This is a genomic window from Sarcina ventriculi (assembly GCF_900456775.1).
GTDB classification, from domain to species: Bacteria; Bacillota; Clostridia; order Clostridiales; family Clostridiaceae; genus Sarcina; species Sarcina ventriculi.
This window is the reverse complement of record NZ_UAUL01000001.1, coordinates 1-57,671: the sequence shown is the minus strand read 5'-3', so window position 1 is coordinate 57,671 and position 57,671 is coordinate 1. Positions and strand designations below refer to the sequence as shown.

Sequence of the window (57,671 nt, the reverse complement as noted above, 5' to 3'; positions counted from 1 at the left end):
ATAGTATAGAACCATATCTTCCTTATGTTGAAAAGAATAACAAAGGATTGTTTGTTTTAGTTAGAACTTCAAATGATGGTGCTAAAGATATAGAATATATAGAAACAAAAGATAAGAATAGAGTGTATGAAGTTGTTGGCGAAAAAGTGCATGAAATAGGAAAAAAATTTTTAGGGAAACATGGTTATAGCTCAATTGGTGGAGTTATGGGATGTACACATGTTGAGGAAGCAATAAAAATGAGAGAAAAGTTAAATACAATGATGTTTTTAATACCAGGTTACGGCGCACAAGGTGGAACAGCATCTGATGTTGCTATGTATTTAAAAAATGGAAATGGTGGAGTTGTAAATTCATCAAGAAAGATTCTTTTAGCCCATAAAGCAATGGAAGATTCTAAACATTTCGCAGAGTGTTCAAGAAAAGAAGCAGTAGTTATGAGAGATGCTATAAAAAATGCAATTTTAGAATTAAAATAACGAAGAATAAAGGGAGCTAAAGAATATGAAAATGGATTACTTAAAGTCTGAAGTTAAAGAAAATGTGGAAATATGTAACGGAATTTATTCATTAAAAGTTATTCATGATACTATTGTTAAGCCGGGGCAATTTTACATGTTAAAGCCTAAAACAGCTTTTTTAGGAAGACCAATTAGTGTGTGTGAAGTTAATGGAAATGAAATAACTTTTGTATATGCGGTAGTTGGAAAGGGAACAGAAGAATTTAAAACTTTAAGAAATGGAGATATTATAGAGATTGTAGGACCTCTTGGAAATGGATTTGATACAAGTAAAGATTATGGAAAGGTAGCATTAGTTGGTGGAGGAATAGGTGTTGCACCACTTGTTGAACTTTCTAAGGCTCTTAGAAAAAATAATGAAGATATAAAAATGGATTTTTATGGGGGTTATAGAGATGATGTTTATCTACAAGATGTTTTATTAAAGTATGTAGATGAGATAAGACTTTCAACTAACTCAGGAAAATATGGGCATAAAGGATTTATAACAGATATATTAGAGCTTTCAAAGTATGATACAGTTTTGTGTTGTGGACCGTCTGTAATGATGGAAAAAGTAGTTTCAATGTGCAAGGAAAAAGGAATTAATGTTTATGTATCTATGGAAAAACATATGGCTTGTGGTGTTGGCGCTTGTTTAGTTTGTACATGTAAAACAAAATCAGGAAATAAAAGAACTTGCAAAGATGGTCCGGTATTTAACGGATTTGATGTTGAGTTTTAATTTGGAGGATAGACATATGTTAAAAGTTAATATAAGTGGTGTAGATTTTAAGAATCCAGTCATTGCAGCTTCAGGTACATTTGGATTTGGAAGTGAATATAACGAATTTTATGATGTAGGAATTTTAGGTGGGATAAGTTCAAAAGGTCTTACTCTTTTAGAGAAACAAGGCAATGATGGGATTAGGATATTTGAAACCCCACAAGGAATAATGAACTCAGTAGGTCTTCAAAATCCAGGAATAGATGCATTTATTGAAAGTGAACTTCCTAAGATGAGGAAATTTGGGAATGTGGTAATTGCCAATATTGGTGGTGCTACAATTGAAGATTATGAAAAGTCCGTGTCTAAAATAGATAAAACAGATGTGGATATGATAGAACTTAACATATCATGTCCTAATGTAAAATCAGGAGGAATGGCTTTTGGAATAAAAAGTGACGTAGCATACGAAGTTGTATCAAAGGTTAGAAAAGTTACAACAAAGCCATTAATGGTAAAATTATCTCCAAATGCAGAAGATATAACATCTATGGCAAAGGCTTGTGAAAGAGCTGGAGCTGATTCGATATCGCTTATAAATACATTAAAAGCTATGGCGGTAGATGTAAACTCTAAAAAAGCAGTATTTAATAATATAACAGCAGGGCTTTCAGGTCCAGCTATAAAACCTGTAGCTCTTAGAATGGTCTACGAAGTTGTAAAATCTGTTGATATACCAGTAGTGGGTCTTGGAGGAATAATGACTTGGCAAGATGCATTGGAATTTTTAATGGTAGGTGCAACTGGAGTTCAAATCGGAACAGTGAATTTTGTAAATCCTAGAGCTGGAATTGAAATTGTAAAAGGATTAGAAGATTACTGTAAAAGAGAAGGATTAAAGAGCATAAATGAAATTATAGGATGTATTAAATAAGATATATAATATAGAAAATAAATGATAAAAAGATATTTAGGAGGACATAAAAATGGTTATAGAAACATTAAAAGAAGTTGGAGCATTACTTGAAGGGCATTTTTTACTATCATCAGGAAGACATTCAAATAGATATTGTCAATGTGCAAAATTACTTCAACATCCAGACAAAGCTGCTAAGGTTTTAGAAGTTGTAGCTGATAAGATAAGAGAAAATAACATAGAGTGTGATTTAGTTGTAGGACCTGCAATGGGAGGAGTTGTAGTTGCTTACGAACTTGGAAGGCAACTTGGAAAAACTGCAATATTTACTGAAAGAGTAGATGGGGAAATGACTCTAAGAAGAGGGTTTGAAATAAAAAAAGGACAAAGAGTTATAATTACTGAGGATGTTGTAACAACAGGAAAAAGTTTTAAAGAGGCTGCTAAGGTTATAGAGGAGCACGGTGGAGTTGTTGTATCAGTAATTTGTATAGTTGATAGAACATCAGGAAAAGTTACTGATTTTCCAATGTTTAGTGCAATAAAGCTTGATATAGAAAGCTATGACCCAGAAGATTGTCCTTTATGCAAAGAAGGGAAAATACCTTACGTAAAACCAGGTAGTAGAAATATAAAATAATTTTTAAAATTACATTAGAGTGTGTATTTAGTAATAGTGGAGACATAGATTAAGGAGTAATAAAGGTTCTAATCTATGTCTTTTTATATATAAATATTATTGAGTATGTAAATATATATAAAAAAATTAAATAATAATTTAACAAAGTATTAATTAATTTTTAAATATATTGATTAAAAAATAATAATAAATTATACTTTTCACAAAGGTGCAAATTAAATGCACATTAATAAAAAATAAATATTAAAATCTAAAATATTTATAAAATATATTATTAATATAAAAAAATAGATATCTTTACAAAAATAGTATATTATGATAATATCATAGTATCGTAATGAAATTATTCTTTTTAAATTAATAAATTTCGTTAAAATTATGACAAATATTAGTATTTATAATTTGTCTTAGGGGAGGATTTTTTAATGTTTAAACAATGGGAAGGCTTTAATAAAGGCGCTTGGTCAGAAGGAATAGACGTAAGAAATTTTATACAAAAAAATTATACAGCTTATGAAGGGGATAAAAGTTTCTTAGTAGGACCTACTGAAAAAACTCAAAAAGTTTTTGATAAGGTACAAGCTTTGATAGTTGAAGAAATAAAAAAAGGTATTATAGATGTTTCAACTGATAGAGTTTCAGGAATAGATAACTATGATGCTGGTTATATAGATAAAGATAATGAAATTATAGTAGGTTTACAAACTGATGCACCTCTTAAGAGAATTGTAAATCCATTTGGCGGAATGAGAATGGTTGAAACATCTTTAAAAGAGTATGGATTTAAAATGGATGATGAAATAAGAAGTCATTTCAATTCATATAGAAAAACTCATAATCAAGGTGTTTTCCATGCCTATACTAAGGAAACAAGAGCTGCAAGATCTGCTGGGCTTTTAACAGGTCTTCCAGATGCATATGGTAGAGGTAGAATAATAGGTGATTATAGAAGAATAGCTCTTTATGGTATAGATTATCTAATAAATGAAAAACAAAAAGATTATGATAATATAGAAGCTGCAACAGTAGAAGAAACTATAAGGTCAAGAGAAGAAGTTAGCATGCAAATAGAGGCTTTAAATGCTATAAAATCAATGGCAAATAGATATGGATATGATATATCAAGCCCTGCTACAAATGCTAGAGAAGCAGTTCAATGGTTGTATTTTGGATATTTAGCTGCAGTAAAAGAAAACAATGGTGCAGCAATGTCATTTGGCAGAACTTCTACTTTCTTAGATATATATATAGAAAGAGATTTAAAAAATGGAGTTTTAACTGAGAGTGAAGCACAAGAGCTTGTAGATCAATTAATAATAAAGTTAAGGCTTGTAAGACATTTAAGAACTCCAGAATATAATGAATTATTTGCAGGAGATCCAACTTGGGTAACTGAATCAATCGGTGGTATGGGCGTAAATGGAAAACCATTAGTTACTAAAAATTCATTTAGATATCTTCAAACATTAGTAAATTTAAGTCCAGCACCAGAACCAAACCTTACTGTTTTATGGTCTGATAGATTGCCAAAAGGCTTTAAAGATTTCTGTTCAGAGATATCAATAAAAACTGATTCTATTCAATATGAAAATGATGAAGTTATGAGACCTATGTATGGAGATGATTATGCAATAGCATGTTGTGTTTCTGCAATGCAAGTTGGAAAACAAATGCAATTCTTTGGAGCTAGAACAAATCTTGCAAAAGCACTTTTATACACTATAAATGGTGGAATAGATGAAAAATCAGGAAAAGTTGTAATAAAAGGATTAAAGCCAATAACTGATGAAGTTCTAGATTATAAATCATTAAAAGAGAATTATTATAAAGTTTTAGAGTATGTTGCAAATCTTTATGTAGATACAATGAATGTAATTCATTTTATGCATGATAAGTATGCTTATGAAGCTGGTCAAATGGCTCTTCATGATACAAAGGTTGGAAGACTTATGGCGTTTGGAATCGCAGGGCTTTCAGTTGTTGCTGACTCATTAAGTGCAGTAAAGTATGCTAAAGTTAAACCGATTAGAAATGAAAATGGTATAGCTGTTGATTTTGAAATAGAAGGAGATTTCCCTAAATACGGAAATGATGATGATAGAGTTGATGATATAGCTGTTGATGTTGTTAAGAAGTTCTCAAGTGAGCTTAAGAAGCATCCACTATATAGAAATGCTAAGCACACATTATCAGTGTTGACTATAACTTCAAATGTTGTTTATGGTAAGAAGACAGGTTCAACTCCAGATGGAAGAAAAGCAGGTGAAGCTTTTGCGCCAGGAGCTAATCCTATGCATGGAAGAGATAATAGTGGAGCATTAGCTAGTTTAAATTCAGTTGCTAAAATACCATATTGTGAAGTTTGTGAAGATGGTGTGTCTAATACATTTTCAATAGTTCCAGATGCTTTAGGAAAAAGTGAAGAAGAAAGGGTTAATAATCTTTCAGCACTTTTAGATGGGTATTTTAAACAAGGTGCACATCATTTAAATGTTAATGTATTTAACAGAGAAACATTAATAGATGCTATGGAAAATCCTGAAAAATATCCAACTTTAACAATTAGAGTTTCAGGATATGCAGTTAATTTTACAAGACTTACTAGAAATCAACAATTAGAGGTTATAAGCAGAACATTCCATACTTCAAGATAGTTTAATTTATAGAGTATAATAGATTGATGTAAAAATAAAAGGGCTGTGTTAAAAGCTTAAATGATATTTAAATTTATGTAAAAGTAATTTTAAAAATTATTTAGGATTTATACAGCCCTTAATTTATAAAATGTAAATAGTAATTTTAAGAGAATCAAATATTTAAATAAATTTTTATAACTAAGGGAGAGAAAAACGTGGTAAAAGGAAAAATTCATTCAATTGAAAGTATGGGACTTGTTGATGGACCTGGTATAAGGGTTGTTGTATTTATGCAAGGATGTAATATAAGATGTGCATATTGTCATAATCCAGATACTTGGGATAAAAATGGGGGAATGGAATATACACCATATGAGCTTGTGGAGAAAATAAAAAAATATAGAACTTATTTTGAATCATCAGGTGGTGGTGTAACTTTTTCTGGGGGAGAACCTCTTCTTCAAAAAGAATTTTTAATTCAAACGTTAAAGCTTTGTAAGGAGGCTAGAATTCATACAACCATAGATACTGCTGGGGTTGGTGATGGAATGTATGAAGAAATTTTAAAATATACTGATCTTGTTTTATTTGATATAAAACATATAGATAGTGAAAAATATGAAAATTTAGTTAAACACTCTATAAATGAATCATTAAATTTTTTAAAAGTCGTTCAAGAAAAGAATAAAAAAATGTGGATTCGTCATGTTGTAGTTCCAGGAATTACAGATAGTAGAGAGCATTTAATTAATATTAAAAAATTTATTGATACTTTAAAAAATGTTGAGAGAGTGGAGCTTTTACCTTATCATGTTTTAGGAAGTAATAAGTATGAAGTAATGAAGATGAAGTATAGATTAGAAGGAGTAGAACCTATGGATAAGGAAAAACTTAAAAAAATGCAGAATGAAATTTTTAGTTAATTTCAATATAAGTTATAAATAAATATAAGATTAAAAATAGTGTAAAATAGATGAGTTTAGAAAAATCTATTTTACATTTTTTGTTTATTATATGATGAAATAACTTGGTAAGATGTAAATTTTTTATTAATCTATTTTATGAAAACGATATTTAAAACTATATTAACAATTAATAAATTGACATTAAAAATCTATAAATATATAATTAATTAATAAAAATATTAATAATAAAATATTAAAATAATATTAAAACAAATATTAAATAATATTTTTGTTATATGTATAATTAAATATTTATTGTTTGAATACATATTTTACTGTTAAATTATAAAACTAACTAAAGAAGAAGATGAGGAGGAAATAATGGATGAATTTGTTTAGAAAACAAAATGTTAATGATATAGTTTTAAAATCTAAAAATAGTAATAAGATGCGAACGTTAGGAACGCTAGATTTAATTCTTATGAGTATTGGAGCTGTTATAGGTACAGGTGTATTGGTTTTACCAGGAGTGGTAGCGGCAACTACTGCTGGACCTGGAGAAATTTTATCATTTATAATAGCAGGAATTGCATCTATATTTATAGTTTTATGTTATTCTGAGTTTTCATCATCAATCCCAAGTGCGGGTGGGTCTTATACATATGTTTATGTTGCGTTAGGAGAGTTTCTTGCTTATATTGTTGGTATGGCTGTAATGTTTGGATATGTTTTGTCATTAGGTATCGTATCTAGTGGATGGGCTTCATATTTAAATTCATTTTTAGAAGTGTTTAACATAAGTATTCCTGATGTAATAAGTAAAGTTCCAGGTCAAGGGGGAATTGTAAATTTGCCAGCTATATTAGTTACACTTTTTATAATATTTATTTTATCTTTTGGGGGGAAAGAGAGTAAGACTTTTAATAATATAGTTGTTGTGATTAAAATTTTAGTAATACTTTTATTTATAGTAGTAGGTGTATTTTACATAAAACCTGAAAATTGGACTCCTTTTTTACCTATGGGAATAGCGGGAGTAGCTAGTGGAGCTTCAACTTTATTTTTAGCTTATTCTGGATTTGATATTACAGCATCTGCAGCAGAAGAAACTAAAAATCCTCAAAAAACCTTACCTAGAGCCCTTATATTATCTATAATTTCATGCATTATAATCTATTGTTTAGTGAGTTTTGTTTTGACAGGAATGATGCCTTATAAAGAGCTTAATCAAGGGGATGCGTTAGCTTATGCTTTAATTAAAGTTGGACAAAATGTTGTTTCAGGTTTTTTATCTGTTGGAGCAATACTTGGAATATTAGCTATAATCTTTGCAGTAGGTTTTGGAACTTCTCGTATGTTTGCTAATATAGGAAAAGATAGGCTTATACCTAAAGTCTTTGCAAGAGAAAACAAGCAAGGTGTACCAACGGTATCTTTATGGAGTATAGGAATAATAGGAGCTATTTTGGGAGGATTTATAAATTTAAATAGTTTAGCGAACTCTGCAAGCATGGCTTTATTATTTGTATATCTTATGGTAGCATTATCAGTATTGGTGTTTAGAAAAACTAATAGTGAATTTAAAAGAGAATTTAAAGTTCCTTTTGGGCCTGTTATACCTATAATTGCGATAATATGTTGTTTATTTCTAATGATAAATCTTTCATTGATGACATGGGTTTATTTTATAGCATTTTTAATATTCGCTATATTATTTTATTTTGCTTATTCAAGAAAGCATTCTAAATTAAATAAATAATAAAAATGGATCATTAAAAAATATTTTTTAATGATCCATTTTTATTGTTAAAAAAGTTAAAATATAAATTTCAAATAATAATATGGGAAAAATAAACATTGATTAAAATGCAAGAATAATATAAAATAATTCATATGCAAGTTTTAAAAAAAAAGATTCACGCAATATATAGCTATTAAATAGCTTAAAATAGTAATTTGAAATTGAAAATCAAATGAAATCTTAACAAATTGTGAATTATATAAAAAAAAAGTTTCATATATGATGTTTAAAAAGGTAAATATAAATAATGAGAATTATATTTGTAAAAAAAATATAAAAAATATGAAATTTTTTTTAAAAAACATTCATAAATGATTTAGCAAATTGGCATATATATTTAAATTTATTTAAAGAAAGGAAGAGTTAGTTGAATATATTAAAAAAGCAAGATCCCTATATATTTAAAACGGGAGATAAAAAAGAAAAGAAACGTCATTTAGGAGTTTTTGATTTAACATTAATGAGCATAGGGACTATTATAGGAACAGGTGTGCTAGTTTTACCAGGAGTGGTAGCGGCAACTATGGCAGGGCCTTCTGAAATAATTTCTTTTATAATTGCTGGGATAGCGTCTATATTAGTTGTTTTATGTTATGCAGAGTTTGCTTCATCTGTTCCAAATGAAGGAGGGTCTTATACATATATATACGTTTCTTTAGGAGAAATATTTGCATATGTATGCGGTTTGGCTGTAGTCTTTGGATATGTTTTAGCAATAGGTGTAATTGCTAATGGATGGTCATCATATTTGAATAATATTTTACAGACATTTGGAGTGGTTTTGCCTAAAGCAATCTCTACTATACCTGCAAATGGTGGTGTAGTAAATTTACCAGCCATATTGATTACACTTCTTATAGTTTACATATTGTCTTTAGGAACTAGGGAAAGTAAAAAGTTTAACAACATAGTAGTTTTGGTAAAGATAAGTGCAATTGCTATATTCATAATAGTTGGAGTATTTTATGTAAAACCAGGAAATTGGGCAGTATTTATGCCATTTGGAATTGGAGGGGTATTTACAGGAGCATCAACATTGTTTTCAGCGTATACAGGTTTTGATATTACAGCATCAGCAGCAGAAGAAACCAAAAATCCACAAAAAACACTTCCTATAGCTCTTATATCTTCAATAGTTATTTGTGGGATTATTTATATAGTAGTATCACTTATAGTTACAGGAATAATTCCGTATAATGAATTAAATAAAAGTGATGCTTTAGCTTATGCTTTAACATTTGTAGGTCAACCAATACCAGCTGCTATTTTATCTTGTGGGGCAGTATTTGGACTTTTATCAATAATATTTGCTAATTGTTTTGGAACATCTCGTATACTTTCAGCACTTAGTAGAGATAATTTATTGCCTAAATTTTTAAATAAAAGTAATTCTAAAAATGTTCCGATTACAGCTTTATTAATAGTAGGATTTGTGGGAGCTTTTTTAGGTGGATTTGTAAATCTAGAAGCATTAGCTCATCTTTGGACAATAGCGTTACTTTTTGTTTATTCAATGGTATCAATATCTCTTATAGCTTTTAGAAAAACAAATCCAGAATTTAAAAGAGGCTTCAAAACTCCGTTTGTACCTATTATACCAATATTAGCAGCTGCATGTTGTGTATTTTTAATGATAAATATTTCGCTAATAATTTGGATTTATTTTATAATATTTTTATTAATAGCTATAATATTTTATTTTGTTTACTCAAGTAGGAATTCTAAATTAAATAAAAATAATTAAAAAGAAGGTTATCTTATAACTTTAATCATGTTATAAGATAACCTTCTTTTAATTTGTTTAAAGTAAGTAATTTTTAATTATTGGCTTTATAGAATTTCATTATAAATGAATAATGAGTTTTAAAAAATATCATAAATATTTTTTAATTCAATAAAAGTGGATTTTAATTATTAAATTAATAATTTTTTATATAGTTAATATGTAAATTTTTTAAAAAGTAAATTTTTTCTTATTGAAATAAATGCAAGAATGATATAAAATTATGCATAAGGAAGTGATAGATATATTAAAAATAAAATTAATATTATATAATTCCAACATAAAAATGTAGTATTTATGCGGATGATATAAAAGTAATTGTGATAATAAAAAAACATATATGAATAAATAATAAATTTAAAATTCATATGAATTATATAATATAATGATTATTCAAAAAAGTGTTAGACATTGGAGGTTGATTGAATGAGTTTAATAAGAAGGCAAGACCCTCATATGTTTAGAGGCGAAAGAAAGAGGGAAAACAAGCATGGGCTTGGAGTTATGGATTTAACTCTTATGAGTATTGGTGCTGTTATAGGTACAGGAGTGTTAGTTTTACCTGGGGTTGTAGCTGCCACAACGGCAGGACCTGCAGAGATTATATCATTTATAATAGCTGGAATAGCATCTATATTTGTTGTTCTATGTTATGCTGAATTTGGATCATCAATTCATAGTGCTGGAGGTTCTTATACATATATATATGTAGCATTAGGTGAAATTTTTGCATATGTTTCAGGTTTATCTGTGGTTTTTGGATATATTTTATCGTTAGGTTTAGCAGCCAGTGGATGGTCAGCTTATTTTCAAGGATTACTTGCAAATTTTAACATACATCTTCCAAGCTATTTGTCATTAAGCATTGGAAATGGTGGTTTTATAAATTTACCAGCAGTTTTAGTTACTCTTTTTATAGTGTATGTATTATCTTTAGGAACTCAAGAAAGTAAGAGGTTTAATAACATTGTTGTTTTAATAAAGATAGCTGTAGTTATAATATTTATTTGTGTAGGCTTTTTCTATGTTGACACTAACAACTGGGCTGTATTTATGCCTTTTGGTTTTACTGGAGTATTTAGTGGTGCATCAACTTTATTTTTAGCTTATACAGGGTTTGATATTACAGTTTCAGCAGCGGAGGAAAGTAAAAATCCTCAAAAAACTTTGCCTATAGCGTTAATATCATCAATAGTTATATGTGCAGTAATTTATGTAATAGTGTCTTTAATTGTAACAGGAATGATTCCGTTTGGAGAACTTGATAAATCAGATGCATTAGCTTATGCACTTGAATTTGTTGGACAACATTTAGCAGCTGGTATACTGTCAATAGGGGCTGTAATTGGACTTTTATCAATAATATTTGCTAATTGTTTTGGAACATCTAGAATACTTTCAGCACTTAGTAAAGATAGGCTTATACCAAGAGTATTAGAGAAAAAAAATTCTAAAAATGTACCAATAGTTTCTTTATGGGTAGTTGGAGGAATAGGTGCTATTTTAGGAGGATTTGCAAATCTTAATCAGTTAGCAGATTTATCTACTATGTCATTGCTTTTAGTATATTTATTAGTATCAGTATCTGTTATAGTTTTTAGAAAAACAAATCCAGAATTTAAAAGAGGATTTAAAACTCCATTTGTACCTATTGTCCCAATTCTATCTATATTATGTTGTGGTTTTTTAATAGTTAGCTTATCATTAACTGTATGGATTGAATTTGGAATATTTTTAGCTGTAATACTTATATTTTACTTTGCATATTCACGTAAAAAAGTTGGAGCTTATGCTAAAAAACAAGAAAAGTTAAAAATTTCAAAGAATCCTCAAATAGTGGAGGAGTTTAATTAATAAGATAAGAGACTGAATTATTCAGTCTCTTATTTACTTTCAAAAAATAGATTTAAATTAATTATTATATAAATCAGTTACTATTTCGTATTTTACAAAATTATCACATAATAAAATGTATATAATATAAAATATGATAGATAGAATATTAATAAGTATAAGTATTAATAAAAATTCATTTATTGTAGAAAGTTTTATAAGCATTTCGATAATAAAAATAGATGTAAAATATGAAAGACCAACACACAAGGAGTTAAAAGAAGTTATTTTTTTATATTTGGTTTTACAATTCAAACATTGCATTTCCTTTGAAGTTGTAATATTTGTATTTAAACGTTGAAGCAAAGTAAATCTGGTACAACAATTAGGACATTTCAAAGTATTTCTCCTTTTATAGAAATTATCTATTTAAGTTAGATTAAATCATACCTCAACATTATATACCATTTAATATTAAAAATAAATAAATTTTTACATAAATATAAATTTTTAAATTGGAAAATAAAGAGTTTTTATTGTAAATATGCATGTACAAATTTAATTGATATTTTATATAAAACACTAATAGTTTTTAGTTATTTTTTAAATAAGTACATAATAAAATACTGAAATAAAATGACAAAGGCTTCCCACTATTATAAAGATATGAAAAATTTCATGATGTCCAAAGCGACCTAATTTTAATGTTTTAGGTTTTAATCCGTAAATTATACCTCCTATTGTATAAAATATACCACCTAAAAGTAACCATAAAAAGGCATATAAGCTTATTACTTTATATAAGGGAAAACTAAATAAAGCAATCCAACCCATTCCTATATAAAGTGCTGTTGAAAGCCATCTTGGGCAATTAAACCAAAACATTTTAAATAAAATTCCTGCAATGGTTAGGGTAATTATTATTGTAGTTAGGATTATTCTGTCTTTTCCTTGTAAAAGAATTAAATAAAAAGGCATATAACTTCCACAAATTAAAATAAAGATCATTGAATGGTCAAGTCTTCTAAAAAAAGCTATAACTTTAGGATTTCCTATAATTAAATGATAAATAGAAGATGTGGAATATAATAAAATTAAACTTACTCCGAAAATAGTGACAGATACTAAAGATAAAGTAGAGCTATTTAATGCTAAAGCTTTTTCTAACATAAGTATTAAGGCTATTAAAGATAAAAATGCTCCAATTAAGTGAGTTAAACTGTTTAAAGGTTCTCTTAAATATTTTTCCATATTAACCTCCTGGGATATAATGTTAATACAATACTATATAAATATAATAAAATTAACATATAGTTTTGAAAACTATATATCATAATATTATAATAATATGATATATATTGATAAATGTTAATAATAAAAAATATAATTTTCAAACTAGTACAATAATATTGATTTTATTAAGAAAAGATAATAAAATATATAGGAAAAGTGATATATAGTTTTTAAAACCGTATGATAGGAGAGTAGGATTGTGAAAGATATAAATTCTTTAGTAGAGGATGTAAAAATCAATAACTTTATTACCTTAGAAGATATACCAGATATAGACCTTTATATGGATCAAGTAATTCAACTTTTTGAAAATAAATTAGGATATTTAAAAAGAAATGAAGAAGATAAAATATTAACAAAGACCATGATAAATAATTATTCTAAGGGAAATCTTTTTATGGACATAAAGAATAAAAAGTATAGCAAAAATCATATAATTTTAATAATATTAATTTATGAACTTAAAAGTGTTATATCTATTCCAGATATAAAGGTTGCGTTTAATAATATAGTTAAAAGTTATGATGAAAATAGTGAAGATAAAATTGATTTAGAAAATCTTTATAAAAAGCATTTAAAAATGATAAGTAAAAATGATGATGATATTAAAGAAGAAATTTTAAATATAACAAAAGAATTAGAAAATTTAAATGCAGAGGAAGAAAAATTACTTCTTTTAACATATTTAGCTGCAAAGGCAAATATGTATAAAAGGCTTTGTGAAAAAATTGTAGATGATTTATTTTAACAATGTCGTAAAAGAAAGTTATATCAACTAAACATAAAAAAATTATCACAATGAATAAATAAAACTCATATATTGTATTAAGATAATGTTTAGGAGGTTTACATTTTGGATAAAAATATTAACCTAGATGAATTTGTTAAATATTTACAAGATGAATATGATCCATGCAATATATGTAATTATGATGACTTGGGAGAATGTGATCAATGGGATCCACCTCAATCTGGAATGGGCAGAATAATAGTTACAAGCGTTTTATGCTGTGAAGATGGTGAACCATTAGAAGATGTTGAAATAGAATTATATTTAATTAATGATTGTAAGGCGCCTGGATTTAAGCTTATAGATTGTAAATCTACAGATAAAGAAGGAAAAGTTGTTTTTAGGTGTTTAAATAGTGGTAGTTATGCAATTAGAGAAGTAGTTCCTGATAACTGTTTAATTCCAAAGTATGATAGAGATTTTAGAATAGAATTAACTGATAATAATCCAGAAGGTAGGATAACAGTAATAAATTTGCCACCACGCAAACATCATAAACATCAATGCAATTGTTAGAAAATATAAAAGTTTTAAAGTATATAACCTTTAACAATTTGTTAGAGGTTATATATTTTTTTATGATATAATTAATTGCTAAAAGGTAAGAAAGACATGAAAGGATGGATACATATTATGAAGATTAGAATAAAATATTTTGAAAATGCTGTTAAATTAAAGAAAATATCAAAAGGTAATTGGATTGATGTATATGCAAATAAAGATGTGTTTGTGGAAGAGGGGGATAGGGCTATGATTCCTTTAGGGTTTGCACTAGAGCTTCCAACTGGATGGGAAGGACATTTAGCTCCAAGAAGTTCAACATTTAAAACATGGGGAGTAATACAAACAAATTCAGTAGGGGTAGTTGATGATACTTATATAGGGGATAATGACCAATGGCATATGCCAATATTTTGCCTTAAGGGAAAAGATATTATTTTAGAAGATGAAAAAGAGAAAGTTGGTACTTGGATTAAAAAAGGCGATAAAATTGGACAATTTAGGATAATGGAGGTTATGCCACAGATTGAATTTGAAGAGGTTGAACACTTTGGAAATGCTGATCGTGGTGGATTTGGAAGTACAGGAATAAAATAAAATTATATTAAAACATATATTATTAAAAAGTTGATTTTAGATATGCTAGAAAAACTTAGACTTTATCTAAAATCAACTCTTTATTTTAAATAAACAATTAAATTTCGCTTTTTACTGGTATAGATATTTTTATTATATAATCATCTATGTTTGGGGTAACAAATTCATCTATTAAAACTTGTTCATAAGAACATCCTGATATGGTGAGTTTATTTTTGTTTATAAAATTTAAAATTTTTTTATATGCGATGTAAGTTTTATCATAATATCCTTTTGAGTAGCCCACAACATATGTTCCTTCTTTTTTGATTTTAATATTTTGTATAGAAAAGTTTTTGTTTACCTTTGTAAAATACCTTTCATACTCTGTAAAATTACCTTTCTCTAAATTTTCCTTTGAAATAGTTATTCCCACAGGGTAACCTATATTTAGATTATTATCAAAACAGTATGTTAGGTGACAAAGGTATTCTTGAAGGGCAAAAAAATCTTCGGCATTATTATTAAGTTTGTTGCTAAAAATTAAATATTCTTCTTTTTGAATTTCTATATAAATATCATTATTAAAATTTTCACCTTCATTTATAATCTTAACTTTATTTAAAAGGCTTTGTTTTTTTAGCTCAAGGCGTGTAATTTCCTTTTCTAATTCATCAATTTCAAAGTTTAAGATGTTTATAATATCTTTAGGATTTCTTTTATCTATAAATTTCTTAATTTCTTTAAGATTCATACCAACATCTTTTAATGTATATATTGCATTTAGTAACTCAATTTGAGTATTTGAGTAAAGTCTATATCCATTAGGGAGAATTTTTTCAGGTTTGAAGAGCCCTATTTCATCATAATAAAAAAGGGTTTTTTTACTTATACCAAATAGTTTAGCAAATTTTCCTGTTGGGAAATAAATTTTTTTTAATTCTGACATTTTTAATTACCTCTCTTGACTATAACCTTACGGGATACTTTAGTATATATTATACATGAATTTTATATTTTACTGAGGAGGTTTTATGAAAAATTTATTTGATAGAGAAATCACATTTTTATCAATTATAAAGTTTACAATTCCAACTGTTATAATGATGGTGTTTTTCTCAATGTATACTATTATAGATGGTGTTTTTATATCTAGATTTGTAGGAGCAGATGCATTATCGTCAGTAAATATAGTTTATCCTGTTATAAGTTTATTAACTGCAATAGCAGTTATGTTTGCAACGGGGGGTAGTGCTATTGTAGCTAAAACAATGGGAGAAAAAAGATTAGAAGAAGCGAGAGAAAAATTTACTCTTATAACGGTTTGTTCAATATTTTTTGGAATTATTGTTGCAGTTTTATGTATTTTATTTATAAAACCTATAATTATGTTTCTTGGTTCTACCGATAATCTATATAACAATTGTTATTATTATCTTTTGATAATGATAATATTTACTCCTTTTCTGATTTTGAAAATGTATTTTGACTATTTTTTTGTTACAGCAGGTAAGGCAAGACTAGGACTTGTAACTTCCATATTAGGTGGAATTATTAATGTAGTATTAGATTATGTATTTATTGTAATTTTTAAAATGGGCGTATTAGGAGCGGCTTTTGCAACAAGCATAGGATATGCTATACCTTCAATTATCGGAATAATTTATTTCTTAGACAAAAAAAATACACTTTATTTTGTGAAATTTAAATTTGATTTTAATACTATAAAAAATAGTTGTACAAATGGTATTTCAGAGATGGTTACACAATTATCATCAGCTGTAACTACTTTTGTATATAATATAGTTATGATTAATTTTTTAGGTGCAGATGGGGTAGCTTCTATAACAATTATACTTTATGTTAATTTTCTATTAATAGCTGTTTATTTAGGATTTACATCAGGAGTAGCACCTTGGATAAGCTATAATTTTGGAAGCAAAAATGCGAAGCAGTTAAAGAAAATAATAAAATATAGCTATATTTATATATTTTTATTTTCATTAATTTCATTTATAGTTTCTAGATTAGGTTCAGAAATTTTAATAGGAGCTTTTGCAGTTAAGGGGACAGATGTATATAATATATCTTTAAATGGATTTGATATTTTTTCATTTAGTTTCTTAATAAGTGGATTTAACATGTTTACCATAGGTATGTTTACTGCCTTTTCTAATGGAAAAATATCGGCTGTAATATCACTTATGAGAACATTGGTATTGTTTTTAATAGGAATTAGTGTATTCCCAGCTTTTTTAGGAGTAAATGGAGTTTGGATTGTAGTTCCTTTCTCAGAAATTTTAACTTTAATTTTAGGACTTACTTTTGTTTATAAGTTTAGAGATGAATACATGTATGGAAATATTTTGTTAAAATCTTATAATTGTATAAAAAATTAATGTAAGAAGTTTATATTAATTGTTTAAAGATGTTATAAAAAAGAGGATTAAAATTTTAATCCTCTTTTTTCAGCAGTTAGATAAAAAGTTTTATATCATCATATTTGCTAACATTTTTATCTTTTGATATTATATAAATTATTGCTATAAATGATGCTATGGAAATTAAGGCAAAAGCTGATTCCATTATATAAATGTTTGACAAAATAAATATTAACGAATCTGAAAGACCATGTAAAAGTATGCCAAGTATTAAATAAATTAAATTCTTATGTTTAACTGCGTAAAACGCAAATAAAGCAAAAGATATGTGAGCAACTAGGGCAAAAAGTCTTTCAAAGCTTGCCATATATGATATTGATATAAAGTTTCCATTAAGTATTGATAATATAATTGGTAATGATACTATTATTAAGTTTTCACAAAATCCATGAGATAATCCAATTATAAGCCCATTTCCTAATGTATTTTTCTTTAATACAAATCTAAATGCAATATAATCTGCTCCTACTTCGACTAAACCAGCTGATAAAGCTAAAAGTATTTGCTTAGGAAAGGTATTGCTATAAGATATCCCGATAGATGTTAGGTAATAAAGTATAGGAAGTCTAATTAAAACTTGTGGTATAAAGAAAGTTAAAAATCCAATTATAAAAGTACTAAAGTTTAATTTTGTTTTAGAATAAATATAGATACTCAGTGCAATTGGAAGAATCAATGCTATAATAAAAAATATAATTATACTCATTTATAAAACCTCTATTTTAAATTATTTAAGATATATTCCAGCGACTTTATTATTAGTATCTAATGATAAAGTTATTTGCACATTATCTCCTTTAGTAAACAATCCATTAAATATTAAAATATCATATTTACCTGATTTTACAGCTTCTTTAAATGTTGCAGATTTAAATTCACCAAAAGTATCTTTAGTAGCTTTAACGACATTTTCAAAAGTACCATTTGTATTCATGTCGGTAGTTGTTAATGATTCATATGAGTTTAAATCATTTTGATTAATGCTTGTCATAAATTCATTTAATATATTAGTATCAGTAGTTATTTGTTCTTGTGATAAAGTTAATGGGGTATTTTTATTTTGTTGAATGTTTAAATAAATAAATGTACCTCCAATAATTACACATAAAGCTATTATAATTGTGATAATTGCTTTACTTTTTCGCTTCATATTAATTCCCCCTTTTTATAGTATACATATTACACGAAGTTGAAATTATATTCAAATAAAACAATTTAAGGAATATAGAGTTATAAGGTGTTTTTAGAAGCTAAAATAATAAAAATCATAATATTTTAGCTTAGAGCATAAAAAGAAGATTCAAATTTGAATCTTCTTTTTTAAGTATAAGATTTTTTATGAACCATAAATTGTTATAATGAAGAGGAAAGTTCTTCCCATTCTTCATAAAGAGAATCTAATTTGTTTTGGGTAGTAGATATTTCTTTATTAACTCTTACGCTTTCATTAGGATTTGAGTAGATTTCTTCTTTGCAAAGTTCTTCTTGAAGCCTATCTAAGGATTCTTCAACAATAGAAATTTCTTTTTCTATGTTTTTAATTTTTAGAGTTTTTTGTTTAATTTCTTTTTCACGCTCTCTCTTTTTCTTCTTTTCATCTTTTATTTGAGTTTTAGTTTTACCTATGTTATTTTCCTCAATGCCTTCATATCTATGAGGATTTTTTTTCTTATCCGAGTAATAACTATAGTTTCCAAGATATATATTTAATTTATCTTGTTCAAGTTCCCAGATTTTATTTATAACTTTATTTAAGAAATATCTATCATGTGATATTACAATTAAAGTACCATTATAGCTTAGAATGGCTCTTTCTAAAGCTTCTCTAGACATAATATCTAAGTGGTTTGTAGGTTCATCTAATAAAAGTAAATTTGATTTAGATAACATAAGTTTTAAAAGGTTAATTCTACATTTTTCCCCCCCACTTAAAAGAGATATTTCTTTAAATACATCATCTCCAGTAAAAAGAAAGGAAGCTAAAGCATTTCTTATTTGTGTGGTAGTTAGCTTGGGAAAATCGTCCCATACCTCATCAATTATGGTTTTATTTAAATCAAGGTTTGATTGTTCTTGATCATAATACCCTAAAAAAACATTTTTCCCTAAGCTTATAGAACCTGAATCAGCTTTTATTTTATTTAAAATAATTTTAAAAAGAGTAGTTTTTCCACGACCATTTTCTCCTATAAGAGCTATTTTCTCACCTCTTTTTAAATCAAATCCTATATTTTTAAATAAAAGTTTATCTGCATAGCTTTTTGATAAATTTTCTCCATGTAGTACATCGTTACCACTTGTTATTTGTGTTTCAAATTTTATTTTTGAAGCTTCTTTTTGAGTTTCAGGAGCCTCTATTTTGTCTATCTTTGATAAAGCTTTTTCACGACTTTCAGCAGCTTTTATGCTTTTTTCTCTGTTAAAAGAACGAAATTTTTCTATGATTTCTTCTTGTCTTTTAATTTCAGCTTGTTGAAGGGCATATGCTTTTTGCTTAGCTTCTAAATCTTTTTCACGTAAATCTAAAAATTTTGTATAACTTGCATTATAACAATTTATTTTTCCACCCATAAGTTCAAAAGTTTTATTTGTTACAGAGTCTAGAAAAAATCTATCATGAGATATTACAAGCACAGTACCCTTATAAACCTTTAAATAATTTTCAAGCCACTCTATGGCATCTAAATCAAGATGGTTAGTAGGTTCATCTAAAAGAAGTATATCAGGTTTAGTTAAAAGAAGCTTACAAAGAGCAACTCTTGTTTTTTGACCACCACTTAAATTTTTAATTACCTTATTAAAATCATTTTCTAGAAAGCCAAGTCCTTTTAAAACTCTAGATATTTCTCCTCTAAAAGTATAACCACCTCTATTTTCATAAAGTTCATTATTTAATGTGTAATCTCTAATTAGTTTGTTGTAATATTCCTCATTAGATGAGTCATAAGGTTCATTCATTTTTAACTCTAAATCTTTTAATTTTTTTTCTAAATTAACAAGGGAAGCGAAAACTTTTAGCATCTCATCATAAATAGTGCTTTCGCTATCTAATGAAAGATTTTGCGAAAGATATCCTAAATTTTTACTTTTATCTATAAAAAGTTCACCAGAATCACTGTCTAATGCTTTAGTTAAAATTTTAAAAAGTGTTGATTTACCTTCACCATTTGCTCCAATTAAACCAACTTTATCTCCTTCATTTATATTAAATGTAATATTTTTTAATATTTCATCTATACCAAAGCTCTTTTTTATATTTCTACAGCTTAAAACTATCATTATTAATAAAACTCCTATTCTACAAATTTTACGTTTTTTTATATTACAATTATACTAGGAAACATATATTTGAGCAATTTTAATAGGAATAATAGGAGGGGGTAGAACAATACAAATAAATTGTGAATATAATAATGTATACTTGGAGGTAATTTTATGGGAATTTTAGAAGATTACAGAAAATATATGTATAATGTTGACAAAAAAATAATTCTAGAAAATGGTAAAAAAGTTATTCCTATTAATTTTGATAATGGAGCAACTACTCCTCCTTTAAAAGAAGTATGTGAAAATGTTGAAGAATTTATGCTAACTTATGGATCAATAGGCAGAGGTGCTGGGCAGTATTCAAAAATTTGTACTGATTTTTATGAAAATTCAAGGGAAAAAGTAAAAGAGTTTTTTAACCTAAAGGATGTAAGTGAGGATTATACAGTAATATATGTTAAAAATACTACTGAGGGATTAAATTTTTTAGCTAATATATTAATTAAAGATAAAAGCGAAAAAGTATTAACAACTAGAATGGAACATCATGCAAATGATTTACCATGGAGATTTACATCAAATGTTAAATATGTTGAAGTTGACGCTTTAGGAAAAATAAATTTAGATGATATAGAGGCAAAGTTTATAGCTGAGAAAGGAAGTATAAAATATTTAACTATAACTGGAGCATCAAATGTTACAGGTTATTTAAATCCCATAAATGATATTGCTAAAATAGCACATAGATATGGAGCAAAAATAATAGTAGATGGTGCACAGCTTGTTGGTCATAAAAAAATAAATATGAAAGGTACAGGAAATAACGATAATATAGATTTTTTAGTATTTTCAGGTCATAAAATATACGCACCCTTTGGTAGTGGGGTTATTGTAGGATTAAAAGAAGAGTTAAAGGATAAAAGTCCTCTTTTAAAAGGAGGAGGAATTGTAGATACTGTTTTAGACGATAGGGTGTATTGGGAAGATGTACCTATGAGATTTGAAGCAGGATCTCCTAATTTTTTAGGCGTAGTAGCACTTAAAACTTCATTAGATGTTTTAGCTAAAATAGGAATGGAAAATATAGAAAGACATGAAGATTATTTGAGAGATTATTTAATGAAAAATTTAAAAAATATACCTAGCATTAAGATTTATGGAGATATAAATGAAAAGAATAAAATTGGAGTTATAAGTTTTAATGTTAAAGGAATATGTCATGAAGAAGTTGCAGAAAGTTTGTCAAGAATTAGAGGAATATTTGTAAGGTCTGGATGTTTTTGTGCTCATCCTTATGCAAAGAGGCTCTTAGGAGAAATTCAAGGCAGACCTTGTGAATATCTTATGTATTCTGATAAGGTAAGACCAGGAATGGTTAGGATTAGCTTAGGATTGTATAATAATATTTATGAGGTAGATGAATTTTTAAACACTTTAGAATATATTATAAGTAAATAAAGAAGTTCCCACAAATTGCTGTGGGAACTCTTAAATTTTAAACTAAATAACAAAACTATGATAAATAGGTAAGTTATTTTCATTGTTTAATTCATGGTCAAGGTCTATTAAAGGTCTTAAATAATTTAAGCCTTCTTCTGTTATATTATTTCCTTCTTCATTTATCCATTCTTTAGGGAAATATTTAACATTATTTGCAACTTTATTAGCTTCTACTAAAAATGAAGAACTTTTATATGGGTTATTGCTTTCTCTTTTTATAGCAACCATAAACCCAGAAGAAGTTTTGTCTTTTGAATATTTTAAAGCGTCAAATCCAACCATAACAGCTTCATCTAAATCTATAGAAGATGCACAGTGCATTGAACATCTTTGAGAAACACCAAGTTCCAATGCTTTTACTCTTTTTGTTATTCCAGATTGAATTATCAATTCTTTTAAGTATTGTCCAACTCCGCCAAGTTGAGAATGCCCAAAATTATCATGTCCTTGTGCTTTAACTGATGTTATAAAATTTTTATTTTCATCTCTTAATCCTTCAGAAGCAACTATATAAACATGATTATTTTTTTCAAACAATTTTCTTGTATCATTTAAAAATTTACTTACTGAAAAAGCTACTTCAGGAAGATAAACTAAATCAGCACAAGGTTGTCCGTTAACTGTAGCAAGAGCTCCAGATGCGGCAAGCCATCCAGTATCTCTTCCCATAGTCTCAATTATAAATATACCATTTTCAGTATAAACTTTAGAATCTAAATATGTTTCTAAAGTTGATGTTGCTATGAATTTTGAGGCACTACCAAATCCAGGTGTATGATCTGTATACATTAAATCATTGTCAATAGTTTTTGGAATACCAATAAATGTTATATCTATATTGTTTTCTTTAGCGAAACTACTAAGTTTAGATATAGTATCCATTGAATCATTTCCACCAACGTAGAAGAAAGCTTTAATATTTAAAGAATTTAATATTTCAAATAAATTTTTATATTCCTTAGAATCATCTTTATAGTCTTTAAGTTTGTATCTACAAGAACCAAGACCAGAAGATGGAGAATTTCTGAAAGTTTCTAGTTTTTCATTATCCATATCAGAAAGGTTTATTATTTTTTTGTTTAGAATACCTTCTATACCGTTTAATCCAGCAAAAACATTATCATATATTTTAAATTCTTTATTAGCTTTTACTAAACCATATACGCTAGAGTTAATAACAGAAGTTGGTCCACCAGACTGTGCTATAATACAATTCATTTTTAATATCGCTCCTTAAAATTTAATATATAAACTATATGTAATATACTATTTAATTAATAACATACTCTAATTAATAATATACAATAAAATAATATAAAAATAAAGTGAAAGGAGATAAAAATATGAGTTATATTGAAATATTATTTTGAAAACATTTTTTTTGTAAAATTAATAATATTAACATAATTTAAACATAGAATAATAGGGACAAAGATTTTAATAAAATATATAAAGTTTAAAATTGAAAAATAGGTGAAGTTTAGGGGGATTTTTATATGACTTTTATCGAAGTCTTTTTAATAGAATTAGTTTTGGCTTTAGATGCATTTGCTTTAAGTCTTTGTATAGCTACAAAACCTAACATATCCAAAAAAGGTAAACGGGGTTTTAAAATATCTTTTGCATTCTTTCAAATAGTTCTAACTTTTATGGGGATATGCTTTGGAATGTATTTTAAAGCGTATGTGGCTAAAATACCAAATGTTATAAGTGGATTTATAATAGCTTTTGTTGGAGTTATGATGATTAAAGAATCTATAGAGAATAACGATAGTGATAAGTGCATATTAGATAATTTGCTTATGTATATAATTCTTGGTATATCTGTGAATATAGATGCGGTTGTAGTTGGTTTTACAGCTTTAAGTTATGTAAGTACTAAAAAAATTATACTTTTTAATTCTTTGCTAGGGGGAATAATAAACTATATTTTAACATCTATAGCTTTTTTTATAGGAAAAAGTGTTACTAAGGTGAAAAATTCAGAGAAGTATACGGGCTATCTAGGAGGGGGAGTATTAATACTCTTGGGATTAAAAATGATGTTTACTTAGAAAAATGCCTTGCTTATTATTGCTTTTAATTAAACAAAGCATTAAACTTTTTTATATTTATTTCAAATTAAGGCTCTAGCGATATAGACTTTTTGTTAAAAAATCAACTTCTATGAACACTATTTTTATATAATTTCCAAATGTTATTATTTTTTTTAAAGGTGGCTCTAAGAGTAACTTCTTCGTGGGGAGATTCTTTGTTTAGCCCAAAAGCTTCAATTATTGCCACATTATTATCTAAAAAGACAAGTTCAAAGTTTTGTACTCTAAGGAGTCTATTAGAACTTCCTTTAGTTAAAAAATATTCTGTTGCAAAATACAAATCTTTGCATTTATTGTTTGTATAAATTTTATTACACATAAATGATAGAAAAAAAATAAATAATAATATTAATGCACATTTAACTCTTTTTTTATTTTTAATAAATTTAGTTTTAATAGTATCACTCCTTTAACAATTGTTTATATTTAATATATTACCAAAATTTAACAAAAAATTAAAGGGAATAGCTCATATTTTTAGAATATATAAAATTTATTTACATTATAGTGTTGAAAATATTTTTTAATATAACTTATAATTGTACTAAGGAATATGAAAGAGAGGATGATATTATGGATTTTTCATCATTAGTAATAATGGAAACAGATAAAAATACGGGAATGTTTAAAGGGCAACTTGGAAGTTATACAGTAGGAGAAGGAGCAAGTTTTGTTAAAAAACTAAAATGCACAGATAATAAGGTAAGTCTTTATTTTGATACAAATAAAGATGTAGAAGAATGGGAATATTCAGCTATATTTGATTTTTTTGATAAGGAAGCGTTTGAAAGTTTAAATTATGTTATAGAAGAAATTGATGATGAATATAATCCAACTTGGGTTGTTTATTTTGAATTTAATGAAGAACATGAGAAAACAAGAGATGTACTAAATGAAATATGTAATCTTATAGATGAAAAAATGAAGAAAGTATTTGAGGATATAAAAGGAAAAGAAAAAGAATATACAGAATAGATAAAATTATATTAAATATATATGGAGAGGTGAAAATTAATGAGTGAAGTTAAAAAGCTAAGATTAAGGGAGGATATTCCAAGTGGCTATAAATGGAATATCGAAAAAATTTATAAAGATTCTACACAATGGGAAGAAGAATTTGAAAATCTTAAAGGAAAGTCAAAAAGTCTTTTGAATTTCCAAGGTACTTTAAAAGATAAAGAAAACTTAAAAGCATATTTGTCTTTAGATGAAGACCTATCAAGAACATTAGAAAAACTTTATGTTTTTGCACATATGAAAAGTCATGAAGATACTCAAAATGCTAAATTTCAAAGTCTTGCAAGCAAGATAGATGTTTTTATGGCTGAGTTTTCAAGTTACACAGCATTTTTTGTTCCAGAGATTTTATCTTTAGATGAAAATAAGTTTTTTTGCATGATAGACAATGATAAAGATTTAAAATTATACAATACTTTTTTTAAAACAATATTTAAAGAAAAGCCTCATATATTATCTAAAGAAGTTGAAGAAGTTATAGCATCTGTATCTAATTGTTTAGGTTCGTCAGAAAGTATATTTTCAATACTTACAAATGCAGATATGTCTTTTGGAACTATAAAAGATGAAGAGGGAAATTTAATAGAACTTTCAGAAGGAAATTATTCAAATTTTATAAAGAGTAAAAATAAAGATGTTAGAAAATCGGCTTTTGAACTTTTATTTGGAACCTATAAAAAATATGAAAATACTATAGCTAAAACTCTTACAAGTTCAATAAGAAGTGCTATATTTTTATCTAAGACAAGAAAATATAAATCAACTTTAGAGGCATCATTAAATCCTAATGATATACCAGTTGATGTATACACAAATGCGATAAATACTATAGATGAAAATTTAAACTCTCTTCACAGATATGTTTCTTTAAAGAAAAAGCTTTTAAAGTTAGATGAGATTCATATGTACGATCTTTATGTTCCAGTTATAGATATGCCAAAGGAGCATATTGAATATGAAGATGCAGTAAAAATAGTTGAGGAAGCTTTAAAACCTCTTGGTGAAGAATATTTAGGTATATTTGATGAAGGAATTAAAAATGGATGGGTAGATGTTTTTGAGAATAAAGGAAAAAGAAGTGGGGCATATTCTTGGGGAAGTTATGATACAATGCCATATGTTCTTTTAAATTATAATTTTGATTTGCATGATGTGTCAACTTTAGCTCATGAAATGGGACATTCAATACATTCGTATTATACAAGGAATAATCAACCATACATTTATGGAAATTATACATTGTTTTGTGCAGAGGTAGCTTCAACTACTAATGAAATTCTTTTAATAAATTATCTTATAAATAAAGAAACTAATTTAAATAAAAAATTGTATCTTATAAATCAAGAATTAGAGCAAATAAGAACAACTGTATATAGGCAACTTATGTTTGCAGAATTTGAACTTGTAACTCATAAAACACTTGAAGAGGGTGGAGATTTAACAAGTAAAGATTTAAATAAAATATGGTTTGATTTAAATAAAAAATATTTTGGTGATGAAATAATAATTGATAAAGATATAGAAATAGAATGGGCTAGAATTCCACATTTTTATAGTCATTTTTATGTTTATCAATATGCAACAGGATATGCTGCAGCATCTTCTTTTGCAACTTCAATTTTAAATAAAGAGGATAATGCTGTTGAAACTTATAAAGAATTTTTAAAGGCTGGTGCTTCGTTATATCCTGTAGATACTCTTAAAAAAGCAAAGGTTGATATGACTACTGATAAGCCGTTAAAAGATACTATAAAAAGATTTAACGAGCTTTTGGATATGTTAGAGGAACTTATAGATGATTAAAATTGATGAATTTCAAAGGGAATTTTTTGATATTTTAGTAGAAACAAAAGGTTTTTTTATAGAGGAGATAGGAGATGCTAACGCTTCTATATGGATTGCTACTAAAACTTTAGATAGTGGTTTAACTTATTCTATAATAATTTCTGATAAAAATAATAAAGAAAAAAATAATAAAAGAGCTTATAATTATTTAAAACAAAGAGGGGGAGAATTCTCTCTCTCAAATATAATAGTTTTTAATAAAAAAATTCAAGATAAATTTGTGAAATTTAAGGAATCAAATGAAGTTTTAGTAGATTTACATAGTGAGAAGATATATGGATATGATGAAAAAAATGGGATATTTTTAAATGAAATAATAAACAGCATATTTGAAAATAAATACATTAGAAAAGATAAATATTATAAAACAATAGGAATAAATGAGTTTACTAAATATATAATTTTTATTTTAATGGTAGCCGCTACCATAACTTTTTTAGTTGTAATGCTTGTAGAAAAAGAACATGTGGTTATGTTTTTCAATACAGGTCCAGATTTATTTAAAGAAACAATGAGTGGAAATATATTTTTGATTGGTTCAGGTAGAATCTTTGAGATAATAAAAGATGTTTTGTTTAAAGATGGAATAATAAGCTTAATAGTTGATTTATATGTATTATATTTATTGATAGGGGTAATAGATTCTTTTGAAGATAAAAACAAGCTCATAATCATGTATTTAATTGTTGCTTTTTTAGCTGGATTATTTAATTTGTTTTTTATACCATATATGTCATTAACAATTTCAATAGCAGGGGCTATACTAGGTGTTTTGGGTTTAACATTGTTTTTAGCTCTTAAGGAGAGAAAAACGCTAGGCAAGTGGTTGATGGTAAATGTAATAATATTAATATGTATATATATTGTAGTAGGAATACCAAGCTTATGTAATTATTATACAACGCAGTGTATTGACTTAAGTATAGGATTTTTAATTGGAGTGATACTTTATAAAGCAAATCTTTTAAAAAGTCATTTTTACAATTTTTAGCTTATATACAATAAATAAAACTGCCTTAGTTTAAGCTAAAGCAGTTTTTACTTTTATTTATTTTTTAATTTTGAAATATACTTTTCCAAATCCATATATTCTAAAGTTTCTTTTTCTAGTAATTCTGTTGACAATTCTTTTAATATATCTATATTTTCTTTCAAAATATATTTACAATTTTCATATAAATTTTCTGATAAAGATTTAAATTCTTCTAGTAAGTTTGAACTAAAGCCATTTTGAAGATTTTCTAAGCTATTTAAACTTAAAAGCCCTAAAGAGTCACCCATTCCATATTCTGTAATCATGCTTTTTATCATAGATGTACATTTAGCAATATCATTGTGAGCACCTGTAGTTATTTTATCTTTTCCAAAGATAAGCTCTTCTGAAGCCCTTCCAGCTAGTAATACCATTATACGTCTTTTTAAATACAAAGATGTATGGTATGATTTGTCCTCTGGAATAGTTAATGTATATCCTCCAGCACCTTTAGTAGTTGGAATTATAGTTATTTTTGATACCTTGTCTTCAGGAAGTAGAATCATAGATAAAAGAGCATGTCCAGCTTCGTGAAAAGCAGTAATTTTTCTATCTTCTTTTTTTATATAACTTGTATCATTTTTTTCGTACCCAGCAGTAATTATAGAAAAAGCTATATTTAAATGTTTTTCATATATGAAAGTACTGTCCTCTTTTGCTGCTAGAATGGCTGCTTCATTTATTAAACTTTCAATTTTAGCACCAGAAAAGTAAGCAGTTTTTTCTGCTAAGTTTCGTATGTTTATATCTTTATTAGGTTTATTTTTAAGGTATAGATTTATAATTGCTTCCCTAGCATTAATATCAGGCAGAGATACTTCAACATGTCTATCAAATCTTCCAGGTCGTAAAAGTGCAGAATCTAAGGTATCTAACCTATTTGTAGCTGCCATAACTACTATACCTTCTTTTTCAGAGAAACCTGACATTTCAGTTAAAAGTGCATTTAGTGTTTGGTCTCTTTCGTCATTACCACTAGCGTTTTTTCCACTAGCTCTTTTTTTACCAATAGCATCTATTTCATCTATAAAGATAACGGCTTTTCCTCTAGCCTTAGCCTTTTTGAATAAATCACGAACCCTAGAAGCTCCGACTCCTACGTACATTTGTACGAAATCAGATCCAGACATTGCAAAAAAGGGTACATTTGCTTCACCAGCTACTGCTTTAGCTAAAAGTGTTTTACCAGTTCCAGGTTCCCCGTATAAAATAACACCTTTTGGCATTCTAGCTCCATATTTTTTATATTTTTCAGGGTTTTTTAAAAAATCTATTATATCTTTAACGCTTTCCTTAGCTTCTTCATTACCAGCCACAGAAGAAAAGTTAAATTTAAAATCAGTATTTTCGTTAATACTTTTTAAATTTAATTTAGAAACAGGGCTAAAACTTGAATTTTTGTTTGCTAAAGTTAAAAACATTAAAGAGATAGATATAACTAAAACTGATGCAGGGATTGTAGTTTTTAATGGAACATTATTATTTTGAGTAACACTTATTCCTTTATTTAATAAATTTTCTTTAAAGTTTGGGCTATCAGGATTACTTGTAATATAAGATGAATTATTTTTAAGGGTAACGCCTATTTCGTTGTCTGAGATTATATTGACAATTTTAATTTCGTTATTATTTAAATTATTTAAAAATGTTTCGTAATTTATAAGAGAAGCTTTTGGAGTTGTAAATTTAAAGTAAATCATAAAGCAAAGAGAGATTATAGCTAAAACTCCCAAAGCAAGTACTTTTTTGTTTTTTAATATTTGCATTCAATACCTCCTAAAATGCTTTGATGTGATATAAATTATATCTTATTTAAAATTAAAGTCTAATAAAAATCATAGATTTTTCCAATGTAAGTTGTGGATTATATGGAACAAATAAATAAATTAACTTTAAAAGTATTATTAAATAAGATATACTAAATAATGAAAAATTATCTTAAGGTGAGGAGAGCAAAGTTATGAGAATATCTGCTGTTAATGTGGAATTAAAATCAAATGATATTTTAAGTATGATAGAAGAGTTCGTCAAAGTAGAAGGTTTAAGTATAACTAAATTAGATATAAAAAAAGGTCTTACAATAAATGGTGAGTTTAAAAAGGGGTTAGCTATAGGATTTAAGGCTACATGTACTATAACTGGAGTTTCTGAAAATAAGTTAAGAATAAAATTATTTAGTGCAAGTCTTATGAGTTTAGGAATTATAAAACCTTTTAGAAAATTGGCATTAAAAGTTGGACTTAAAGGTTTTAAAGAGCAGGGCATAACTGTAAAAGATGATGAAATAATAGTAGATATAAATAAAATATTGGAAAAAGTACCGTTTGTTGATTTAACATTAGATGATGTATACATAGAGGATGAAACTATAAAGGTTAAGGTTAAAGAGATAAATCTTTCATTATCAAAAATGCAAGAACAACCAATTGAAGTAGCTGTTGAGCATAAAGTAGAAGGACAAGTTAAAGATGAAGATTATATAATGCACATAGATGTAAATAAAGTCGAAGATTCATATACTAGGGGACGTGAAGTAGCAGTTGAACATATTCCTGAAGGTGTTAAAGAATATAAGGATTATATAATGATAATTCCAGATTTGGTCGCTCTTATATTTAGATTATTTAAAGATAAAAGAGTGCCTATGAAAAACAAACTTATTTTAGCATCAGCATTGGGATACTCTGTACTTCCAATTGATATATTACCTGATAAATTACCTATAATAGGAAGTCTAGATGAATTAACTTTAATATTTTTTGCTTTAAATACAACTCTTAGAGATGTTCCGATTGAAATAATTCTTGAAAATTGGCAAGGAAAAAATTCGTTTGTTTTGGTGTTAAAACGAGGATTAGACTTTTTATCAGGATTTACAAGTGCTAAAAATTTAGAGGCTATATATGAGGTTGTAGATTCTATGATTTAAGATAAAACTTTTTATAAAAAATAAATTATGTTATAATTCTAAAAAGGTTTTAAGGAGAAGTTTAATATGGCTAAAAAGGTTTATGCTATAAAAGAAGGGTTTGATTTTGAGAAAAATAAAAAAATTGAAAATGTTATAGTAAATACATGGAACGAATGTTTAAAGTGCGTAAAAGGAGTTAAAGGGGCTAAATATAAAAGTTTTGAAAGCCTAGAGGAAGCAAAAACTTATTTAAATGATACTAAGAAGCTTTTAAAAAAAGGTTTTGATGAATATCCAAAAGATCTTTTACATATCTATGTGGACGGTAGTTATAGTATTTCTACGGAAAAGTATTCTTATGGATTGGTTTCAGTAAGAGGAAATGTAATTGAGTACATAGAAGGAGGAGCATATAAAGCTAAAGGGAATATTAGGCAAATTGCAGGAGAACTTCAAGGCGCTGTTAAAGCTTTAGAATATGCAAAAAGTATTGGAGAAAAACATATCGTATTATTTCATGATTATGAAGGGATTTTTCATCATGCAACAGGGAGTTGGAGTAGAAATGATAAATCATCTGAGGAATATTATGAAAAGATGAATAAGTTTTTTGAAGATGGAATGGAAGTTACTTTTGTTAAAGTTGATAGTCATACAGGAGACCTTTATAATGAATTAGTTGATGAAAAATGTAAAGAGGCTTTAGGGATTGAGTCAGATAAAATTGTTTCAAAATGGTTATCTAAAAACAAAATATATGTAATAAACAATGATTTAAAAGAAGAAATTTTAAAATTATCCAATGGAAAAGAAGAAAATATTATAGTAAAGGATATAGATAATACAAGAGAAGGAAAAGCAGATGAACTTCTAGAGAAAAGTACAGATTTAAATATAAAAGAAAAAAAAGATAAAAATAAAATTTATTATGATAGAGATTCAAAGGAGCTTAAGAAAAAAAATCTTTTTGCTCATAGCCTTGTTAAAAAGTTTAATGATAGCAATGTGGAAGCTTTTGAGGAAAGAGAAGGCATTATTAGAGAATTGTTGGGTAAAGTGGGGAAAAATCCTATAATAGAACATAATTTTCATTGTGATTTGGGTTACAATATTTATATAGGAAATAATTTTTATGCTGGATATAATTTTACTGTTCTTGATATGGCAGAAGTTAAAATTGGTGATGACTGTATGATAGGTCCAAATGTAAATATATATACATCAGGACATAATATTGAGCCTAAAGATAGAAATAAAAGTGGTTATGCAATTGAAATAACAATAGGAAATAATGTTTGGATTGGGGGTAATTCAACAATACTTCCAGGAGTAACTATAGGAGATAATTCAATTATTGCAGCAGGTTCAGTTGTAACAGCAAGTGTTTCTGAGAATGTAGTAGTTGCAGGAAATCCGGCAAAAGTATTAAGAAAAATTTAATGGAAAAAATATAAAATTAACTAGTAAATTTCCACTTATAATAAATATTAAATTGCAAAATATATTAATGTAGTATATTATAAAAGAGGTGTTATTATGGGTAAGTTAACAAGTTTAACAGCAGGAATTGTGGTAGGTACTGCCCTTGGAATGATGGTTGTTCCAAATCTAGATAAAAGAACACAAAGAACTTTTAAAAGAGTTGGAAGAAGAGTTATGAATATGGCAGGGGATCCTATGAATTGGATGTAATTTAAGTTTTATACTAAAGATTGTCAAGAACTGATAAAAAGATAACTTTCTTATTATCAGTTCTTATTATTTTTAATACAATTTAAAAATAATAATAAAAAATGGCGAATTTTATGATATAATATATATATTTAGAAATGTGTATTACAAATTATTAAAAGGAAGATTAAGCATGGAAATATTATCATTAGGAGAAAAAATAAAAAAGAGAAGAAAAGAATTAAATATGACTTTAAAAGATTTAGCAGGAGATAGAATAACTCCTGGTCAAATTAGTTTGGTGGAATCAGGGAGGTCTAACCCTTCCATGGATCTTTTAGAATATTTAGCTTTTTCATTAAGTACTTCTGTAGAATATTTAATGGAAACTGAAAAAACTCAAGCTGAAAAAATTTCTTTATACTTTGAGCAAGTAGCAGAAGGTGCTATATTATCAGGAGATACTAAAAAAGCAGAGGAGTATATAGAAAATGCATTAAATTATGCAAAAAAATATAAATTAGAATATAGAAAAGCTAAATGTTTATATTTGAAAGGATTAATACATTTAAATGATAAAGTGTTTATAAAGGCTCAGCAATATTTTATGTCTGCTAATTCACTTTTTATAAAAACTGGAAGCCATATAGATATTGTAAACACATATTTAAATATAAGCAAGATAAGTATAGAAGCTAAGGCGTATTATTCTGCTAATTCTTATTTAAAGGAAGCAGAAAAAATATATTTAGAGAATAAATTAAGTCAAGATATTATTTTAGGAGAGATATATTATCTTTTAGCTAAAAATCATTACTTTTTAGAAGATATGGAAAAATCAAAAAGATTTGCAGCACTTTCAAAAAATGAATTTGAGAAATTGTATGATAGACGCAGCTATGCTAAAAGTTTAGGCGATTTAGCTGATGAATATAGCAATGTTGGTGACATGAAAAATGCTATACTTTATTCTAAGAAAAGTATAGATATTTATAAAGAAATCACTCAATTAGAAAAAATGGGAAATATAGAAAACTCTTTAGGAAAACTATTCTATGAGTTTGATAATAATGAAGAATCTTTAGAGCATTATGAGAGAGCAAGAAAGATAAGAGAAGATTCTAAAGATATAGAGATATTAGATACATTAATAAATATATGTGAAAATTATATTAAGGTAAAAAATATAACTAAATGCATAGAGATTCTAAAAATTATAAAGAGCAATTTATCTGTGGATAATATTGAAAAAATCATAGAGTATAACATATTATATTTTAGAATTCATGTGCTTCAAGATAATGTTGAGGAAGCTGAAATTATATTATTAGATGCTTTAAATTTAGCTAATGAAAATAAGCTTTATAAAAAGGAAGCTGATATAGCTATAAAGCTTGGAAAATTTTATTTAGAATATAAGAGAGATTATGAAGCAGCTAAATATTTAGATTATGGAATAAATACTCTTAAAAAGGCTGAAATAATAAAAAAATAGCATAGAATAGGTGATTAAGATGAATTTTTTATCAACAGGAGAAAAAATAAAAAGGGCTAGAATATATAGAGGGATAACTTTAAAAGAGCTTTGTCAAAAAGATATTTCAATTTCAAGAATGAGTTGTATAGAAAATGGGAAAGTTGTTCCAGATAGATGGGTATTAGAATTAGTAGCTAAAAGATTAAACTTAGACCTTGATTATCTTCTTTGTGATGATGTAAGTGAAATAAAAAGAAATATAAAAAAGTATAGCCTAAAAAATGATAAACTTAGAGAAAGTGAATGCATAGAGATTACAGATAATATAAAATATGCTGTATCTAAAGGGTATTATGATTTAGGGGTTGAGCTTATTCATATACTTTTTGAGTTTTATATAAATAATAGAAAATTTTACAGAATGCATAAAGTTTTAAATGATTATGATGCAATACATGAACATAATGAGAGTTGTTCAAAGATTTATTATAGAGATTTATCAAAATATTTTATAATAACTGAGCATTATAAGGATGCTATAACTTGGCTTGAAAAGTTAGAGGAGTATTCTAAAGAGGATAAAAACATTGATGAAAAAATAGAAATTGGAATTTCCAAGGCATATTGTTATTATAAAACTGGAGATTTAAAAACGGCTGAAAAGATAATAACACCATTTTATGCTTTAAGTAAATCTAGAGATAATGAAGTGTTATTTTCAATTGTAAATGGTATATTAGCTATTTTAGCTTTAGAATATGATGAAAATTATCAGGAATACTTAAAAGTATTAGATGAGAATGGAGCTAAGGAAGATTATTATTATAATAAATTAAAAATGATTATAGTAAAACTTTTAATTAGTAAGGGATCTAAGGAGGAGGCTAAACAACATATAGATGATTTGGAAAATAATATAACTAAAGAGAATTTATCTAAATATGTTGATACTCTTCTTATGCTAAGTGAAATTTTAATAGATGACAAAAATTATGAAAAGGCAACAGATTATACAGATAAAGCATTGCAGGTAGCAATTGAATTAGATAATATAGTTTTTATAGAAAATAGTTATTATCTTAAAGGAAAAATAGCTAAATATCAAGGAAGTTTTATTCAATGGGAAATGTATATGAATTTAGCTATAGATTTACTTTTGAAATTCGGTAGTTATTCTCAAAAAAATGATAGGTATTTAGAGATGGCAAATATGTATCATGTAATTGGAGAAACTCGTGAAGCACTTAAATATTTAACTATGGCAGCAGAATCAGAAAAAGAGTTATATTAGTAAAAAAGGTATTGCTAAAATTTAGCAATACCTTTTAAGTTTCTTTTAGTATTATAAGTTTAGCGCTATAACCTTTTAATGTAGCTTGAATATTTAATACGGTACTTTTTTTTGAATATCTAAAATTAATTTTAGGAAATGATGATTTATGGAGAATTTCTTTCTCCTCTTTTTTTAATCTTTTAGGTTTCCCCATAGAAATCCAGTAATCAAATGAAGATCCAGATTTTTCATTTATATCATATTCTATAATTCTTGTATTAGATTTTATATTTAAAATATTTATAGATAGTTTGTTTGTTACATTTTGAGTTTTCTTTATTTTGTCTACATTCTTAAAGTTTAATAAATTATTAAAACTTTCATTAAAACTATATAATAGTATTTGATATTCAGAATGACTTTTTGTAACTATAAACCCTTTATCTATTGAAACTAAAGTATTGCCAAGCATATTTAATAAATAGTATGCATAATAAGATGGTTTTTTAATCCCTTTGCTGTTTACAAGACCTGGATAACCAAAGAATACCTCATTAGTTAAGTTAACCTGTTTATCTAAGGTGTCAAAAGCTTTTATATAATATAAAGATGACAAATTATATATACTATTATGAATAATATATGGTAGCATATAAGCTGTATCATATATAGAATTTGTATAATCAAATAAATGATAACAATTATCTAAAACCTCTAGATTGTATTGATCTTCTAAAATTATTTTTATTTCATGAGATAAATCTTTTTTAATTTTAGTATCAAATTGGAATTTAAAATTTTTAAAGTTTAGGCCTTCTACATCATTAAAATATTCTAAGAAAGAAGTTAATGTTGCTAAAATTTCATAGTCAGAGAAATTTTTGAAATTTAATATTATAAGTGGTTTTAAATTAAGACTTTCCACATATTCAAAAATATCATAAGCTCGAGTCCAATTAAAAAATTTTGAACCAGGGAAAATACCCATATCAGGGGAAAATACATTGATCATTCGAACGTAGTTAAAACCTATTTCTTCTTGAAGTTGTTCTAATATGTCTTTATTATCTTCAATTAGCAAATCAAAGGCATCACCTACATTTATAATTTCTTTAAATTCTTTATTAAATACGCCTAAATCTTCATTCATATCAAAAGTAATTTTATTAATTTTATTTTCATAGTTAAATCTATCATAATCGTCAATATAGTAAGATAGATACTTTAAAGAAAAATCAAGAGGATATCTAGTTAACTTTTTTTCTTTTTTATATGTAGTTTCATTAACCTTAAACTTTTTTCTATACTGAAGAGGGGTTAAACCATAATAGTTTTTAAAATGTTTATTAAAATATCTAGTATGAGAAAATCCAACTTCTTCACATATATCAGATATTGTTTTATCACTATCTAAAAGAAATTTTATAGATTCCTCAACACGAGTTAAATTTACAAGGTCAGTAAAACTTAAACCAGTTGCATATTTTATTTCATGAGACAAATAATGAGTACTTAAAAATTCTTTATTTGCTATATCTTTTAAAGTTATATTATTATTGTAGTTATTAAAAATATACTTAGCAATTCTATGATATCTTTCAAGTAAGTTTTCATTTTCTTTAATTTCTTCATTATCATAAGTTAAATAATGAAAATTATTTATAAGATGGAATAAAAGACTTATTAAATTTTTTTCGATTTCTTCATCATAATCTAAACTTTTTTGAACAATTTCACAAACTATGATAGATAAAAAGGTTTTGAATTCATCATAAACATCTGTATTTTGGGAGTTTTCATTGCTTGTATCTGTGTAAAAAAACATATTCTCTATGTCGGTGTAGTATTTTTCAAAAAAATAAGGATCTATGTGAAATATGAGGACTTTATTATAATCATTTGAATATAGTCTATGAGCCTCATCTATATTTATTATTTCTATATTATTTTTAAATATTTTAGAAGATGATAAATTAATATCGATATTTAAACTACCTTCTAAAACATATATAATTTCTATACTATTATGCCAATGAATAGGATAGTTTTCTATAGATAAAAATGAAACAGAAATAGGCATGTTATCTTGATAAGTTATATATTCTTTTCTCAAAAATTCACCTTCTTTAAAGTTATTTATTATTATTATATCTTACAATAGAAAATTAATAAAATTAGTGTTGTTAAAAAATTATTAAATATATTGATTTTATTATTAATTATGCTAAAATTGTAAATGTATTTTAAAAAATAAAATAATTTACAAGAAAGGAATATATAATGTTAAATAGGAGTTTAGAAAAGAATGTATTACCTAAAGATGAAATAGACATATTTTCAGAAGAGATGGATGCTGTTTGTTTATCATCAAAGAAAAAAGTGAAAATATTTAATAATGGTATCATGAAATATTTAATGATTGCAGCTTTAGGTGGTTTCTTTGTGGGACTTGCGGTAATGCTTCTTTATACAGTCGGAGGAATAGTAGATCATTCGGGTTCTGGTGTAACAAAAATAATAATGGGAATATCTTTTGGATGTGCTTTAAGTTTTGTAATTATGGCAGGAGTAGATCTTTTTACAAGTAATTCTTTAGTAATGCTAATTGGTGCTTTATATAAAAAGGTGACTTGGTTAGATTTTTTTAATATATTACTTGTAAGTTGGATTGGAAATCTTTTTGGATCAATAATCGGGGGAGTAATATATGCTTATTCCCATGCAGGTACAAGCTATGTTCAAGAATTTATGATAAATATGGCTCAAAGTAAAATAGATACACCAATGTTTGATTTAATATTAAAAGGAATGCTTTGTAATGTTTTAGTTTGTTTAGCTGCATGGTTTTCTTATAAATTAAAAAGCGAATCTGGGAAACTTATAATGATATTTTGGTGTCTTTTTACCTTTATAACAGCAGGATTTGAGCATAGTATTGCAAATATGACTTTATTTTCAATAGCTTATTTTCTTCCAAATACTACTGTAACATTAGGAGGGGCTTTTTATAATATATTTTTTGTATCACTTGGAAATTTCATAGGGGGTACACTTTTAGTAGGTTTTCCACTTTATTATATAGCTAAAAATAAATAAATTTTAAATGAGATTATATTTTGGAAGATGATTTTTATCTTTTAAAATATAATCTCATTTTTTACTGTTTGATAAATTTTTAATTAACAACTTAAAAAGAATTAATGTGTTATAATAACAGATAATATTATTATAAATATACAATAAATAAAGGATAGTTGTATGAATTATACTTATATTTTAGAATGTAGTGATGGAAGTTTTTATACTGGGTGGACAAATAATTTAGAAAAGAGAATAAATTGTCATAATAAAGGAAAAGGAGCAAAATATACAAAAGGTAGACTTCCGGTGAAATTGGTTTATTTTGAAGAATTTATAGAAAAAAGAGATGCACAAAAAAGAGAATATGTTATAAAACATCTTACAAGAAATAATAAATTAAATCTTATAAAAGATTTTAATTTATTAAATTTAGAAAGGAGCTAAGTTAGGCGAAAGTCTTTTATATAATGTACTATGGAGAATGTGAAATTTTCAGAATTGATGGAACTTACATTGTTTAATCAATTGAAAGAAGAAACTGTAAACAGATTATGTGAAATATGTATAAAAAGGTCTTATAAAAAGGGAGAACATATATTTAGGGATAAAGAAGTAGAAAAAAGGATATATGTTATGTATAGAGGCAAGGTTTCAATGTATAAGATGAATGAACATGCGCAAAAGAGGGTTATATTTATTCTAGGAAAAGATAAAATTTTAAATGAAGTTATATTAGATGATTTATCAGCTTCTATTAGTTGCGAATGTTTTGAAGACGCACAAGTGTTATGCTTTGATAGAAGAGGTTTTATAGATATTATGAAAGATGATTTTGAGTTAACAACTAATGTTATATTGGAAATATCTAATAAGACTAGAAGGCTTTATAGACAGCTTAAAAATGCAACACCTATAAAAATTGAAAAGAGGTTAGCTGCAAAGCTTTGGAAATTATCTAAAGATTATGGTGTTAAAGATAGAGATGGAGTTTTAATAAATTTAAATATAACTATGACATATATTGCAGATATGTTTGGAGCAACTAGAGAAACTATCTCAAGGTCTATGAAAATACTTCAAGAAAATGGATTTATAAAAATGAGAAATAAACAGATAATAGTATTAAATCGTAAAAAATTAGCTGAGTATTTTAAAAGTTAAAATTTAAAATATTATAATATTTTAAAAACAAAACAGTAGGATAATGTGATTTTTATCACATTATTTTTTTTATATTAATCATATAATTTAAAATAGTTAGAAAAAATCAAGTTAATGACGCAAATAGAGTGAATATTTTAACAATACAATTTAAATAATTTAATCTATAATAAAGCGATAAGATAAATCAAAGAGGTGTTATAATGGGATTCAAATTAAATGCTAAAAACTTTAATAATGCATTAGAAAAATTGTCACAAAATTACAACATATATGCTCCTAAAGTTTTTGTAGGAAAAGGCAGAAGTTCAGAAACTGATATGGTAAGATATGGCCAAGTAAACACTATAGAAGAAATAGAATTTAATAAAAAATCCGATTTTTCTTACAAAGAAGTGTTACTTCCAATAACTCAAACTCTTTTCTATTTCACAGAAGATAGTTTTAGTGAACCAAAGAAAGAAGTAAAAGATGCAATAATCTTTTTAAGAAGCTGTGATATGCACTCTTTAAAGAGAATTGATGATATGTATTTAAATAACGGTTTTGAAGATATGTATTATAAAAGAGTAAGAGAAGGTGCAAAATTTATAGTTATAGGATGTAGCGAAAGTTTTGAAAATTGCTTTTGTGTAGATATGAAAAGTAATAAAACAGATAGTTATGATGCATACATAGGATTTAAAGATGGAGAGGTTTATCTAGATGTTAAAGATGAGTATTTAAGTGCAATATTTGGTGAATTAAAGACTGAATCTTTAGATGTAGTTCCTGAATTTGTTGAAGAAAATAATGTAAGAGTTAATATTCCAAATAATTTAGATCCTAAAGTTATGGATTCTGATATGTGGAAAGAATATTCTCAAAGATGTATAGCTTGTGGTAGATGTAATTTTGTATGTCCAACATGTACATGTTTTACAATGCAAGATATCTTCTATAAGGATAATGAAAAGACAGGAGAAAGAAGAAGAGTTTGGGCATCATGTGAGGTTGAAGGATATACAACTATGGCTGGTGGTCACTCATTTAGACAAGAAAAAGGTCAAAGAATGAGATTTAAGGTTATGCATAAAGTTTACGATCACAAGCAAAGATTTGGTTATAATATGTGCGTAGGTTGTGGTAGATGTGATGATATATGCCCTGAATATATATCTTTTTCAAATTGTGTAAATAAACTTAATGATGCTATGGACGAGGTGAAATAATATGAAAAATGAATACATTCCTTTTATGTCAAAAATATTAAAAGTAATAAAACATACAGAGATAGAATACACTTTTAGAATGGAGTACATAGGAGATGTTCAACCTGGACAATTCTTTGAAGTATCTATACCAAAGTTTGGTGAAGCTCCAATTTCAGTAAGTGGTATTGGTGAAAATTATGTAGACCTTACTATAAGAAGAGTTGGACTTGTAACTAATGAAATTTTCGAAAGATATGAAGGAGACTCTCTATTTATGAGAGGACCTTATGGAAATGGATTTATTCTTGATAACTATAAAGGAAAAGAACTTGTAGTTGTAGCTGGAGGAACTGGACTTTCACCTGTTAGAGGAGTAGTTGATTATTTTGCTAAGAATCCTTCAGAAAATAAAGGTACAACTTTAATTGCAGGATTTAAATCTCCTAAAGATATGTTATTTAAGGATGATATAAAGAGTTGGAATGAAACTATTGATGTAGTAATTACTGTTGACTCAGCTGAAGAAGGATATGATGGAAATGTTGGACTTGTAACTAAATATATTCCAGAACTTAAAATAAATGATATGGAAAATGTTCAAATAATAGTTGTTGGCCCTCCAATGATGATGAAATTTAGTGTTCAAGAATTTTTAAAACTTGGAATAAAAGAAGAAAATATTTGGATATCTCAAGAAAGAAAAATGTGCTGTGGACTTGGAAAATGTGGACATTGTAGAATGGGAGAAACTTATATCTGTTTAGATGGACCAGTATTTAATTATACAAAAGGAAAACTTTTAAAAGACTAGGGGGAGCATAATATGTCATTAGATATAAATACTAAAAAACTTAAGAAAAATGCATTTAGAGTTGTTAAACAAAGAGGAATGACAGCTTCAAGAGTGAGAGTTCCAGGAGGATATTTAAAAGCAGAACATCTTGCTAGAATTCAAGAAATTGCTGAGAAATTTGGTAATGGAAATGTTCAATTAACTGCAAGACAAGGATTTGAACTTCCAGGAATAAAAATGGAAGATATACCAAAGGTTAATGAGTTACTACAACCAATTATATCAGAACTTAAAATAAATCAAGAAACTCCAGGAACAGGATATGATGCTTCAGGTACTAGAAACGTAACTTCTTGTGTTGGTAATAAATATTGTCCTTATGGAAATTATAACACTACAGAGTTTGCAAAAAGAGTAGAAAAAGTTATATTCCCAAGTGATTTACATGTAAAGATAGCTTTAACTGGTTGTCCAAATGACTGTATAAAGGCTAGAATGCATGATTTTGGTATTATAGGTATGACAGAACCTCAATATGATAAAGATAGATGTGTAGCTTGTGGGGCATGTATAAATGCTTGTAAGAGAAAATCAGCAGATGTTTTAAAATTTGAAAACTACAAAGTGGTTAGAAATACTGATAAATGTATAGGTTGTGGAGAATGTGTAATGGCGTGTCCAACTAGTGCATGGACTAGAAGTGAAGAAAAGTATTATAGATTAGTTATAATGGGAAGAACAGGAAAGAAAAATCCAAGACTTGCTGAAGATTTTGCTATTTGGATTGATGAAGATAGCATAGTTAAAATGATAGAAAACACATATGATTATGTTGAGCAATATATAGATAGAACAGCTCCAGGTGGAAAGGAGCATATAGGATACATTGTTGATAGAACAGGATTTATGGAATTTAAAAAATGGGCTATGAAAGATGTTAACTTAGGACCTAAAGCTGTAGTAAAGGATAATGTTTATTGGAGTGGAGTTAGATATTAATTTTACTATAAAAAGTTAATAAACAGTCAAAAAAATCACAATACCTTAAATATAATTTAAGGTATTGTGATAAATTTTGTGAAAAATAAATAAGGATTTTAAAATAAATTGATATAAATTTAATAATATGTTACAATAAAATTGTTCATATTAGAATGAATGAAAACATAGATATTTATACAGAGGAGTAAAAACTTATGAAAGTAGTTGCATTTAATGGCAGCCCTAAAAAAGAGGGAAATACATATCAAGCTATAAAAATGGTAACAGATGAACTTGAAAAAGAAGGTATAGAAGTAGAAATAGTTCATGTTGGTAATAAAACTATAAGAGGTTGTATGGCATGTAATGGTTGTGCTAGGAATCAAGATAAAAAATGTGTTATGTCAAATGATGATGTAAATGAGTGGATAGCAAAAATGGATGAAGCAGATGGGATAATTTTAGGTTCTCCAGTTCATTTTTCAGCAATAGGTGGAACTATGAAATCATTCTTGGATAGAGCATTTTATGTTGGAAGCAGTAATGGAGGAATGTATAGACATAAAGTAGGAGCAGCAGTTGTAGCTGTTAGACGTTCAGGTGGGGTTCCAACATTTGAACAATTAAATAACTTTATAAATTACTCTGAAATGTTAATGCCAACATCAAACTATTGGAATGTTATACATGGAACAGTTCCAGGGGAAGTCTCACAAGATGGGGAAGGAAAACAAATAATGTCAGTCCTTGGACAAAATATGGCATGGCTTATGAAACTTGTTGAAAATGGAAAAGAAACTATTAAAGAACCAGAAGCTCAAAATAAAGTACTTACTCATTTTATAAGATAATTTATTAATTTTTATATATGTTTTTAAATTGTCTGTCAGGAGTTATTGTTTAGATAAACCAATGTCCTTTTAGAAATTTTAAATATATTTACAAGTATATTGTATAAATTAGGTTATATAAATGCAAACTATACTTGTAACAAATTAAAACTAGGAGGCAAAAGAATGAGTAGAGAAGTTTGTACTTGTTTAGGGATATCAGAAGATGATATAAAAAAAGCTATAAAAGATGGAGCGACTACCGTTGAAGCTGTAGAAGAGGCAACGGGAGCAGGTTCAGTTTGTGGCGGTTGTAAAGATGATATACAAGATATAATAGATAAGAATAAATAAAAAATAAAGGTTGTTTAGTAAAATTTATTAAACAGCCTTTATTTTTTATTTATTTAATTATAAAATATTTATATGAAACTATTTAATAACAAATATTAGTTTAAAATAATTTTGTTATGGATTTTTATTAGAGTTTATTTTAAGGATAATAAATTGGTATTAAGGATATAGACTATGGATAATGATAAATACGTTGCTTTAAACTTTTTTTCTCATAAATTAAAAGTAAAAATAATTGGGGGAGGAAAAGGAGCGTTTATAAAAGCAAAAACCTTTTGTACAAATGGGTGTGCTGTGGAAATTTTATCGAAAAATTTTTCAGAAGATATTTTGAACTTGAAAAATTATAATATTAGATACATAAAGGGAGAATATTATAAAAATTTTATAATAGATGCTCATATTGTTTTAATTGCCATAGATGATAAAAAATTGCGTGAATCTATAGTGGGAGATTGTGAAAATCTAAATAAAATATTTATAGATTGTACAGAATTTAAAAATGGCATGGCGGTTATACCATCACAGAGAAATCTTAAAAATTTAAGTTTTTCAGTAAGCACAAAGGTTGGAGTGCCTAAAATATCTAAACTTTTAGGTGATAAGATGGAAAATTCATTAAAGGAGTATGATAAATTTACTTTTTATGTATCAAGATTAAGAGAAAATGCAAAAAAAGAAAAGCTAAAAAAAGAGATTGTTGATTTTATATGCACAGAAGATTTTAAGTTTTTTTATGAAAAAGGAAAAGATAGAAAAGTTTTTTCTATGTTTTTTGATGAATGTATTACACAAAATATATACGATATAAAATAGTTAATTATAGTTAAAAAATTAGAATTAATATGCATTTTTAAATAGCTAATTTAAAAGTATATTTGGTTTGAAAGGAGAAAAAATGAATAATAATAAAATATTTGAAGAATCAAAGAAATATATGCCAGGGGGAGTTAATAGTCCTGTTAGAGCTTATAGGAATATGCCTATGAATCCACCAATTATAAAATCAGGAAAAGGTGTAATTGTAAAAGATGAGGATGGAAAAGAGTACATAGATTTTGTTTTAGCTTGGGGGCCTATGATACTTGGGCATTCAAATGAAAAGGTGGTATCAGCTATCGAAAAAACAGCGAGAGAAAGTATAGCTTTTGGAGCACCAACCAAAGTAGAACTTGATATGGCTAAGTTCTTATGTGAAACATTAGATGATAATATAGAAATGGTTAGAATGGTTAATTCAGGAACAGAAGCTACTATGAGTGCTATAAAGCTTGCTAGAGGATATACTAAAAAAAATAAAATAATAAAATTTGCAGGATGCTATCATGGACATTTTGATGGATTCTTAATCGAAGCAGGTTCTGGGGTTTTAACAGAAGGTATTCCAGGAAGCTTAGGGATTCCAAATGATATTGTTAAAAATACTTTAATTGGTGTTTATAATGATGAAAAACAAGTTGAAGGTTTATTTGAGAAGTATGGAGATGACATTGCAGCAATTATTTTAGAGCCAGTTGCAGGAAATATGGGGGTTATAAAAGCTAATGATTCTTTTGTTAAAAAGTTAAGAGAACTTTGTGATTCATATGGTTCACTTTTAATATTTGATGAGGTTATGAGTGGATTTAGGGTAGCTTATAAGGGGGCTCAAAGCTTATTTAATGAAAAAGCTGATATAGTAACTTATGCTAAAATAATGGGGGGTGGACTTCCATGTGGTGCTTATGCTGGTAGAAAAGAAATAATGGAAAATCTATCACCTTTAGGAGGAGTTTATCAAGCAGGAACAATGTCAGGAAATCCTATAGTTATGGCAGCTGGGCTTGAAACTTTAAAGGAACTTTATAATAATCCAAGTCATTATGAACATATAGAGAAAATGGGTAGATTATTAGAAGATGGAGTAAGGGAAATTGCAAAAGAGAAAAACATAAATCTTGTTATAAATAGGCAAGGAGGAATGTTTACAATATTCTTTACTGATTTAAAAGAAGTAAATTGTTATGATGATGTAAAGACATGTAATATAGAATTATTTAATAAATATTTTATTCACATGTTAAATAGTGGATTCAATTTGGCACCATCTCAGTATGAATCAGTATTTTTAAGTACGGAACATACAAAAGAACATGTAGAAAAATTCTTAAAGGCATTTAGAGATTTTGAGGTTTAAAAATTAATATAATTTAAGGGGAATTTTATTCCCTTTAAATTATATTTAGATAGTAAAACTATTAATGTTTTAATATTTTTTAATTAGGAGTTTTTATGAAAAAAGGAATAATAATTGTTAGTTTTGGAACTTCAGAAGTTTTAGGGTTAAGACAAAATATAGAAAATATAGAGAATAAATTTAAGAAAGAGTTTAAAGAAGAATATAAAATTTTAAATGCTTTTACATCAAATTTTGTTATAAATAAACTTAAGGAAAAATCTAATATATCAGTTTTAAGTTTTAGTGAAGCTTTAGATAATATGTATGATGAAAAAATAGAGGATATTACTATCTTACCACTTTACATATTACCAGGTGGGCAATATGAAGGAGTTAAAAAGGTACTACATTGTTATAAAGAAAAGTTTAATAATATAAAAATAGCCAAGCCTCTTTTAAATGGAGAAAAGAATGAGTTTCAAGATGTAATATTGGCTATTAAAAGTCATTTGCCTAAAGATAAAGGAATTGTTTTAGTAGGGCATGGAACTAAAGATGAGTATAATAAGTTTTACAAAATGCTAGAAGATAATTTTAGAGAAAACAATATAGATAATGTGTATGTTGCAACATTAGAATATGGTAAGTCTAATATACAGTTAGCTAAAGAATTAAAGGGGTTAGGATTAAATGATATTTATATAGCGCCTTTTTTAATCGTTTGCGGGTCACATGTGGTAAAAGATATAAATGGGGATGAAAATGAAAAATCGTGGAAGAATGTATTTAAATCTCAAGGTTTTAATGTAGAAGTAAGTTTAAAATCTTTAGGTGAGTATGATGAAATACTAGATTTGTACATAAAAAAAATAAAGCGTATATTAAATAAAGATATTAAATAACGATATTAAATTTATAATTTACTACCTTTTATAAACATAAACTTATAGTAAATGTTGTATTAATAAAAGGAGTGAAATTATAATTTTGAGCAGAATAGATTTAGTTATATATTTTTTAATATATAGTTTTATAGGGTGGACATGCGAAGTAATTTATTGTTCAATACCTAGAGGGTTATTTGTAAATAGAGGTTTTTTAAATGGACCTATATGTCCCATTTATGGATTTGGGGCGGTTTTTATAATAAGTTTTTTATCATCTTTTAAAGATAATATAGTAGAACTTTTTTTATTAGCAATGTTATTAACGTCAATTTTAGAATATATAACATCAGTTATTTTAGAAAAATTATTTAATACTAAATGGTGGGATTATTCGAATAATAAGTTTAATATAAATGGCAGGGTATGTCTTTTAAATTCAACGCTTTTTGGTTTACTCTCAGTAATTTTAGTACATGTTGTGCATCCATGTATAGTAAACTTAATAGAAAGTATACAAGTTAGTTATAAGGTTATGTTTGTATATATCGTAGGAATTATTTTTTTGATAGATATGATTTTTACATTAAAGGGTCTTATAAGCCTTCAAGGAAAACTAAAGTTATTAAGTAGTATAAATATTGATTTTAAAAATTTAAATGCTAAAATAAAGACATCAATATTAGAATCAAATGGATTAAGAGGAAAAAATAAAAATTTTGCAATTAAGGAAAATATGAATTTTATTCATAAAAAGCTTAGAAATAAATCTTTTCAAGAAAAGAGATTTTTAAAAGCATTTCCAGGGATGAAGCATAAAATTTATAATGAACAACTTATTTATTTTAGAGAATTATTAAAAGAGAAAAGAAGTAAAAAGAAAAGTTAGAAGATAAAAGTCTAAAGTTATGATTTATAACTTTAGACTTTTTTATCATAAGATTTAAATAAGAATTACACAAATTATATAAAGCTGTTATAACTTGCATCAGATGGCATTCTCCAATCTCCACGAGGAGATAAAGAAATTGTTCCAACCTTTGGTCCATCGGGAAGTGCAGAACGCTTAAATTGTTGAGTGAAGAATCTAGTAATAAATTTATTGAGCCATTTTTCAATGGTTTCTTTATCATAATCATCCCTAAAGGCTATACACGCTAAAAATAATATTCTATCTTTAGATGAACCATGCTTTATAAAGTGATATAAAAAGAAATCATGAAGTTCATAAGGCCCTACTATATCTTCAGTTTTTTGAGATATTTTACCTTCTTTAGATTTTGGTAAAAGTTCTGGACTAACTGGTGTATCTAAAATATCTAAAAGTGTATCAGATACTTCTTTAGATGTATTATTATCTGCGAAATATCTAACTAAATATCTAACTAATGTTTTAGGAATAGAGCAGTTCACAGAGTACATAGACATATGGTCTCCATTGTATGTACACCAACCTAAGGCTAACTCTGAAAGATCACCTGTACCTATTAAAAGACCACCTTCCTTATTTGCGATATCCATAAGTATTTGTGTTCTTTCTCGAGCTTGAACATTTTCATAAGTAACATCATGAATGTCTTTATCGTGCCCTATATCTTTAAAATGCAAAAGTGCAGCATCAACTATGTTTATTTCTCTTAAAGAACAGCCAAGTTCTTTGCATAGGGAAATGGCATTATTATAGGTTCTATCAGTAGTTCCAAAGCCTGGCATGGTTATTGTCAATATGTTTTCTCTTGGTATTTTTAACATATCAAAAGTTTTTATGACAATTAAAAGAGCTAAGGTTGAATCTAAACCACCAGAAATTCCTATGACAGCTTTTTTAAGATTTGTATGTTCCAAACGTTTAGCAAGGGCAGCAGATTGTATGTTTAATATATCTAAAGAGTTTTCATCTCTTAAACTTTTATTGCTAGGTACAAATGGATGTTTATCTATAAATCTATTAAAATGTTTGATTTTTGTATCTTTAAATTGAAAGTTTACAGTTCTAACTTTTGGAGTTTCATTATTTATTGAGTTTCTAAAACTAATATTCTTCATTCTTTCAGTATTAAGTTTAAATAAGTCTATAATACTTGTCATAAGTTCATTTTCTCTATTGAATCTTTTGTTCTCGTTTAAGATAGTACCATTTTCACAAATTAACATATGACCACTAAATAAAAGGTCTGTTGTTGATTCATGAACTCCAGAGGAAGTATAAATATATGAAGCCATAAGTCTTGCACTTTGATTTTTTATAAGGTCTCGTCTATAAACACTTTTTGAAACTAATTCATTTGATGCTGATAAATTACATATTAAATTAGCACCATTTAAAGCTAAATAAGAACTAGGTGGTATTGCAACCCATAAGTCTTCACAAATCTCAAAGCCTATTTTTAAATTTTCATAACTAAATATTAAATCTGTTCCTAAAGGAATATCTTTTTCATAAGATGATATATTAACAGTAGCATTAGTTAAATTAAGGCCTTCAGTAAACCATCTTTTTTCGTAAAACTCAGAGTAATTTGGAATATAGCTCTTTGGAACTATACCAAGAATTTTACCGTTTAATATTATATATGCACAATTGTAAAGATTATAGTTATATAAAAGTGGACTTCCAACACTTATTAAAATATCTTTATTTCTTGAAAAGTCGACTAAATCTAATATTGCTTTTTCACATTCTTTTAGAAGAGTATTATTTGTAAATAAATCTCCACATGTATAAGATGGAATGCTAAGCTCTGGAAATACTAAAACTTTAACCTCTTGTTCTAGTGCTTTATCTATTAGACTTTTAATTTGTTCAATATTGTATTTAACATCACCTACTTTAATCTTTGGGCAAGCTGATGCAACCTTTATAAAATCCAAATTGTTCATCTCCATTCAGTAAATTATTGTATTTTAAATCTGGCATTATTAGTAAATATAAAGTATTATATAGTATTACTATTAATTTGATTTTTATTAGTTTAGAAAGATTTACTAACATAATTAAATATTAAAGGTAAATTTACTTAAAATCAAGATTATAAAAATTATTACAAATAGTTAAATATGAAAGTATTAAAAAAGAAAAAATTATTTTGATGAAATATCTATTTGTTTTTTTATGGAAATTATTATATTATATAATTAAATATTTCTAAAATATTTAAAAAAATAATATATTATAATATAACTTTATTTAAAGTAATATTTACATAAATGGAATATTTAAAAAGAAAATATAAGGAGGAGGTTTGATGATTTGGGCTTGGCTTTTGGTTGTGGTGATTGGAGTATTAATTGATCTTTTAAATTCATCATTTTTATTTGTTGGTTTTTCTATTGGAGCTTTAGCTGCTTTAATAATCAATGTTTTTAAATTGCCGATATTACTTCAGTTTGTTGCTTTTGCAGTTGTTAGTAGCTTGTTTTTTATATTCATTTTTCCTAAAGTAAGAAAAAATATAAAGGAAAGCCATTTGGGAACTAATACTATGGAGCAAAATTATATAGGAAAAGCATTTATATTGCCTAAAAGAATTGAAAATACTGCTCTTATAAAATATGAAGGAATATTTTGGACATTTAAAAGTGAAAGTGGTGTTATAGAAGAGGGGGAACGAGTAAAAATAATAGGGATTGAAGGAAATAAATTATTGATAATAAAAGATAAATAAGGAGTGATTATTGTGGCTGGAATAATAGTGGCAATTGTACTTATAGTTATAATTGTACTTATAATATTTTCATCTATAAGAGTTGTAAATACTGGTTATGTATGTGTTACTGAAAGGTTTGGACAATTTAGTAGAGTGTTGGAACCTGGATGGCATATTCTAATTCCTTTTGTTGATTTTGTAAGGAAAAAAATTTCAACAAAACAACAAATATTAGATATACAACCTCAAGCTGTTATAACAAAAGATAATGTTAAAATTCAAATAGATAATGTCATCTTTTATAAGGTTTTAAATGCTAAAGATGCTGTATACAATATTGAAGATTATAAATCTGGTATAATTTATTCAACTGTTACTAATATGAGAAATATTGTTGGTAATATGACTCTTGATGAGGTCTTATCAGGCAGAGATGAAATAAATATAGAACTTTTAAAAATAATTGATGAAATAACAGATGCTTATGGAATAAAAATATTATCAGTAGAAATTAAAAATATTATTCCTCCAGAGGAAATACAAATAGCTATGGAAAAGCAGATGAAGGCAGAAAGAGATAAGAGAGCTACAATTCTTCAAGCAGAGGGATTAAAGCAAAGTGAGATTGCAAAAGCAGAAGGAGAAAAACAATCACAAATTTTAAGAGCAGAAGCTGAGAAAGAGGCTAATATAAGACGTGCTGAAGGGCTTAGAGAATCTCAGCTTTTAGAGGCGGAAGGTAAAGCAAAAGCAATAGAACAAATTGCAATAGCAGAATCAGAAGCTATAAGAAAGGTAAATGAAGCTATTATAGAGTCAGGAACTAATGAAACAGTAATAGCACTAAAACAAGTAGAAGCTTTAAAGGAAATGGCTAATAATCCAGCAAATAAGCTTATATTACCAAATGAGATGGTATCTTCATTAGGGAATATTGCAGCTATTGCAGATATATTAAAAGAAAACAAAGAAAGCTAATGAAAAAAAGAGATGTAAATTAATTTACATCTCTTTTTTGTTTTGTATAGAAATTAAAAAGATTTTTATAAAGAATTTATTGACAATAAAAACTTAATAATTTATTATATGATTATGATAATCAATATCAATTAATATGAAAAATCAATGAGAGAATATAATAAAATCTTCAGATAATATAATAAATTTAGATTAGGAGGAAAGATGTATGGGTTTTAATTGTCCAAGGGAAGAATGTAATAAATGTAAATATTCAGATGATGAATTTATTTTAAGACTTATGGGGATATTAGGTCCTGTAATCTTAAAGGTAAAACCTAGTGAAATTTTAAGTTTCTCAAAGCTTCATAAAGGTTATAAAGAAAATTTAGAAAAGATAGAAGAAGTTTTTAGTGGATGTAAGGAAATTAAATATAAAATAATAGATTATAAAAGTGAGGGAAAAAAGGTTTTATTTTATAGGGAGGATGAGTTAGATAGGACTTTAACAGATAAAAATAATCTAAAATTTCTAAAGCAAATAGGGTATCCTTCTAATTATGGTTTATATGGGTATTTAGAATTTTTGTCAGAAAAAATAACAAATGGAAATATTCCTGATGAAATAGGCATATTTTTAGGTTATCCTTTAAAAGACGTTTTGGGTTTTATGGGGTATCCATCATTAAAATTAACTAAAATAAATGGTTGGAGAGTTTATGGTGATAGTCTTTTATCTGATATAAAATATAATCAGTTTAAAAGAGCTAAAGAAAATATAAAGATACTATTAACCCTTAGGACAGTTAGTGAAATTTTATATTTATAATTAAAAAAAGATGCATTGTTAAATTAGATAAATATAGAAAAGGGTAAATTTCTTAGTTTTAGTAAGAAATTTACCCTTTTTATGTTGAATAAATTTAAAGAAAATAGTATATTATATAAAATTATAAAAAAAGGAGTGCTTTATGGAGAGTGCAAGGTTTAGTTACAAGAAATCAGTTTTGGCTATACTTATAATGTTTTTTTGCATTGGATTATTTGGTTGTACCATAGAAAGTGGTTTGAAAAGTGATGATTATGGTATATTTATAAGTAATGCGTATATAGAAGAAAAAGTTGATAAAGTAAAAAGTAGTGAAGGTTATGTAGTTGCAGATGAGATATCATCTAATTTTTTAGATGCTTTGGTTGCTGTCGAAGATAATAGATTTTATAAGCATGGGGGAATAGATTTTAAAGCAATAATAAGGTCTGTAGTGGCTAATGTAAGGGCTAAAAGTGTGGTGCAAGGAGGAAGCACTATAACTCAGCAGTTGGCTAAAAATTTATTTTTAAATGGAAATCAAGATGTATCTAGAAAAATTCGTGAAATAGTAATTGCAAGAAAGCTAGAAAAACTGTATTCGAAAGAAGAAATATTAGAATTATATTCTAATATTGTTTATTATGGAAATGGTTATTATGGAATAAATAATGCATCTTATGGATATTTTAATTCGGCTCCAAAGAATTTAACTTTAAATCAAGGTAGCCTTTTAGCAGGACTTTTGCAAGCACCTAATAGCTATAATCCAAAAAAACATTTAAACAAAGCTAAAGCTAGGCAACAAGAGGTTTTAGATGCTATGTTGCAGTATGGATATATAACTAAAGAACAAATGGAATCTGTACTTAACAAGGGAAATTAGTAAATATATTAATAAATTCTCAATAAGAGCTTTTAAGTTTTTATTGAGTTTTTATTTTTTAGATGATAACTTAATTTTAAGAGAAAATAATTCAAACTAGCTAGTATAAAAAACATAATTAATATGATATAATAAGAAATATTTGGCTTAAATATATAAATGCATTTATTGATTTTAGATACTTTTTTATACTTATACATTAAAAATATTTTAAGATTTTATTATGAAAAATAACAAGTGTAAAATAGGAGAGGTTAAATTATGAAGAGCTACTTTATAAAAAGTCATGATGGAAAGAAGATATTTATAGGTGTTTGGGATGAGGTAGAAAATCCTAAAGCGGTTATACAAATGGTACATGGAATGGGAGAACATATAGGTCGATATGAGAATGTAGCTAATTATTTAAATAGTAAAGGGTTTATAGTTTATGGAGATGATCATAGAGGGCATGGGAAAACTGCAGAAAATATAGATAAAATTGGGGATATAGGTAGAGATGGATTTAATAAAATAGTAGAAGATGAGAAATATATAACTGATATGATAAAAAGAAAATATCCTAATTTACCTCATTTTATATGTGGTCATAGTTTTGGTTCTTTTATTTCACAAGAATATTTAAATAGATATTCTAATGATATAGATGGAATTATCTTATGTGGTTCTGCGTTACAAAAAGGATTAGGTCCTGTAATTGGAAGAATAGTATCTACAACTCAAATGTTATTTGGATTGGGGAAAAAACATGCATATTTTATTGCAAGAGTTACAGGAAATTTATTTAATAAAAAAATTAATGATAAGAGTAATAATAAAAATGCTGATGTTGATCTTTGGCTTACATCTGATGAAGAGGAAATTGAAAAGCTTAGAAATGATAAATTTTGTAATCATACATTAAAGGTAAATTTTTATTACTATATGTTTAAGGGATTTAAAACATTATATAAGAGTGAGAAAAATAAAAATATAAGAAAAGATATTCCTATACTTTTAATAGCAGGAAAGGAAGATCCTGTTGGCAATTATGGAGAGGCAGTTAAAGAGTTAGAGGCCTATTATAAGGGGTTATGTATAGAGAATGTATCATTAAAAATTTATGATGGGAAAAAGCATGAATTATTTAATGAGTTAGGTAGGGAAGAGATATATGATGATTTGAATAATTGGCTTGAAAATATAGCTTTAAAATCAATAAAACATACTAATGAAAAAAAATACATATTAAATAACAATGGATAGTTTTTAGTGTATATTTAATTTAGATAAAAAAAGTAGAAAAATTATTTAAATTAATGTAAAATGTATTTTATAAAAGGTTTTAGATTAAATTGAGGATGTATTTAGAAGAGAAATTTGTCACAAATGCTTAAACTTTACTAGAAAAGGTGATAGTATGATATACAAAAATAGAAAAGCATCTAATAATATTAAAAAAATATCAATAGTTACTAATTCGGATATAGCATATAATAAGCTATTGTACACTTTAGATGAAATGTTATTTATTTCAGTATTAAAAATTAATAGCAAAGGAATACTTAATGAATTAGGAGTTAGACGAACTGTAAAAAAGGCTGATTTATGTTTTTTTATAATAGATTTTAGAGATGAAGATTATACAAAATTTATAGATAAGAGCATGAAAATATCAAATGATAACCATTTGACATGTGTTTATCTTGGAATAAATCGTCAAGAAATTAAAGATTATAGTGTAATAAAACAGATACACAAAAAAATAAATACATTAATATTTACAGATACAGAAAGTATTATAGATACTATAAATTGTATTTGTGATTTAAATAGGAATAAAGAAGGAACCTATGTTTTAGATGAGTTTAGAGAATATATAAATGATAAGTCAGTTGGATATACTAGTGTTGGAGAAGGAAGAGGCAAAAAGAGATGGCAAAAGGCATTAATAGATGCTATAAATGATTTCCCAAGTAGAGAACATTTTAGTGTGGGGAAAAATATAATGCTTACGATAGATATATCCAAAGAAGATGCACAAAAAGACATACTTTTTGAAAATTTAAATGATTTAGTAGAACTTTTAAGAATAGTAGCTAATAAACATGCTAAAATATCATTCACTACTTTAACCAATAATGAGATGGAAAATATGGTTGGAATAAGAATATTTGCCAATGGATATAATATATAAATGAAGTTAAGTTAATCTTAGCTTCATTTTTTATTTATATCAAAATCAATATTAATAAATTATTAACATTATGTTAAAAAAATATTAATAAGTAAATGTTTAAATTGATAAAATTATAAAAATGATATTTAATCTCAATATGCTATTTACTATGATAAACAAATGTGATACTATAATTGAGTAATTAATTGATATTAATTTTCATTTAATGTTAATTATTATTTACAAGCATTCTAAGGAGGAATAATGAGTACATATATTAGTAAAGAAAATAAACCAAGGTTAAGTAGTGGTAAGAAGTTTTTATTAATGCTTGCTGCTATGGGGCCTGGGATTACCGTTATGTTAGCGGATACAGACGCGGGTTCTATAATAACAGCTGCTCAATCAGGAGCGGAATGGGGATATAAATTAATTTTACTTCAACTTATATTAATACCTATATTGTATATAGTTCAAGAACTTACAACTAGAATAGGTATAGTTACTAGAAAAGGTCATGGAGAACTTATAGAAGAAACTTTTGGAAAAGGATGGGCATGGCTTTCAGTTTGTACACTGTTTGTGTCAACAATTGGTGCGTTAATTACTGAATTTTCAGGAATTATGGGCGTTGGTTTACTTTTTGGAGTTTCTAAGTGGATTATGGTACCTCTTGCGGTCTTAGCTTTGATACTTTTAAGTTTAACAGGAAAATATAAATTTGTTGAAAGAGTTGCTATTGTAGTTGGAGCTTTTGAACTTGTATTTATACCTGCTATGATATTTGCAAAACCAGACTATGCGTCTGTTATGATGAGTTTAGTTGGAAGTCAACCACTTAACAATTCTGGATATTGGATGTTAATTGCTGCAAATGTTGGAGCAGTTATAATGCCTTGGATGGTATTTTATCAACAAGGAGCTGTGGTTGATAAGGGATTAACAGAAAATCATCTTAAATCAAGTAGAATAGATACTATATTTGGATCAATAATAACTCAACTTATATGTTGTGTTGTAATTATAGCGGTTGCAGCAACAATAGGAATGACAAATCCTAATGCATCTCTTAACACAGTACAACAAATTAGTCAAGCTTTAACACCATTTTTAGGACCAACTGTAGGTAAAATATTATTTGCAGTAGGACTTTCAGGAGCAGCTTTAGTTGCAGCTATAGTTGTTACATTAGCATCTTCTTGGGGATTTGGAGAGATATTTAAAAAACCAGCTAGTTTAAATTACAAATGGAGTGAAGCACCTGCATTTTATATATTTTATAGTGCACTTTTGATAATAGCTGGAATTATAGTATTATCAGGAATTCCATTAGTTCCATTAACACTTGGGGTAGAAGTTTTAAATACAATTCTTCTTCCAATAGTTTTAGGATTTTTAATAGCATTAGCTTGGAAGGTATTACCTAAGAGACATGCGTTACGTTTGTGGGAAAAAATAGCTTTAATTATAATTTATATAGTTGTTTGTGGACTTGGAGTACTTACTTTATACTTAACATTTTAATTAATAAAAAAACTTATGCTAATTAGCATAAGTTTTTTTATTTTAGTTATAAGAAAAAACATCAAGGTTATTGATGTTTTTGTTTTAATTTATTATGTATTATTTTGTTTTAAGTTTTCGTATAACTGCTTGAAAATCTAATTCTACTATTATTATACTAATAACCATAAGTAATGCGCCGATATATCCTTGGGTAGTAAGTCCAACTCCTGTAAATATAAGTACAAATATAGCTGAAAAAACAGGTTGAAGTGAATAAATTATTCCAGCATGTACAGGTGAACTATATTTTAAAGAAATTGTTTGAACCACATATGGTATAGCAGTACATAAAATACTTAATGTAATTATGACAAACCAAGATGTACCTGTTGGAGGTAGTTGTAATACTCCAAATAATGCTGTGAATATTACAGAAAATAAAGCAGAAAAGCCTATTTGAAAAATTCCAAGTGAAAGAGCATCTACATCTTTATTTAATTTATTAGTTATAATTACTTGAAAAGATAATATAGCACAGGAAATTAAACATAATATATCTCCTAAATTAAGAGATAGTGTACCTCCTGTCATTGTTAATAAATATACACCGATAAATACAATTATTATGCTAATAATAACTTTAAGTTTTAATTTTTGTTTAAAGCATATAAAACTTATTATAGGAATAAATATTCCAGATAAACAAGTTAAAAAACTAGCATCATCTGTTGAGGTGTATTTAAGTCCTAGTACCATAAATACAAAACCTACAAATAGCAGACCGCCTAAAATTGCACTAGATTTCATCAATTTTTTGCTAATTGTTGTCTTTAATTTTTTAA

Annotated in this window: 54 protein-coding genes and 1 pseudogene (1 of these 55 running past the window's edge); 44 read left to right on the top strand and 11 right to left on the bottom strand. The window is 26.6% G+C overall.

The genetic code is table 11. The features are described 5' to 3' along the window. From pyrF to DR020_RS12210, 10 genes are all read left to right on the top strand, one after another. Positions 1-479, top strand: the 3' portion of a protein-coding gene (gene pyrF / locus DR020_RS00265; RefSeq protein WP_055257818.1) for an orotidine-5'-phosphate decarboxylase. Its footprint begins 391 nt before the window's first position; only the last 479 of its 870 coding nucleotides appear in the window; the start codon falls outside the window, past its left edge; its stop codon occupies positions 477-479. A gap of 25 nt (positions 480-504) precedes the next feature. Then, positions 505-1,245, top strand: coding sequence for a dihydroorotate dehydrogenase electron transfer subunit (locus DR020_RS00260; protein WP_112364931.1), 741 nt, complete (start codon positions 505-507; stop codon positions 1,243-1,245). A gap of 16 nt (positions 1,246-1,261) precedes the next feature. Further along, complete coding sequence (locus DR020_RS00255; RefSeq protein ID WP_112364930.1) at positions 1,262-2,161, top strand: dihydroorotate dehydrogenase; 900 nt, start codon at positions 1,262-1,264, stop codon at positions 2,159-2,161. A 52-nt stretch (positions 2,162-2,213) separates the two neighbouring features. Further along, positions 2,214-2,783, top strand: coding sequence for an orotate phosphoribosyltransferase (gene pyrE / locus DR020_RS00250; protein WP_112364929.1), 570 nt, complete (start codon positions 2,214-2,216; stop codon positions 2,781-2,783). A gap of 425 nt (positions 2,784-3,208) precedes the next feature. Next, positions 3,209-5,437 carry a formate C-acetyltransferase gene (gene pflB, locus DR020_RS00245; protein ID WP_055257810.1) on the top strand — a complete coding sequence of 743 codons (2,229 nt, stop codon included), beginning with the start codon at positions 3,209-3,211 and terminating at the stop codon, positions 5,435-5,437. 197 nt (positions 5,438-5,634) lie between these two features. After that, positions 5,635-6,342, top strand: a complete 708-nt coding sequence (gene pflA, locus DR020_RS00240; protein WP_112364928.1) for a pyruvate formate-lyase-activating protein — start codon at positions 5,635-5,637, stop codon at positions 6,340-6,342. 367 nt (positions 6,343-6,709) lie between these two features. Next, on the top strand, positions 6,710-8,083 hold the full coding sequence (locus DR020_RS00235; protein ID WP_055257806.1) for an amino acid permease: 1,374 nt from the start codon (positions 6,710-6,712) through the stop codon (positions 8,081-8,083). A 409-nt stretch (positions 8,084-8,492) separates the two neighbouring features. Then, a complete protein-coding gene (locus tag DR020_RS00230) occupies positions 8,493-9,869 on the top strand; it encodes an amino acid permease (RefSeq protein ID WP_112364927.1) in 1,377 nt (458 codons plus the stop codon). Between the two features lie 465 nt (positions 9,870-10,334). Continuing rightward, positions 10,335-11,762, top strand: a complete 1,428-nt coding sequence (locus tag DR020_RS00225) for an amino acid permease (RefSeq protein ID WP_112364926.1) — start codon at positions 10,335-10,337, stop codon at positions 11,760-11,762. Between the two features lie 133 nt (positions 11,763-11,895). Then, the gene (locus DR020_RS12210; RefSeq protein WP_160110423.1) at positions 11,896-12,102 is read left to right on the top strand and encodes a hypothetical protein; all 207 of its coding nucleotides are present in this window, start codon (positions 11,896-11,898) and stop codon (positions 12,100-12,102) included. Positions 12,103-12,344: 242 nt separating this feature from the next. Here DR020_RS12210 and trhA read toward each other — a convergent pair whose 3' ends face one another. Continuing rightward, positions 12,345-12,992: a PAQR family membrane homeostasis protein TrhA gene (gene trhA / locus DR020_RS00215; protein ID WP_055257801.1), complete on the bottom strand. Its 648-nt coding sequence runs from the start codon at positions 12,990-12,992 to the stop codon at positions 12,345-12,347. Between the two features lie 241 nt (positions 12,993-13,233). Between trhA and DR020_RS00210 the strand changes: the two genes are divergently transcribed. From DR020_RS00210 to DR020_RS00200, 3 genes are all read left to right on the top strand, one after another. Further along, positions 13,234-13,782: a DUF1836 domain-containing protein gene (locus DR020_RS00210; RefSeq protein WP_070101151.1), complete on the top strand. Its 549-nt coding sequence runs from the start codon at positions 13,234-13,236 to the stop codon at positions 13,780-13,782. A 105-nt stretch (positions 13,783-13,887) separates the two neighbouring features. Further along, positions 13,888-14,340 carry a prealbumin-like fold domain-containing protein gene (locus DR020_RS00205; protein WP_055257797.1) on the top strand — a complete coding sequence of 151 codons (453 nt, stop codon included), beginning with the start codon at positions 13,888-13,890 and terminating at the stop codon, positions 14,338-14,340. A 117-nt stretch (positions 14,341-14,457) separates the two neighbouring features. Then, positions 14,458-14,922: a dUTP diphosphatase gene (locus DR020_RS00200; protein ID WP_112364925.1), complete on the top strand. Its 465-nt coding sequence runs from the start codon at positions 14,458-14,460 to the stop codon at positions 14,920-14,922. Between the two features lie 97 nt (positions 14,923-15,019). Here DR020_RS00200 and DR020_RS00195 read toward each other — a convergent pair whose 3' ends face one another. Then, positions 15,020-15,850, bottom strand: coding sequence for a MerR family transcriptional regulator (locus DR020_RS00195; RefSeq protein WP_112364924.1), 831 nt, complete (start codon positions 15,848-15,850; stop codon positions 15,020-15,022). An 85-nt stretch (positions 15,851-15,935) separates the two neighbouring features. On the opposite strand from DR020_RS00195, the gene DR020_RS00190 reads away from it, so the two are divergent. Then, positions 15,936-17,300: an MATE family efflux transporter gene (locus tag DR020_RS00190; RefSeq protein ID WP_112364923.1), complete on the top strand. Its 1,365-nt coding sequence runs from the start codon at positions 15,936-15,938 to the stop codon at positions 17,298-17,300. 76 nt (positions 17,301-17,376) lie between these two features. Here DR020_RS00190 and DR020_RS00185 read toward each other — a convergent pair whose 3' ends face one another. The 3 genes from DR020_RS00185 to abc-f all read right to left on the bottom strand — a co-directional run bounded on the left by DR020_RS00185 (position 17,377) and on the right by abc-f (position 20,621). Further along, complete coding sequence (locus tag DR020_RS00185; RefSeq protein WP_055257790.1) at positions 17,377-18,048, bottom strand: YhfC family glutamic-type intramembrane protease; 672 nt, start codon at positions 18,046-18,048, stop codon at positions 17,377-17,379. A 21-nt stretch (positions 18,049-18,069) separates the two neighbouring features. Continuing rightward, entirely contained in the window at positions 18,070-18,492 is a 423-nt protein-coding gene (locus tag DR020_RS00180) for a DUF3887 domain-containing protein (protein ID WP_112364922.1), read from the bottom strand. 203 nt (positions 18,493-18,695) lie between these two features. Next, positions 18,696-20,621, bottom strand: coding sequence for a ribosomal protection-like ABC-F family protein (gene abc-f, locus DR020_RS00175; protein WP_112364921.1), 1,926 nt, complete (start codon positions 20,619-20,621; stop codon positions 18,696-18,698). Between the two features lie 156 nt (positions 20,622-20,777). On the opposite strand from abc-f, the gene DR020_RS00170 reads away from it, so the two are divergent. After that, positions 20,778-22,067 (top strand): aminotransferase class V-fold PLP-dependent enzyme, encoded by a 1,290-nt coding sequence (locus tag DR020_RS00170; protein WP_055257784.1) that lies wholly within the window; start codon positions 20,778-20,780, stop codon positions 22,065-22,067. 42 nt (positions 22,068-22,109) lie between these two features. Here the strand turns inward: DR020_RS00170 and DR020_RS00165 are convergent, their stop codons facing one another. Further along, on the bottom strand, positions 22,110-23,327 hold the full coding sequence (locus DR020_RS00165) for a 6-phosphofructokinase (protein WP_112364920.1): 1,218 nt from the start codon (positions 23,325-23,327) through the stop codon (positions 22,110-22,112). 278 nt (positions 23,328-23,605) lie between these two features. On the opposite strand from DR020_RS00165, the gene DR020_RS00160 reads away from it, so the two are divergent. Then, positions 23,606-24,163 (top strand): manganese efflux pump MntP, encoded by a 558-nt coding sequence (locus tag DR020_RS00160; protein ID WP_112364919.1) that lies wholly within the window; start codon positions 23,606-23,608, stop codon positions 24,161-24,163. 103 nt (positions 24,164-24,266) lie between these two features. Here the strand turns inward: DR020_RS00160 and DR020_RS12205 are convergent, their stop codons facing one another. Further along, entirely contained in the window at positions 24,267-24,524 is a 258-nt protein-coding gene (locus DR020_RS12205) for a hypothetical protein (RefSeq protein ID WP_112364918.1), read from the bottom strand. A gap of 254 nt (positions 24,525-24,778) precedes the next feature. On the opposite strand from DR020_RS12205, the gene DR020_RS00150 reads away from it, so the two are divergent. The 3 genes from DR020_RS00150 to DR020_RS00140 are packed head-to-tail and all read left to right on the top strand — an operon-like array spanning position 24,779 to position 28,058. Then, entirely contained in the window at positions 24,779-25,180 is a 402-nt protein-coding gene (locus DR020_RS00150) for a DUF6762 family protein (protein WP_058993245.1), read from the top strand. A gap of 39 nt (positions 25,181-25,219) precedes the next feature. Further along, on the top strand, positions 25,220-27,025 hold the full coding sequence (gene pepF, locus DR020_RS00145; RefSeq protein ID WP_112364917.1) for an oligoendopeptidase F: 1,806 nt from the start codon (positions 25,220-25,222) through the stop codon (positions 27,023-27,025). Then, entirely contained in the window at positions 27,018-28,058 is a 1,041-nt protein-coding gene (locus tag DR020_RS00140) for a rhomboid family intramembrane serine protease (protein WP_058993250.1), read from the top strand. Before pepF ends, DR020_RS00140 begins: the two co-directional genes overlap by 8 nt. A 53-nt stretch (positions 28,059-28,111) precedes the next feature. Here DR020_RS00140 and DR020_RS00135 read toward each other — a convergent pair whose 3' ends face one another. Beyond that, positions 28,112-29,866 carry an ATP-dependent metallopeptidase FtsH/Yme1/Tma family protein gene (locus DR020_RS00135; protein ID WP_112364916.1) on the bottom strand — a complete coding sequence of 585 codons (1,755 nt, stop codon included), beginning with the start codon at positions 29,864-29,866 and terminating at the stop codon, positions 28,112-28,114. A gap of 194 nt (positions 29,867-30,060) precedes the next feature. Between DR020_RS00135 and DR020_RS00130 the strand changes: the two genes are divergently transcribed. The 6 genes and pseudogenes from DR020_RS00130 to DR020_RS00115 all read left to right on the top strand — a co-directional run bounded on the left by DR020_RS00130 (position 30,061) and on the right by DR020_RS00115 (position 35,450). Next, positions 30,061-31,029, top strand: coding sequence for a YkvA family protein (locus DR020_RS00130; RefSeq protein ID WP_055257769.1), 969 nt, complete (start codon positions 30,061-30,063; stop codon positions 31,027-31,029). Positions 31,030-31,095: 66 nt separating this feature from the next. Further along, positions 31,096-32,073: pseudogene (locus DR020_RS00125) on the top strand (ribonuclease H1 domain-containing protein); the annotation flags it as partial. A 99-nt stretch (positions 32,074-32,172) separates the two neighbouring features. Further along, entirely contained in the window at positions 32,173-32,451 is a 279-nt protein-coding gene (locus tag DR020_RS12420) for a DapH/DapD/GlmU-related protein (RefSeq protein WP_321207684.1), read from the top strand. Between the two features lie 96 nt (positions 32,452-32,547). Next, positions 32,548-32,703, top strand: coding sequence for a hypothetical protein (locus tag DR020_RS12370; RefSeq protein WP_173636586.1), 156 nt, complete (start codon positions 32,548-32,550; stop codon positions 32,701-32,703). 172 nt (positions 32,704-32,875) lie between these two features. After that, positions 32,876-34,177, top strand: a complete 1,302-nt coding sequence (locus DR020_RS00120) for a helix-turn-helix transcriptional regulator (RefSeq protein ID WP_112364914.1) — start codon at positions 32,876-32,878, stop codon at positions 34,175-34,177. Between the two features lie 19 nt (positions 34,178-34,196). Then, positions 34,197-35,450 carry a helix-turn-helix domain-containing protein gene (locus DR020_RS00115; protein WP_055257765.1) on the top strand — a complete coding sequence of 418 codons (1,254 nt, stop codon included), beginning with the start codon at positions 34,197-34,199 and terminating at the stop codon, positions 35,448-35,450. A gap of 34 nt (positions 35,451-35,484) precedes the next feature. On the opposite strand, the gene DR020_RS00110 is transcribed toward DR020_RS00115, so the two are convergent. Beyond that, positions 35,485-37,545 (bottom strand): helix-turn-helix domain-containing protein, encoded by a 2,061-nt coding sequence (locus DR020_RS00110; protein WP_055257762.1) that lies wholly within the window; start codon positions 37,543-37,545, stop codon positions 35,485-35,487. A gap of 167 nt (positions 37,546-37,712) precedes the next feature. Here DR020_RS00110 and DR020_RS00105 point away from each other — a divergent pair, with 167 nt between their 5' ends. The 12 genes from DR020_RS00105 to DR020_RS00050 all read left to right on the top strand — a co-directional run bounded on the left by DR020_RS00105 (position 37,713) and on the right by DR020_RS00050 (position 47,756). Beyond that, positions 37,713-38,528: a formate/nitrite transporter family protein gene (locus tag DR020_RS00105; RefSeq protein WP_112364913.1), complete on the top strand. Its 816-nt coding sequence runs from the start codon at positions 37,713-37,715 to the stop codon at positions 38,526-38,528. A gap of 162 nt (positions 38,529-38,690) precedes the next feature. Then, on the top strand, positions 38,691-38,957 hold the full coding sequence (locus DR020_RS00100) for a GIY-YIG nuclease family protein (protein WP_055257760.1): 267 nt from the start codon (positions 38,691-38,693) through the stop codon (positions 38,955-38,957). Positions 38,958-38,987: 30 nt separating this feature from the next. Then, positions 38,988-39,674: a Crp/Fnr family transcriptional regulator gene (locus DR020_RS00095; protein ID WP_055257758.1), complete on the top strand. Its 687-nt coding sequence runs from the start codon at positions 38,988-38,990 to the stop codon at positions 39,672-39,674. A gap of 203 nt (positions 39,675-39,877) precedes the next feature. After that, positions 39,878-40,885 carry an anaerobic sulfite reductase subunit AsrA gene (gene asrA, locus DR020_RS00090; protein WP_112364912.1) on the top strand — a complete coding sequence of 336 codons (1,008 nt, stop codon included), beginning with the start codon at positions 39,878-39,880 and terminating at the stop codon, positions 40,883-40,885. Between the two features lies 1 nt (position 40,886). Then, on the top strand, positions 40,887-41,678 hold the full coding sequence (gene asrB / locus DR020_RS00085) for an anaerobic sulfite reductase subunit AsrB (protein ID WP_055257754.1): 792 nt from the start codon (positions 40,887-40,889) through the stop codon (positions 41,676-41,678). 12 nt (positions 41,679-41,690) lie between these two features. Continuing rightward, positions 41,691-42,659, top strand: coding sequence for a sulfite reductase subunit C (gene asrC, locus DR020_RS00080; RefSeq protein ID WP_055257752.1), 969 nt, complete (start codon positions 41,691-41,693; stop codon positions 42,657-42,659). A gap of 197 nt (positions 42,660-42,856) precedes the next feature. After that, positions 42,857-43,492 (top strand): flavodoxin family protein, encoded by a 636-nt coding sequence (locus DR020_RS00075; protein ID WP_112364911.1) that lies wholly within the window; start codon positions 42,857-42,859, stop codon positions 43,490-43,492. A 165-nt stretch (positions 43,493-43,657) separates the two neighbouring features. After that, a complete protein-coding gene (locus tag DR020_RS00070) occupies positions 43,658-43,825 on the top strand; it encodes a (2Fe-2S)-binding protein (RefSeq protein WP_055257749.1) in 168 nt (55 codons plus the stop codon). A gap of 174 nt (positions 43,826-43,999) precedes the next feature. After that, positions 44,000-44,641 carry an NAD(P)-dependent oxidoreductase gene (locus DR020_RS00065; RefSeq protein WP_112364910.1) on the top strand — a complete coding sequence of 214 codons (642 nt, stop codon included), beginning with the start codon at positions 44,000-44,002 and terminating at the stop codon, positions 44,639-44,641. Positions 44,642-44,723: 82 nt separating this feature from the next. Next, a complete protein-coding gene (gene hemL, locus DR020_RS00060; protein ID WP_112364909.1) occupies positions 44,724-46,001 on the top strand; it encodes a glutamate-1-semialdehyde 2,1-aminomutase in 1,278 nt (425 codons plus the stop codon). Between the two features lie 95 nt (positions 46,002-46,096). Further along, a complete protein-coding gene (locus DR020_RS00055) occupies positions 46,097-46,885 on the top strand; it encodes a sirohydrochlorin cobaltochelatase (protein ID WP_112364908.1) in 789 nt (262 codons plus the stop codon). 85 nt (positions 46,886-46,970) lie between these two features. Next, positions 46,971-47,756 carry a putative ABC transporter permease gene (locus DR020_RS00050; RefSeq protein WP_058993270.1) on the top strand — a complete coding sequence of 262 codons (786 nt, stop codon included), beginning with the start codon at positions 46,971-46,973 and terminating at the stop codon, positions 47,754-47,756. Between the two features lie 74 nt (positions 47,757-47,830). Here DR020_RS00050 and DR020_RS00045 read toward each other — a convergent pair whose 3' ends face one another. Then, a complete protein-coding gene (locus DR020_RS00045; protein WP_112364906.1) occupies positions 47,831-49,738 on the bottom strand; it encodes an NAD(+) synthase in 1,908 nt (635 codons plus the stop codon). A gap of 374 nt (positions 49,739-50,112) precedes the next feature. Between DR020_RS00045 and DR020_RS00040 the strand changes: the two genes are divergently transcribed. The 7 genes from DR020_RS00040 (at position 50,113) to DR020_RS00010 (ending at position 56,847) form a co-directional block, all read left to right on the top strand. Next, positions 50,113-50,532 (top strand): NfeD family protein, encoded by a 420-nt coding sequence (locus tag DR020_RS00040; protein WP_112364905.1) that lies wholly within the window; start codon positions 50,113-50,115, stop codon positions 50,530-50,532. Positions 50,533-50,544: 12 nt separating this feature from the next. Next, positions 50,545-51,492, top strand: coding sequence for an SPFH domain-containing protein (locus tag DR020_RS00035; RefSeq protein WP_408069122.1), 948 nt, complete (start codon positions 50,545-50,547; stop codon positions 51,490-51,492). A gap of 208 nt (positions 51,493-51,700) precedes the next feature. Beyond that, positions 51,701-52,300: a DUF3793 family protein gene (locus DR020_RS00030; protein ID WP_055257735.1), complete on the top strand. Its 600-nt coding sequence runs from the start codon at positions 51,701-51,703 to the stop codon at positions 52,298-52,300. A 142-nt stretch (positions 52,301-52,442) separates the two neighbouring features. Next, positions 52,443-53,165 carry a transglycosylase domain-containing protein gene (locus DR020_RS00025; protein WP_112364904.1) on the top strand — a complete coding sequence of 241 codons (723 nt, stop codon included), beginning with the start codon at positions 52,443-52,445 and terminating at the stop codon, positions 53,163-53,165. A 261-nt stretch (positions 53,166-53,426) separates the two neighbouring features. Further along, positions 53,427-54,410, top strand: coding sequence for an alpha/beta hydrolase (locus DR020_RS00020; protein WP_055257732.1), 984 nt, complete (start codon positions 53,427-53,429; stop codon positions 54,408-54,410). 154 nt (positions 54,411-54,564) lie between these two features. After that, positions 54,565-55,341 (top strand): FtsZ/tubulin family protein, encoded by a 777-nt coding sequence (locus DR020_RS00015; protein ID WP_055257728.1) that lies wholly within the window; start codon positions 54,565-54,567, stop codon positions 55,339-55,341. 246 nt (positions 55,342-55,587) lie between these two features. Continuing rightward, the gene (locus DR020_RS00010) at positions 55,588-56,847 is read left to right on the top strand and encodes an NRAMP family divalent metal transporter (protein WP_058993277.1); all 1,260 of its coding nucleotides are present in this window, start codon (positions 55,588-55,590) and stop codon (positions 56,845-56,847) included. Between the two features lie 99 nt (positions 56,848-56,946). Here DR020_RS00010 and DR020_RS00005 read toward each other — a convergent pair. After that, a partial coding sequence (locus DR020_RS00005) for a DMT family transporter (protein WP_112364903.1) occupies positions 56,947-57,671 on the bottom strand: 725 nt, incomplete at its 5' end.

Coding starts and splice junctions, on each gene's coding strand:
- DR020_RS00260 (WP_112364931.1), top strand. CDS start 505: ATGAAAATGGATTACTTAAAGTCTGAAGTTAAAGAAAATGTGGAAATA.
- DR020_RS00255 (WP_112364930.1), top strand. CDS start 1,262: ATGTTAAAAGTTAATATAAGTGGTGTAGATTTTAAGAATCCAGTCATT.
- pyrE (WP_112364929.1), top strand. CDS start 2,214: ATGGTTATAGAAACATTAAAAGAAGTTGGAGCATTACTTGAAGGGCAT.
- pflB (WP_055257810.1), top strand. CDS start 3,209: ATGTTTAAACAATGGGAAGGCTTTAATAAAGGCGCTTGGTCAGAAGGA.
- DR020_RS00235 (WP_055257806.1), top strand. CDS start 6,710: ATGAATTTGTTTAGAAAACAAAATGTTAATGATATAGTTTTAAAATCT.
- DR020_RS00225 (WP_112364926.1), top strand. CDS start 10,335: ATGAGTTTAATAAGAAGGCAAGACCCTCATATGTTTAGAGGCGAAAGA.
- DR020_RS12210 (WP_160110423.1), top strand. CDS start 11,896: ATGATAGATAGAATATTAATAAGTATAAGTATTAATAAAAATTCATTT.
- trhA (WP_055257801.1), bottom strand. CDS start 12,992: ATGGAAAAATATTTAAGAGAACCTTTAAACAGTTTAACTCACTTAATT.
- DR020_RS00200 (WP_112364925.1), top strand. CDS start 14,458: ATGAAGATTAGAATAAAATATTTTGAAAATGCTGTTAAATTAAAGAAA.
- DR020_RS00195 (WP_112364924.1), bottom strand. CDS start 15,850: ATGTCAGAATTAAAAAAAATTTATTTCCCAACAGGAAAATTTGCTAAA.
- DR020_RS00190 (WP_112364923.1), top strand. CDS start 15,936: ATGAAAAATTTATTTGATAGAGAAATCACATTTTTATCAATTATAAAG.
- DR020_RS00185 (WP_055257790.1), bottom strand. CDS start 18,048: ATGAGTATAATTATATTTTTTATTATAGCATTGATTCTTCCAATTGCA.
- DR020_RS00180 (WP_112364922.1), bottom strand. CDS start 18,492: ATGAAGCGAAAAAGTAAAGCAATTATCACAATTATAATAGCTTTATGT.
- abc-f (WP_112364921.1), bottom strand. CDS start 20,621: ATGATAGTTTTAAGCTGTAGAAATATAAAAAAGAGCTTTGGTATAGAT.
- DR020_RS00170 (WP_055257784.1), top strand. CDS start 20,778: ATGGGAATTTTAGAAGATTACAGAAAATATATGTATAATGTTGACAAA.
- DR020_RS00165 (WP_112364920.1), bottom strand. CDS start 23,327: ATGAATTGTATTATAGCACAGTCTGGTGGACCAACTTCTGTTATTAAC.
- DR020_RS00160 (WP_112364919.1), top strand. CDS start 23,606: ATGACTTTTATCGAAGTCTTTTTAATAGAATTAGTTTTGGCTTTAGAT.
- DR020_RS12205 (WP_112364918.1), bottom strand. CDS start 24,524: ATGTGTAATAAAATTTATACAAACAATAAATGCAAAGATTTGTATTTT.
- DR020_RS00150 (WP_058993245.1), top strand. CDS start 24,779: ATGGATTTTTCATCATTAGTAATAATGGAAACAGATAAAAATACGGGA.
- pepF (WP_112364917.1), top strand. CDS start 25,220: ATGAGTGAAGTTAAAAAGCTAAGATTAAGGGAGGATATTCCAAGTGGC.
- DR020_RS00140 (WP_058993250.1), top strand. CDS start 27,018: ATGATTAAAATTGATGAATTTCAAAGGGAATTTTTTGATATTTTAGTA.
- DR020_RS00135 (WP_112364916.1), bottom strand. CDS start 29,866: ATGCAAATATTAAAAAACAAAAAAGTACTTGCTTTGGGAGTTTTAGCT.
- DR020_RS00130 (WP_055257769.1), top strand. CDS start 30,061: ATGAGAATATCTGCTGTTAATGTGGAATTAAAATCAAATGATATTTTA.
- DR020_RS12420 (WP_321207684.1), top strand. CDS start 32,173: ATGGCAGAAGTTAAAATTGGTGATGACTGTATGATAGGTCCAAATGTA.
- DR020_RS12370 (WP_173636586.1), top strand. CDS start 32,548: ATGGGTAAGTTAACAAGTTTAACAGCAGGAATTGTGGTAGGTACTGCC.
- DR020_RS00120 (WP_112364914.1), top strand. CDS start 32,876: ATGGAAATATTATCATTAGGAGAAAAAATAAAAAAGAGAAGAAAAGAA.
- DR020_RS00115 (WP_055257765.1), top strand. CDS start 34,197: ATGAATTTTTTATCAACAGGAGAAAAAATAAAAAGGGCTAGAATATAT.
- DR020_RS00105 (WP_112364913.1), top strand. CDS start 37,713: ATGTTAAATAGGAGTTTAGAAAAGAATGTATTACCTAAAGATGAAATA.
- DR020_RS00100 (WP_055257760.1), top strand. CDS start 38,691: ATGAATTATACTTATATTTTAGAATGTAGTGATGGAAGTTTTTATACT.
- DR020_RS00095 (WP_055257758.1), top strand. CDS start 38,988: ATGGAGAATGTGAAATTTTCAGAATTGATGGAACTTACATTGTTTAAT.
- asrA (WP_112364912.1), top strand. CDS start 39,878: ATGGGATTCAAATTAAATGCTAAAAACTTTAATAATGCATTAGAAAAA.
- asrB (WP_055257754.1), top strand. CDS start 40,887: ATGAAAAATGAATACATTCCTTTTATGTCAAAAATATTAAAAGTAATA.
- asrC (WP_055257752.1), top strand. CDS start 41,691: ATGTCATTAGATATAAATACTAAAAAACTTAAGAAAAATGCATTTAGA.
- DR020_RS00075 (WP_112364911.1), top strand. CDS start 42,857: ATGAAAGTAGTTGCATTTAATGGCAGCCCTAAAAAAGAGGGAAATACA.
- DR020_RS00070 (WP_055257749.1), top strand. CDS start 43,658: ATGAGTAGAGAAGTTTGTACTTGTTTAGGGATATCAGAAGATGATATA.
- DR020_RS00065 (WP_112364910.1), top strand. CDS start 44,000: ATGGATAATGATAAATACGTTGCTTTAAACTTTTTTTCTCATAAATTA.
- hemL (WP_112364909.1), top strand. CDS start 44,724: ATGAATAATAATAAAATATTTGAAGAATCAAAGAAATATATGCCAGGG.
- DR020_RS00055 (WP_112364908.1), top strand. CDS start 46,097: ATGAAAAAAGGAATAATAATTGTTAGTTTTGGAACTTCAGAAGTTTTA.
- DR020_RS00040 (WP_112364905.1), top strand. CDS start 50,113: ATGATTTGGGCTTGGCTTTTGGTTGTGGTGATTGGAGTATTAATTGAT.
- DR020_RS00030 (WP_055257735.1), top strand. CDS start 51,701: ATGGGTTTTAATTGTCCAAGGGAAGAATGTAATAAATGTAAATATTCA.
- DR020_RS00025 (WP_112364904.1), top strand. CDS start 52,443: ATGGAGAGTGCAAGGTTTAGTTACAAGAAATCAGTTTTGGCTATACTT.
- DR020_RS00020 (WP_055257732.1), top strand. CDS start 53,427: ATGAAGAGCTACTTTATAAAAAGTCATGATGGAAAGAAGATATTTATA.
- DR020_RS00015 (WP_055257728.1), top strand. CDS start 54,565: ATGATATACAAAAATAGAAAAGCATCTAATAATATTAAAAAAATATCA.
- DR020_RS00010 (WP_058993277.1), top strand. CDS start 55,588: ATGAGTACATATATTAGTAAAGAAAATAAACCAAGGTTAAGTAGTGGT.